We start from the raw sequence: 54,560 nt of genomic DNA on the forward strand, positions 1-54,560 counted from the left end.
TTACGCTTTGTTGAGATCGCTAAGCAGAACGGCAATGCTTTGCCCGCCGTTGGTTTGCTCAAGCGCAATTTTGACGATGATGGTCAGCGGGACAGAAAGCAGCATCCCCACAGGACCCAGCAACCAGCCCCAGAAGATCAACGACAGAAACACCACCAGCGTGGACAGCCCAAGACCACGTCCCATAATCCGCGGTTCGAGGATATTCCCGAACACCAGGTTAATGATCAGATAACCCGCCAGCACCACCAGGGCGTCGTAAAGACCGCTAAATGCCAGCACCTGAGCAATAGGGGGGATGGCTGCAAGCACGGAACCGATATTAGGAATATAGTTGAGGGCGAAGGCCAGCAATCCCCAGACAAAGGCAAAGCGCACGTCGAGGGCGGCGAGCATGCCCCAGGCGACCAGTCCGGTCACAATGCTGATTGCCGTTTTTAGTACCAGATAGTGCGATACGCTGTCGATGGCGCGTTGAATCGCTGCCATTCCCTCAATAGGCCGGCTCATCATTTGTTTCAGTTTGTTGGGCAGTTGCGGGACTTCCAGCAGCATAAAAACCACCGTCAGCAGCAGTAAAAATATCGATGACATGGCATTTGACAGCTGCGCCAGTAAATTAGTGACCAGCGTCATTGCCGCGTTCGGGTCGATGTATTTGACGAGCTCATCCACCGAAACGCCTATCCCTGCGCGCTGTAGCCAAGGCTCGAGATTTTTCAGCGGGATAACCAGTGAAGAACGGTATTGCGGTAGCGTCCGCGCAAGCTCATTTAAGGATGTACCTAAGTAGGCTAATAACAGCACCATTAGCATCACAATAATTACGATCAGCAATGACACTGCGAATACGCGCGGTATGCGAAGTTTCACCATGCGTTGCACCACAGGGTTCAGCACAACGGCAATAAATAATGCCAGAATAAAGGGCACGATGATATCTGCGGCAAAGCGGATGCCGCTCAGTATGATAACCAGCATGCCCAGCATAATGACTATTTTTAGCCCGTTAAGCGTGATGATCGGTTTCGCCATGTGTATTCCTGTGCTTTTACTTTTTGAATCTGAATAATAATGTGATTTGCGTCGAGCCGTTATAACAAAAATCAAACGGGGCTGGTAAAGAAGTGAAAAGGCTTTGAGTTCGTAATGAACCTATGATACAAATCATCTGTGTTTAACTACCGAGGACAATTATCATCCGCGATGATGAGAAGCAACACTGCGGATAATTGTAATATTATGGACAATATGTTCAGGATGTTTTTGCTTTTACCTACACTTCTTCGTACCTCTTCCACTTTCCTGCTTGCGGGTGAGCAACACTGGCGCAACGCGCTTTAGTCCCTTCTTCTGCCTGAGCTGGCGCTGTGCGCTGAGCTAACTGATTTTATTTTTTGGTTTACTGCATGCAGTAGGCCCAAAGGACTATATTCTCAAGCAGGAGAAGCATCATGTTTTACTGGATATTATTAGGTCTGGCCATCGCGGCTGAAATTACCGGTACGCTGTCAATGAAATGGGCGAGCGTGGGCCATGGTAATTCAGGCTTTATTTTAATGCTGGTAATGATCGCCTTATCGTATATTTTTCTCAGTTTTGCCGTTAAAAAAATTGCCCTCGGCGTAGCTTATGCCTTATGGGAAGGTATCGGTATTTTATTTATTACGCTGTTCAGCGTGCTGTTATTTGACGAAACCTTGTCCACGATGAAGGTGGCTGGTCTGGTCTCGCTGGTGGTAGGTATTGTGCTGATTAAATCCGGTACACGAAAGCCTGCCAAAGCGGGCAGAGAGGTGACCCATGCAGCAGTTTGAATGGGTTCATGGCGCCTGGCTTGGCATGGCTATCGTTCTGGAAATCGTGGCTAACGTCTTTTTGAAGTTTTCTGATGGTTTTCGCCGCAAGGCTTATGGCGTGCTGTCGCTGGCTGCAGTTTTAGCGGCTTTTAGTGCGCTGTCGCAGGCGGTAAAAGGCATCGATCTCTCCGTCGCCTATGCCTTATGGGGCGGATTCGGGATTGCCGCGACGTTAGCCGCAGGCTGGGTGCTGTTTGGTCAGCGTCTGAACAATAAAGGCTGGATCGGCGTGGCATTGCTGTTGGCCGGAATGATCATGATAAAACTGGCCTGATAAAAGTGCTGCCCGTTAATACGGGCAGTATGCGTTATCCCTTGGCCAGCGCTTCCAGTTTGTCGCGAAACCCGGTCACGGAAATCGCGCGGTTATCTGCCCGCCAGCGATCTTTCGCCGCCGGAGCGGAGCTTTGTACGCCAATCAATTGCCAGCCGGAATCCGTCTTCAGCATCAATGGCGACCCACTGTCGCCCGGGAGCGTATCGCACTGATGTGACAAAACGGTATTTTGCGCCCAGCCTGTCACCACGCAATCCTGATGCGTGTACAAATCGTCAAGATGATCTTCCGGATAGCCCGACTGCGTGACTTTACGATCCGCGGTTTTCAGCGCCGCGGTTAATGCCGCTTTATCACCTTCAAATAATGGCAGCGGTGTGATACCGGAAGGTGGATAACGCAACACCACCAAACCAAAATCCCATGGGGCGGCGGAGGGGGGCACAATCCAGCCATCACCATCGGCTTTTAAACGTTTGCCGAGCGAAGGATCAACCCGGCCTTCAATTCCGTGGATCTCATAACGCCAGATACCCTTTTTCGACACGAAGCGTAACGCCACGGCTTTATCAGGTTTACCTTTTGGCGGCGTAAGTAAGCAGTGTCCGGCAGTCAGAGCCAGATGGGGTGAAATGAGCGTAGCGGTACACAGGTTACCGCTGGCGGTTTCCAGTTGTCCGATAGCGTCCCATGGTGATTGCGTTGGGTCAGTCACCTTAATGCGATCGTCATGTCCAAAAAACAGCGTTTTTATATTTTCTGCTTCAGCGCTGGACGTTGCTGGCTGTTCCGCATGCGCAACGACAGGAGTTAAACAAATTGAACCCAGTAACACAGCAATGGTTTTATGCATATCACACTCTGGTGGGGAATTATGATTTTTAACAGCAAACCCTCAGTTAATACTATAGACGGGACGGCGGGAAAGTGGGAGTAAAATCAGATAACTACACTCAGGAAAGATAAAAATGCATGGCGATGAGGGCACAAATAATCAGGGCCGTAAGAATGAACTCAAAGCGGTAATGTGACACCATTTTACCCTCCGAAAGGCGGCGCCAAATCTGAATGATTTAGCGCCGTATGCTACGGCGTGGGGGACGCCATAGTAACTACAGGTGTGTTATGCGGCTGGCTGAGCGGCTGGTTTAGCGGAGTCGTGTTTCACAGGTTTTTTGGTGTGTTTTTTAGCGGCCTGAGCTTTTTGCTCTGGTGCTTTCTGTTCTGCGGCAGGCTTGGTAGCTGCTTTTTTGGTGTGTTTTTTAGCGGCCTGAGCTTTCTGTTCTGGCGCTTTCTGTTCTACCGCCGGTTTAGTGGTGGTTTTTTTGGCGTGTTTTTTGGCAGCCTGTGCTTTCTGCGGTGCAGCTTTGTGCTGTTTTTTATGATGGGTGGTTTTCGCCGGGGCCGCTTTTGTTGTTGCAGCAGTTGGCGCAGTGGTAGCAGTTGTTTCAGCAGCAAATGCAGCAGAAGAAAGACCCATAGCAGCGGCAACAACCAGAGCTAATACTTTTTTCATTCTCATACCCTCGATTTGGTTTTTCATTCAACCCCACTGCGGGGCCGTTGAAATAACTATATCGCTGTAATCACTGGGCTTCCGTGAGTCATTGGTATCGGCGTGTAACGATATGTACAATGACTCACGGCATGAGATTACAAATAACGGGCTTCCAGGTGAGCGCGGAAATAGCGGCTGCTGAGCGGCTCTCCGGTGGCCTGGGTAATGAGTTGTTCAGTGGTAAAACGACTGCCATGCTGCCAGATATTTTGGCGTAGCCAGTCAAAGAGGGCGCTAAACTCTCCCTGCGCAATGGACTGGTTCAGATCGGGCAATGCGCGGTGAGCTGCGCTGAACAATTGCGCCGCATACATAGCGCCTAAAGTGTAAGACGGGAAGTAGCCAAAGCCGCCGTCGGTCCAGTGAATATCCTGCATACAGCCATTACGATAATCCCCCACCGTTGACAGTCCAAGCCAGGCCTGCATCTTCTCATTCCACAAGGCCGGAATGTCATCCACTTCAATGTCACCGTTAATTAACGCTCGCTCGATTTCATAACGCAGGATCACGTGAGCAGGGTAGCTCACCTCGTCGGCGTCAACGCGGATAAAACCGGGTTTTACCTGCTGGTTCCAGGCAATGAAATTGCTCTCTTCAAACGCTGCCTGGTTGCCAAAATGACGCGTCACAGCCGGAATGAGTCGCGTCAGGAATGCTTTGCTGCGTCCCAATTGCATCTCAAAGAACAGACTTTGCGACTCATGAATGGCTGTTGAGCGTGCCAGAGCGATAGGTTGTCCTGACCAGTTGCGCGGCAGATTTTGCTCATAGCGGGCGTGACCCGTTTCATGAATCACGCCAAACAACGCGCTGAGGAGTTCATTTTCGTCATAGCGGGTCGTAATGCGAACATCTTCCGGCACGCCGCCACAGAAGGGATGCGCGCTGATATCCAGTCGTCCAGCGGTAAAGTCGAATCCTAACTGCGCCATCGTTTCCAGACCCAGCTCTCGCTGTACAGCAGTCGGGAAGGGGCCAATTGGGGCGATAAGCGTTTGTTGAGACTGTTTTGCCACCGCCTTGCTAAGGAGATCGGGCAGCCAGCTTTTCACATCTGCAAACAGGACATCCAGTTGGGCGCTGGTCATCTCTGGTTCAAAGATGTCCAGTAGCGCGTCATAAGGTGAGCAACCTTTAGCGTCTGCGCGCAGTCGGGCTTCTTCGCGGCTGTATTTCACGACCTCTTTCAGGTTCTCGGAAAAACCCTCCCAGTCATTCGCGGGTCGCTGGCTGCGCCAGGCATGCTCACAGCGGCTGCCCGCCAGCGACTTTGCTTCTACCAGTGATTCAGGCAGCAGGGATGCCTGGTGATGCAGTCGCGACATTTCGCGCAAATTCGCTTGCTCAACATCGTTAAGGTCTTCCTGTTTTGCGGCGGCGATCCACTTGGCTACTTTCGCGTCGGTTAACAACTGATGCTCAAGTACGCTCAGTTCTGCCAACGCTTCGCCGCGGGCTTTGCTGCCGCCCGGCGGCATCATGGTAAACATGTCCCAACTGGCGATGGCCGAGAGGTGAGAGAAGCGAGAGAGCCGCTGGAACGTGCGGGTGAGTTGATGGTAATTATCATTGTTACTCATTTTTTGTTCTCGTTCTGTTTAGGTGTGGTTAAGAAGTTTACCGTGAATCATTCACTTTTCATAAACACACCTTTGTATCCGCTTTTGCGTAACCACTTTTTATAGCGAAATACCAGCAGCACAATAAAACAGAAGGCGTAGATAATAGGGGACGGTGACAACACTTTGACCGACCATAGGTAATGAACCGGGAGTAAAATGGCAGTCAGGTAGACGTAGTTGTGCAACGTTTGCCAGCGTTTGCCCATTTTACGCTGTGCGGCCTGCGTGGAGGTCAGCGTCAGCAGGAGTAAGATAACCCAACCCGTCATGCCCAGCGTGAGCCATGGCCGTGAAACCAGCTCTCGCCCCAACAATCCCAAATTTTGTATACCCAGCTCTAAAAGCGCATAGCTGGTCAGATGCAGTGTGGCCCAGGCAAAGCACCATAATCCTAACAAGCGTCGGGTACGAAACAGCAAAGGCTGCTTTGCATAGCGTGCGAGCGGCGATACCAGCAGGGTGGCAAGCAAGAATTTTAGCGCAGTAATGCCGGTAAAATGCTGAATGTCTTTCCCGGGATCGGCGCCCAGCGCACCCTGTTGCACTGCCCAGAAGAGCCATAGCAGGGGTAAAAAACCGGCGAGATGCAGTAGCACTTTCAGGCCGGTTATCTGCTTTGCCGTTAATCTCACTTAAAAGTTCTCCCGTAGATCCATACCCCGATATAAAGAAGCCACCTCATTGGCGTAACCGTTAAAAAGCAACGTCGGCTGGCGTTGTACATCGAGAATCCCACCGGAACCGATAAAACGTTCCGTCGCCTGAGACCACCGGGGATGATCGACATGTGGATTAACATTGGCGTAAAAACCGTATTCGTTCGGCGCTGACATATTCCAGGTCGTCGGCGGGCGCTCACGTGTCAGCTTGATACTGACGATCGATTTAATACCCTTGAAGCCATATTTCCAGGGGACCGTCAGGCGTATCGGCGCCCCGTTTTGCGGCGGCAATGCTTTGCCATACACGCCCACGGTCAGAAGGGTAAGAGGGTGCATGGCCTCATCCAAACGCAAACCTTCAACATAGGGGTATTTCAACCCACCACCAATGAAGCGATCTTTCTGACCGGGCATTTCATCGGGGGCGTAGCGTGTTTCAAAGGCAACGTATTTGGCGTCGCTGGTGGGTTCAACCTGCGCCAATAATTTATGTAAGGGAAAGCCAATCCACGGCACAACCATCGACCACGCTTCAACGCAACGCATCCGGTAAATACGTTCTTCTAACGGAAAACGTGTGGTCAGCGCATCATGATCCAACGTTAAGGGTTTGTTCACCTCACCGCTGATGGTTAATGTCCAGGGATCGGTTTTCAGGCTACCGGCATTGGCGGCAGGATCGGCCTTATCCAGACCAAATTCATAGAAATTGTTATAGCCCGTCACCTTGTCTTCCGGCGTCAGGTGGAGTGTGCTTTGCCAGGCATCCGGTTTTATGAACTCGAGCGGTTTCCCCGCCGGTGCAGGCGCGCGATCGTTGCCCTTAAACCAATTCAGTAGATTCGCCTGCGTCGGGGAGGAGAGAGAAGCGGCTGCAGCGCCTATTCCAAGCGCTTTGAGGACCTGTCGTCTTTGCATAAAAAAAACTGATTCGGCGGTAACATCAGCTTCCCGAAGTGGACGTTTTTTCTGCATAACTGTTCCTTTTTATTTTCATGTTAAGGAAAACAAAGCGACGTTTCCCTGTTGATGCCTGACTTTCTGTAACGACATCCTGGATCCAGGCGTATCCCAGGATCCTCACGAAAAGTTAAAAATTTTGTGATAACTTCCGCCCCTTGCCTGAGGTAAGCTTTCAGTTCAACGAGAGGGGATGACACTGATGGCCGGCGCAAAAAAGATATTTTTGGTGGAAGATGACAGCGATATTGCCTCACTTTTGCAGCTTAGCCTGAAGGATGAGGGATATGAAATTATCCATGAGGCGGATGGAACGCGCGCGCTTGAACAACTGGAAAAACATGTCTGGGATGCGGTTATCCTCGATTTGATGCTGCCGGGTGTCGATGGTCTGGAAATATGTCGTCGCATTCGTCAAATGAGTTTCTATTTACCCGTCATCATTATTAGCGCCCGCACCAGTGAAACTCACCGCGTTCTGGGGCTGGAGATGGGAGCCGATGATTATTTAGCCAAACCTTTCTCCGTACTGGAACTGATGGCCCGCGTGAAGGCGCTGTTTCGCCGTCAGGAGGCGATGAGTCAGAATCTACGTTTGGAGGCGGGGATCATTAGCGTCCATGGCGTGGAGATTGATCCCTTAGCCCGAGAAGTCCGCCAGCATGGCAAATCAATCGATTTGACGCCCCGTGAGTTCGATCTGCTCTATTTTTTCTCTCGTCATCCCGGCGAGGTTTTTTCGCGTCAGGCGCTGTTAGATCATGTGTGGGGCTACCAGCACGAAGGGTATGAGCATACGGTGAACAGTCATATTAATCGTCTGCGGACCAAGATTGAAAAAGATGCTGCTGAGCCGGAAATTATTCTCACCGTTTGGGGACGAGGTTATAAGCTTGCGGCGAATAACGCGGAGCATCAGTCATGATTTATCGACTGTCTTTAAGCCAGCGGCTGACCCTGGTATTTACCGCGATTATGTTGATTTGCGCGGTAGCCGTCAGCGTTGTCCAGCTACGTAATAGTCAAAAATATGGCGACGCCATGGTGCAAAGGCTGTCGCTGGAACTGGCGAGCAAGATTGTCAAAAGTGAGTCACTGATTGATACCCGCGGGCAGATCAATCGACAGACGTTAAAAGGACTGTTTAATCACCTGATGACGCTCAATCCAAGCGTCGAACTGTATCTGGTTTCACCAGCAGGTGACATACTCGCCGATGCCGCACCGCCCGGGCATATTCAGCGCCAGAAAATTACCGTGCAGCCGATTCAGGATTTTCTAAATTCGGATGCTTTGCCAGTGTATGGCGATGATCCGCGCAGCAATCAGCAGAAGGTCTTTAGTGCGGCGCCAGTGATGCTTAACGGCCAACTGCATGGTTATCTGTACATTATTCTCCAGGGCGAAAATCTGCATATGCTGGCAAATACCGCCTGGCAGAAAACGCTCTGGAACACGGTGGCAGGAACGTTAATTCTGGTTTTATTAGCCGGCGGAATTGCGGGCTTGCTGGTGTGGCGATGGGTGACGCATCCGGTAAAAAGGTTGACCGCGCAGGTGGTCAAAATGGAGCAGGACAGTATTAGCGTCATTAAGCAGTTGGCGCAGAAAAAGCCCGATCCGTCACCGGGGAATGAAATTGCGTTGTTGAACAATGCGTTTATAGAGCTGGCACAGCAAATTGCGCAGCAGTGGGATCTGTTAGCTGACAGCGATCGCCAGCGCAGAGAGTTTATTGCCAATATATCTCACGATTTACGCACGCCGCTCACCTCGCTGCTGGGCTATCTGGAAATGTTGTCGCTGAAAGCCGACACGATAACGCCAGAGGAAAACAGGCATTATCTTAGTATCGCGTTGCGCCAGGGGCATAAGGTTCGCCATCTGTCACAACAACTGTTTGAGCTGGCGAGGCTGGAGCACGGCGGCATAAAACCTCAGCGCGAACGTTTTGCTATTGGCGAGTTGATCCAGGATGTGGCGCAGAAGTTTGATCTCCCTGTTGCCACACGCCATTTGCAGTTACACCTTGATGTGATGGGGCCGTTACCGCTGGTAAATGCCGATTTATCGATGATGGAAAGGGTGGTGACGAATTTGCTGGATAATGCTATCCGCCATACGCCTGACGGGGGGGATGTATGGCTAAAAATCTGGCGTGATGAAGACCGACTGGTAGCAGAAGTGCAGGACAGCGGCCCAGGCGTGGAAATGGGGGTACGCGAAGTGTTATTTCAGCGCCCAACCGCGTTAACTCCCCGTGAGCAGCGCGGCGGTCTGGGATTGCTGATTGTGCGAAGAATGCTTGAACTGCATGGCGGCGATATCAATCTGGTTAATTCAACGGCAGGCGCTTGCTTCCGCTTTTGGTTGCCGCTGACGGATTCTCCATACATAGGGTAAATGTTGGTAGGTTGTCAGTGATAATGAGAATTTTTATCATATATCGATAATTCATCATCTTATACTCGACAAGTGCAAGGAGATTGTATGTCACAGGATGTCGACAACCAGTATATCGCCCGGACCAAAGCCGTTGCTGGCTGTTTTTCTATGTTTTTGCTGATGTTTGGCCTCACGTTTACCCCGTTGTTTTTTCCCGCGAGCCAGGAGCTGCTCGCCAAAGGATTACTCTTCCCGCTGTTGTTTATGCTGGAATTTATCGTATTGGTTCCGCTGTATTATTTCTTCTTCAGAAAAAGAGAGGGGCTGGGCAAAGGGATCTTCAATGCCCGCTGGTTTGGCATTTTATTTGCGGCCCTGCTTTTTATTCAGCTTATCTTGCCGTGGTTGATAGGTCTCAGACAAACCGAAGTGTGGGTAACCAGCCAGATATCTTTAAACAACTACGCGCTGTGGTTATCCACTCTGACCCTGATATTTTTTGCGCCAGTTTATGAAGAAATTGTTTTCAGGGGCTGTTTATTCAACGCATTCCAGTATTGGTTCAATAATAAAACCTGGCTGTCGTCAGTCGTGGTATCGATCATTTTTGCCGTGATGCATACCCAGTATGTGGATCTGCGCACGCTGCTGATGCTGTTTCTTGTGTCGCAGGTTTTAATCCTTGCCAGACTGAAAAGCAATGGACTGCTGATGCCGATGACGCTGCATATCGTGATGAACGGGACGGTTATTGTCCTGCAAATGGCAGCGTCTTCATAAGTGATGATGCCCGAAGCCGGGCATCCTTGATTAAACGTGCAGACGATGGTGCAAACGCGCACCTACCAGCAACGCCAGCACCAGCATCAGGGCGATAAATCCGCCCACGCCGTTCCAGCCGTAGCTATGCCAGAACACACCGCCCAGCGTACCGGCAATACTGGAGCCCAGGTAATAGCTGAACAGATACAGGGAAGAGGCCTGGCCTTTAGCGCGTTTCGCCCGTGGCCCAATCCAACTGCTTGCCACGGAGTGCGCGGCAAAGAACCCGGCAGAAAAGAGCAGCATACCGGCGAAGATCAGCCATAGTGAGGTAAACAGGGTCATCAATAGCCCAAAAAGCATCACGCCGGTTGAAACGATCATCACCGGGCCGCGACCATAGCGGGTGGTCATGGAGCCTGCTTTCGGCGAACTCCAGGTCCCGGTCAGATATGCCACGGATAACAGGCCGACAACTGCCTGACTGAGTTCCCACGGAGAGAGCATCAGGCGATAGCCGATGTAATTAAACAGTGTGACAAACGACCCCATCAGCAAAAAACCTTCCGCAAACAGTAGCGGTAACCCCCTGTCGCGCCAGTGCAAACGGAAATTGATGAACAATGATTTAGGTCGCAGCGACGTGGGCCTGAAATGACGGGACTCTGGCAAAATTTTCCAGAACATCAGCGCGGAGGCGAGGGCAAAACAGCCGATCGCCGCCAGCGCGATACGCCAGTTGAAAAAGTCGGTGAATACGCCGCTGATCAAGCGACCACTCATACCGCCAATTGAGTTGCCACTGATATACAAGCCCATTGAGAAAGCCACAAAGCTGGGATGAATTTCCTCACTCAGATAGGTCATCCCCACCGCCGCCACGCCGCTCAGCGACAGACCGATCAGCGCGCGCATGATTAAAATCCCGTGCCAGCTGGTCATCATTGTTGAAAGCAGTGTACAGCAGGAGGCGAGTAGCAGTGCCGTAACCATTACCGGCTTACGACCTATCGCATCGGAAAGTGGGCCAGTAAACAGTAAACCGATGGCCAGCATTGCCGTAGAGATGGAAAGCGAAATACTGCTGCTGGCAGGGGAAACCCCAAACTCGTGCGAGAGCACCGGCAGTATGGGCTGCACGCAATAGAGCAGGGCAAATGTCGCCAGCCCGGCAGAAAACAGCGCCAGCGTAACGCGCATAAAAGGGGATGTACCGCGTTTGATAAAACCATCCGGCAGGGTAACGCTCTCGTCAATATCGCTTGCCGGCGCGGTATCGACCGTTGTTGTACGACTCACTTGGAATCCTTGCTTAATATTTTGCTACTACAGGACCAGCCTTAAGAGTATGAAAATCCCAATATTCTGTCTAATATATTAATAATCTCAAATAATATTTTAAAAATATGAATATCGAACTTCGTCATTTACGCTACTTCGTGGCGGTTGCGGAAGAGTTGCATTTTGGTCGGGCGGCAGCGCGGCTGAATATTTCGCAACCACCGTTAAGCCAGCAGATCCAAATCCTGGAACAACAGATTGGCGCCCGGTTATTGGCGCGAACTAACCGTAGCGTGGCCCTCACTGCCGCCGGAAAACAGTTTCTGGCGGACAGCCGACAGATCCTTAGCCTGGTTAATGAAGCCGCCGCCCGGGCAGAGCGTTTGCATCTCGGAGAAGCAGGGGAATTGCGTATCGGCTTTACGTCATCAGCGCCGTTTATCAAAGCGGTGTCAGATACGCTCTCCCTGTTTCGCCAGCGCTATCCTGTGGTGCATATGCAAACCCGCGAAATGAATACGCGCGAGCAAATTGCCCCGCTTAACGAAGGCACTCTGGATCTGGGGCTTATGCGCAACACGCAACTCCCGGAAACGCTGGCGCGAGAGGTTATTCTGCATGAACCGCTGATGGCGATGATCCCACGAGCGCATCCGTTGGCGCAAAAGCCCGTAGTGACGCTGACTGAGCTGGCTAATGAGCCATTTGTCTTTTTTGACCCGCATGTGGGAACGGGGTTGTATGACGACATTTTGGGCCTGATGCGTCGCTATGACCTCAAACCGACGATTACTCAGGAGGTAGGTGAGGCGATGACCATCATTGGGTTAGTGGCCGCGGGGTTGGGCGTTTCGATCCTGCCCGCTTCCTTTAAACGGGTGCAACTGTATGAAATGTGCTGGATCCCGATAGCAGAGGAAGATGCCGTCTCTGAAATGTGGTTAGTCTGGCCTAAGCATCATGAGCAAAGTCATGCCGCGCAACGTTTTCGTGAACAACTGCTGGCGGCGGTCCAGGCGATTAATTTAGTTTAAATATGGGTGAAAATGTGCAGTAAATCACAAGGCTAAGTAAAAAGTTGACGGAAGCCATTGAAGTGCTTCACCATAGCCCGCAGATTATTTCGGAGCGCGAAAATAAAGGGAGTAAGTGGTGGTTGCTGATAGTCAGCCTGGGCATATCGATCAAATTAAGCAGACCAATGCGGGCGCGGTCTATCGCCTGATTGATCAGCTGGGACCGGTATCGCGTATTGATCTCTCTCGCCTGGCACAATTGGCGCCTGCCAGTATTACCAAAATTGTCCGCGAAATGCTTGAAGCCCACCTGGTACAAGAGCTGGAAATCAAGGAAGCAGGGAGTCGTGGGCGTCCGGCCGTGGGGCTGGTTGTCGAAACCGAAGCCTGGCATTATTTATCCATTCGCATCAGTCGCGGCGAGATTTTTCTGGCGCTGCGCGATCTAAGCAGCAAGCTGGTGGTTGAGGATTGCCTGGAAATGGCGCTGGTCAGTGAAACACCTCTGCTGGCGCGTATCATTACCCAGGTCGATCAGTTTTTCATCCGCCACCAGCAAAAGCTGGAACGCTTGACCTCCATCGCCATCACGCTACCTGGCATAATCGATACCGAAAACGGCATCGTACATCGCATGCCGTTTTACGATGATGTCAAAGAGATGCCGTTGGGCGAAGCGCTCGAAAACCATACCGGCGTGCCGGTCTATATTCAGCATGATATCAGCGCCTGGACCATGGCGGAGGCGCTTTTTGGCGCATCACGTGGCGCACGCGATGTCATCCAGGTCGTTATTGACCATAACGTCGGCGCAGGGGTGATAACCGACGGTCATTTACTGCATGCCGGGAGCAGTAGCCTGGTGGAAATTGGTCATACGCAGGTGGATCCTTACGGTAAACGCTGCTATTGCGGTAATCATGGCTGTCTGGAAACCATCGCCAGCGTCGACAGCGTGCTGGAACTGGCGCAGGTGCGGCTGAAGCAGTCAATGAGCTCTTCACTGCATGGACAACCGTTAACGGTAGACGCACTGTGCCTGGCGGCGATGCAGGGTGATTTATTGGCAAAAGATATCATTAGCGGCGTCGGGACCCACGTCGGACGCATCCTTGCCATCATGGTGAATTTGTTCAACCCGCAAAAGATATTGATTGGTTCTCCGCTCAGCAAAGCGGCGGATATACTGTTTCCCACCATTGCTGACAGCATTCGTCAGCAGGCGCTCCCGGCGTATAGTCAGCATATTGTGGTCGAAAGTACGCAGTTTACCAACCAGGGAACCATGGCGGGGGCTGCGCTCGTTAAGGACGCGATGTATAACGGTTCTTTGTTGATACGTCTATTACAGGGTTAACATTTTTTAACTGTTGTACGAAAAATTGCGCTATCTCAAGCTGATTCCGGTCGTCATACCTTAGACTTTCTCCACTGTTTTATTTTCCTGACTTATATTTTCAAAGCATAACGGTGGAGTTAGTGATGCTGAAGCGTTTCTTTATTACAGGTACAGACACTTCTGTTGGGAAGACCGTGGTTTCCCGCGCATTACTACAAGCGTTGGCGTCAGGGGGTAAAAGTGTCGCGGGCTACAAACCGGTAGCCAAAGGAAGTAAGGAGACACCTGAAGGTTTGCGCAACAAAGATGCGCTGGTGCTGCAAAGTGTTTCATCTATCGAACTGCCGTATGAGGCGGTCAACCCGATTGCGCTGAGCGAGGACGAAAGCAGCGTAGCGCATAGTGGTCCGGTCAATTACACCTTGCTATCCAACGGTCTCGCAAGCCTGAGCGAAAAAGTCGATCACGTTGTCGTGGAAGGTACCGGCGGCTGGCGGAGTCTGATGAACGATCTGCGTCCGCTATCTGAATGGGTGGTACAGGAACAAATGCCGGTGCTGATGGTGGTGGGTATCCAGGAAGGTTGTATTAATCATGCCATTCTTACCGCACAGGCGATCGCCAGCGACGGATTGCCGCTGCTTGGCTGGGTCGCAAACCGAATCAACCCAGGGCTGGCGCATTATGCGGAAATCATTGACGTGCTGAGCAAAAAATTACCTGCGCCGCTAATCGGCGAACTGCCGTATCTGCCTCGCGCAGAGCAGCGAGAGCTGTCACAGTATATCCGTCTGTCAATGCTTGGCAGCGTGCTGTCGGTAGATAGAGTCCTGGCGTAACGTTCTCGACAGCACTGACGCCACCACGCAAGCGATCAGTAATCCGGGGAGCAAGCGATACTCCCCGGTCATTTCACAAACCATCAATGTAGACATAATTGGCGCATGCGTGGTTGCTGCCAGTAGCGTGGCCATCCCCGTTAATCCCAGCAGAATGGCAATTTCATCCGGACCCGGAAGCCATAATCCCCACGTCCGTCCCAGCAGCATGCCGACAGACAGACCGACAAACAGCGTTGGCGTAAACACCCCGCCCGGCGCACCGGAGCCACTGCTGGCAAGCACCGCCAGTAATTTGCAGATAAAGATCCCGCTAACCACGGTCAATAGCGGTGGCGAGAGCAGATATGACTGCACCACGCTGTAGCCATTTCCCCAAACGGCAGGAGTGAGCAGCGACAACAGGCCAACGATCAGCCCGCCAAGCGCCAGTTGCCACGGTGGCGAGAGTTTTAAGCGCAAAAAACCGTTATGGCTGGCGGTCATCAACCACATAAACAACGGACCGCAGACGCCGGCAACCAGACCTGTGCTGACAATCATGGCGTATTCCATCACATGCAGTTCCCGTGTGAAGTGCACGGCATAAAGCAACGCATTGCTGTCGCTCAGTACATTGGTGGTCAGCAAGGCGACGACGGCGGATACCACCACCGGTCCCAGCGAGGCGAGGATCATCGTGCCAAACAGGACTTCAGCAATAAATAAACTGCCCGCCAGCGGGGCATGATACGCGCCGGCCATACCTGCTGCCGCTCCACAGGCGATCCATAATTTCCATTCGGCGCGCGGTGTGAAACGTTGAGCAAAGCTGGACGCGGCCAGCGCCGCCAGCAAAATCATGGCACCTTCACGCCCGATAGCACTGCCGCTGGCGACAACCAGTAACGATGCCAGTGACTTTACCAGGCTGGCGCTGACGTCGAATTGACCGTCCGTTTGCAGGGCTTCCATGTAATCTGTGGGAGCCTGTGGTCGTAAACGGTTGAATTTTTGCCAACCCCAGAGCAGTAAGCCAGCTGCCAGGCCGCCCAGCGCGGGCGTCAGCATGCGTCTTAACGGAGAAAGATTTGTCGCCGCATTGACCAGACTGCCCGTGTCGTTGCTCAGGAACAACCATTCAAGAAGGAACATGGCATGGCGAAAGCCTGCGACGGCCAACGCGGCAAGGATACCAATCAGCGCGGCGATCAGCAGGCGGCGAAACATAGCGCGCAGGTCAGGATAAGCATGTAAATGGTGCATGAGTGGCCAGACAGGGAAATTCAGAGGCTTTATTTTGCGGCTATTTGGCAACAGAAGCAAAAGCTCAGCGTGCGCAACGGTATTATGCAGGCAGGATACATCCTGCCTGTGGCGACATTAACGAAACAAAGGCTTATCGGCTACTGGAATTAATAATTGCGATCGCCACTTTGCCAGCGTCAGGCGCGCCAGTTCTGCCAGAGCCCGGTAGAACGGGTGGTTCGCATGTTCGATAAACACGTCAAGGAAACGCGTTGACCATGGTAGCAGATGCCAGGCTAACAGCTGTTCGCACTCGGTGTGGCGTCCATTTTCAGCAAGCCAGGCCGTCAGTAACAGCAGCGCGCCAAAGTGATCTTCCGGTTCATTTTGCTGCACGGCAAACTGGATCCCGTTGTCCCGCATCCACTGACGTAATGCCAGCGTGGAATCGCCAAACAAGACATTTTCACGATCCAGCCAGACGGAACCCCAGGGCGGAGAAGGTAGCGCGTAAGGGCCGACAAACAGTCGCTGCCAGGCTTGCGGGAGCGGCTCATCAGCCTCGGTCTGCAGTTGTTCAGCCAGCGCAGAAAGGGCCGTGGGTTCAAGCGGCCACTGCGCCTGCCAGCCATCGGTTTTTAGCGCACTGACCAGCGCAGAAGCTTCTGTACTGTCTGGCGCATAGTAGAACAGCGCACCCAATACGCGCGCCGCGGTAGAGAAGTTGTCACGTTGTGAAAAATGGGTCATGCAAACAATCCTGAAAAGTGCGGGTTGCCCCGCACCCGAGTATTAACCTGCAACAGCCATTCCGACTGTCATATGTAAGCCATAAAACAAACCGCGGCCAATAATTTCACCGGCAAGCACGAAAATTAAACCCAGCGCCAATCCGCCGACAGCCGGTTCTTTGCGACGAATTAGCGGGCATATCCAGCAACCCAGCCCCGCAGCCAGCATCACGATGCGCCAGACCTGTAAGCTTGCGTAGTCGGGAACCAGAGCGCTGGCGTGTTGTACCGAACTGTGAATTTCGCTGAGCGATACGCCCTGCAAAACGATAACGGCCACACTCACCAGCAGGGCAAGTATGCTGATTCCGGCGAATCTGGCGGCGTTAAACGACACGCTCGCAGCGCGTAGCAGCAGAGCGGCAAACAGCGGGCCACTCAGCAACATCGTCATGAAAAACGCCAGCGTAGTATAGCCATTATACCAGGTCGGAACGGTGTCTATCTGGTAGACGTTAGTCATCGCCAGAACAAAAACCAGACCAAGCAACATGCTGAGCAGCAGCCAGATTTTACCTGACGTCGCCGGCATTTTACCGAGAAACGCCACCAGCCACCACAGGCCACCAACCGCGAAAAACAGCGAACCGCTGGCGATTTCGTTACTGAGCGCCGATGCGCCGATTCTGTTCAGCGAGTTAAACGCGCGTAGCGGTGAACCTAAATGCATTATTGAGGCGAGAAAGGCGATGCCCATTACCAGCCACAGAAAAAACATATTGCGCACGATACGTTGTTTTGCCACATCGTCTTTGGTGGTTAACCAGCCATACCCACTCACGATCAGCGCCCCGGCCACACATTGACCCAGCACCGTAAACAGGACCAGCGGCCATTCATGCCATCCATTTCCCATTTTACACCTCCTTCGGATTAGCCAGAAAACCCGTGGTATCCCCGGTCGGGCGGCTATTGGCATTGGGTTTAATCACAATACTCGGCCTGGTAAAATGCGCGCCCGGTAACGGGGCAACCGCCGCCAGCTCACCATGTTTTTTGCGCAGCTCATCAAGCGGACCAAAGTCCAGCGCGCGTAGCGGACAGGACTCGACGCAGACAGGCTTTTTGCCCTCGGCGACACGATCATGACAGCCATCGCACTTGGTCATATGACCTTTAGCTGCATTGTACTGCGGCGCGCCGTATGGGCAGGCCATGTGGCAGTAGCGACAGCCGATGCATACGTCTTCATCCACCACGACAAAACCATCTTCGCGCTTATGCATAGCCCCACTAGGACATACCTTGGTGCAGGCTGGATCCTCGCAGTGGTTACAGGAGATGGAGAGATAGTAGGCAAAAACGTTCTGATGCCAGACGCCGTTATCCTCCTGCCAGTCACCGCCCGCGTATTCATAAATCCGTCGAAAGCTCACCTCAGGCGTGAGATCTTTGTAGTCTTTGCAGGCCAGTTCGCAGGTTTTGCACCCGGTGCAACGACTGGAATCAATAAAAAATCCATACTGAGTTGTCATGGGCTAGTCCTTAAACCTTCTCGATCTCGACCAGGTTAGTGTGCTGTGGGTTGCCTTTTGCCAGCGGTGAAGGTCGCTGGGTTGTCAGCGTATTGACGCAGGCGCCATGGTCAATTTTATCGCCAGCCATATCGGCATCGTGCCATGCGCCCTGACCCATTGCGCTTACGCCGGGCAGGATCCGCGGCGTCACTTTGGCCGGGATACGCACTTCACCACGATCGTTAAAGACCCGCACCATATCGCCGTTTCTGATTCCCCGCTTTTGGGCATCGACGGGGTTGATCCATATTTCCTGGCGGCAGGATGCCTGGAGAACATCAATATTCCCGTAGCTGGAGTGGGTGCGGGATTTGTAGTGGAAACCAAACAACTGCAACGGGAATGAACTGCGTTTTGGATCGTCCCATCCTTCAAACGTTGAGGCGTAAATGGGAAGTGGGCTTATCACCTCATCCTTTTGCAACTCCCAGGAGTTGGCAATTTTCGCCAGTCGGCTGGAGTAGATTTCAATCTTGCCAGAGGGGGTTTTGAGCGGGTTGGCCTGCGGATCGTCGCGGAATTTTTTGTAAGCGACAAAGTGTCCGTTGGGATCTTTGCGTTTATAGATCCCCATTTTCTTCAGCTCGTCATAAGAAGGGAGCGCGGGGTCTTTAGCCAGCATTTTTGCATACAGATACTGGAGCCACTGTTCCTGGGTACGGCCTTCAGTAAAACGTTGGTAGATATCGTCGCCAAGACGTTTCGCTACTTCGCTCATTATCCAGTAGATCGGTTTACGTTCGAACTTAGGCGACGTCGCGGGTTGAATAAAAATGAGGTACCCCATGTTGCCCGCGTAGTCGTTGGGAATAATATCCTCCTGTTCGACGGTCATTAAATCAGGCAGCAGAATATCGGCATATTTGGCCGAAGATGTCATGAAGTTTTCGATGACCACTATCATTTCGCATTTCGTCTCGTCCTGAAGGATCTCATGCGTTTTATTGATATCTGAGTGCTGGTTGGTGATGGTGTTGCCCGCATAGTTCCAGATAAATTTTATCGGCACGTCGAGCTTATCTTTCCCACGAACGCCATCGCGGGTAGCGGTCATTTCCGGGCCCCGGACGATGGCGTCGGTCCAGCTAAAGCAGGATATCTGAGTCTTGATGGGATTTTCAGGCAGTGGCATGCGCTCAATCGTGATGGTGTAGGTTGATTCTCGTGCGCCGCTATTGCCGCCGTTGATGCCGACGTTGCCGGTCAGAATAGGCAACATGGCGATCGCGCGTGAGGTTAGTTCACCGTTAGCCTGACGTTGAGGACCCCAACCCTGGCAAATATACGCCGGTTTAGTGCTGCCGATTTCCCTTGCCAGTTTGATTATGCGCTCGGCTGGGATCCCGGTGATGTGCGAGGCCCATTGTGGCGTTTTGGCGATACCGTCATCACCGTTGCCAAGAATATAAGCTTTGTAATGCCCGTTAACGGGGGCATCGGCGGGCAGGGTTTTCTCGTCATAACCGACGCAATATTTGTCGAGAAACGCCTGATCGACAAGATCTTCGTTAATCATGACCCAGGCGATTCCCGCTACGAGTGCAGCGTCGGTGCCCGGACGAATAGGGATCCACTCATCCTCTCGACCCGCTGCAGTATCGGTATAGCGGGGGTCAATGACGATCATCCGGGCGTTAGAGCGCTCCCGGGCTTGCTCCAGAAAGTAAGTTATGCCGCCGCCGCTCATGCGCGTTTCGGCAGGGTTATTGCCGAACATCACCACCAGTTTCGTGTTTTCGATGTCTGAGGTACTGTTGCCTTCGTTTGAGCCATAGGTATAAGGCATTGCCGCCGCGATTTGCGCGGTGCTATAGGTACCGTAATGGCTCAGGAATCCGCCATAGCAGTTCATCAGGCGAGCGACCAGTGAGGCATAAGGGGAGGAGCGTGTAATATTGCCGCCGACAATGCCAGAGGTGTAGTTGATATACACGGCTTCATTACCGTATTTCTGTACGGTATTTTTCAAACTGGCGCTGATAGTATCCAGGGCTTCCTGCCAGGTTATGCGCTCAAATTTACCTTCACCGCGCTTACCCACGCGTTTCATTGGATAGTTGAGGCGATCCGGATGATTAATTCGGCGACGGATAGAACGACCACGCAAACAGGCGCGAACCTGGTGCTGACCATAAATATCATCCCCGGTCGTATCGGATTCTACCCATACGACCTCATCGTCTTTGACATGAAGTTGCAGGGCACAACGGCTTCCGCAGTTCACGGAACAAGCCCCCCAAACGACTTTTTCTTCTGCTGGTTGTAATGCTTGTTGTACCGCAGCCGCTGCGGAGCGCATTCCGAAAGGTAATGAGAGTCCGCCTGCGGCAAGCGCCAGCGAACCAATAGCCGAGGATTTCACTAACGTCCTGCGGCTGATGCCTCCATATTGCTCAGTTTCAGACATAACTCCCTCCATTATAGTTATCGCTATATATTAATTTCTATAACGAAATTAATAGCATGCTAATAATGGAGTGAGTTTACCCACTTATAGGCATGTCGCCTTAATGCATATCAAAGGGGAGCGACCCTCCGCGAGCGGAGGGCACTATTTATTTTATTGCGGCTCGGCAGCATGCCCGTCCTGAGCTGGCGTGCTATTGGCGGGGGCGTTGCCACTGTTGGTCCGGGTATAGAGAATCTTATGCGTATCGTTTGCACAATGCCCCACTACCAGTGAATCAGGTTGATCGGCCTGATCGTTGGGGACGATACTCAGCGTAAAGCTGGATTCCGCTACGCCATTATTTATGATGCGCTGCTCAATATCGCTCTTAACGCGTTCGCAGGACGCTGGCGCCGCCAGAACTTGCGGGGAGGCAGCTACCAGTAAGATTGCGGCAATTCCTGTTATGTATTTCATCATCAGCTCCTTTTATGATCGACATGAACTAAGAGTAGCATTTCTGGTGTAAATAACTGTATTTGCTAATATGATTGAGAATTATCTTCTTATCCAGGTGAAAAATGTGAAGAAACAGACCCTGTTAGTTTTCCTGTGCGCCGTACTGGTCGGGTGTGATAACGCCAAAGGGCTGGTTTCTTTTACGCCGGAAATGGCCAGTTTTTCCAATGAATTTGATTTCGATCCGCTGCGTGGACCAGTGAAAGATTTCAGTCAGACGCTTCTAAATGATAAAGGTGAAGTTTCCAAGCGCGTTGTCGGTACGCTCTCGCAGGAAGGGTGTTTCGATACGCTTGAACTGCACGATATCGAAAACAATACCGGCATGGCGCTGGTTCTGGATGCCAACTACTATCGCGATGCCGAAACGCTGGAAAAAAAGATCCGCTTGCAGGGTAAATGCCAGCTAGCGGAACTGCCTGCTGCCGGTGTGGTGTGGGATACCGACGATAACGGCTTTGTCGTTTCCGCCACAGGAAAAGAGATGAAAGTCCAGTACCGCTATGACGCAGAAGGCTACCCGCTGGGTAAAACTACTGTCAGTAAAGACAATACCTTACAGGTTGATGCCAAACCGTCGGTTGATCCGCTGAAGAAGCTGGATTACACGGCGGTGAGTATGCTGAACAATCATCCATTAGGTAATGTCAGGCAAACGTGTAAGTACGATAACTACGCCAACCCGGTCAACTGCCAGCTGGTTATCGTCGACGAAAGCGTGAAGCCAGCAGTTGAACATCATTATTCGATTGAAAACACCATCGATTACTACTAGTCGCCTTTACTGAGCGGTAGGTTGTAGCAGGTTAGGACCTGACGTTTTGTGTTCCGCCAAATACTGCTGCTGGAAAATACACATACGGATGGTGTTGCGGTACTGGCCGTTAATAAAGAATTCATGAATCAGTTCACCTTCCACCATAAAGCCGAGTTTACGGTAGATGTGGATGGCTTTTTCGTTCTCTTTATCGACGATCAGATACAGCTTATATAAGTTGAGGACGGTAAAACCATAATCCATCGCCAGCTTTGCCGCCCGCGAAGCCAGACCTTTACCCTGATATTCAGGCGAAATAATAATCTGGAATTCAGCCCGGCGGTGGACGTGGTTAATCTCTACCAGCTCCACCAGCCCGGCTTTTTCACCTTCGCATTCCACCACGAAGCGACGTTCGCTTTGGTCGTGAATATGCTTGTCGTACAGGTCTGACAGCTCAACAAACGCTTCGTAAGGCTCTTCGAACCAGTAACGCATAACGCTGGCGTTGTTATCAAGCTGGTGGACAAAACGTAAATCTTCACGCTCCAGCGGGCGCAGCTTAACACTGAGGGCGCTAGTCATATTGTATCCTTGCAATATCCTTTAGGGTGCATAGCCATTATGGTGCAACGGTACGGCCAGTACGACGGTCGAGGCAGCGCAGGGTGTTAGGTTCCCAGTAGGCGTTAATATTGGCGCTCTGTTCGCACTTATCACGGCTATCAAAGGCCGCGTCGGCTTTGTCCCACTCTTTCTCAGTACGCTTGTTCACTTTCTGACGTAACTGGCGCGTATCGTTCCATTGTTCCTTTTCCATGGCGGCCTGTTGACGGCTTTGCGCACTGTCCCCGGATTCAATGACCAGTTTACTGGTTTCAGCAAATGCTGAAGAGGTGTACACAGCCGCCGCAAGCGTCAGCATAGCCGTCAGACACAGACGTTTGGTCAGTGTAATATTCATAACGAATTCCTTTTATGAGAAAGGGAAAAACGATAAAACAGGGTTAAATTCTACACTATTCCTGCTTCAGGGCATACCCACTGAGCGGATATGGATACGTTGGCGATATTCTGTCGTATCATGGTTAAACCGAAGATAACTGAATAACGTCAATGCTGAAGACTACCTTTCTCTTTTTCGTCACTGCTTTATGCGAAATCATCGGCTGTTTTTTACCCTGGCTGTGGCTTAAACGAGGCGCGACGGCGTGGTTGTTGGTACCCGCCGGAGTGTCTCTGGCCTTATTCGTCTGGCTGTTGACGCTGCATCCGGCCGCGAGTGGGCGAGTTTACGCGGCCTATGGCGGCGTTTATGTTGTCACTGCGCTGCTATGGCTGCGCTTTGTCGATGGCGTAAAACTCAGCCTGTATGACTGGTCTGGTGCGCTGGTGGCCTTGTGCGGGATGCTGATTATCGTGGCTGGATGGGGGCGCGCATAGCGCCTTTTTTGTGATCAACGAGGGCTTTTTCGATCTTTATACTTGTATGGTAGTAGCTCAGTTGAGTAAATTTCCTGCATCACAAGAACAGATGTAAGGAATAAAAAATGAAGATTGTCGGGGCTGAAGTTTTTGTCACCTGCCCGGGGCGTAATTTTGTTACGTTAAAAATAACGACAGAAGACGGGATCACCGGGCTGGGAGATGCCACCTTAAATGGCCGCGAGTTATCCGTGGCGTCCTATCTGAAAGATCATGTCTGTCCGCAACTTATCGGACGCGACGCGCATCGAATCGAAGACATCTGGCAGTTTTTCTATAAAGGCGCGTACTGGCGTCGGGGGCCGGTCACCATGTCGGCGATTTCCGCAGTGGATATGGCATTGTGGGATATCAAAGCGAAAGCGGCGAACATGCCGTTGTATCAGTTGCTCGGCGGCGCATCGCGTGAAGGGGTCATGGTTTACTGCCACACCACAGGGCATACCGTAGATGATGTGCTGGAGGATTACGCGCGACATAAAGAGATGGGCTTTAAAGCGATTCGCGTACAGTGCGGCGTACCGGGCATGAAAACCACTTACGGTATGTCTAAAGGCAAAGGTTTGGCCTACGAACCCGCGACCAAAGGGCAGTGGCCGGAAGAGCAGCTGTGGTCTACAGAGAAATACCTCGATTTCACGCCGAAACTGTTTGCCGCCGTTCGCGATAAATTTGGTTTTAACGAACATCTGCTACATGACATGCACCATCGCCTGACGCCGATTGAAGCTGCCCGGTTTGGCAAAAGCATTGAACAATATCGTCTGTTCTGGATGGAAGATCCCACACCAGCCGAAAACCAGGAGTGTTTCCGCCTGATCCGCCAGCATACGGTCACGCCGATTGCAGTAGGGGAAGTCTTCAATAGCATCTGGGATTGCAAACAACTGATCGAAGAACAGTTGATCGACTATATCCGCACCACCATTACCCATGCGGGCGGTATTACCGGTATGCGCCGTATTGCCGATTTTGCCTCGTTGTATCAGGTACGCACGGGGTCACATGGACCTTCCGATCTGTCACCCGTATGCATGGCCGCAGCACTGCATTTTGATCTGTGGGTGCCGAACTTCGGCGTTCAGGAATATATGGGGTATTCCGAGCAAATGCTGGAAGTGTTCCCGCATAACTGGACTTTTGATAACGGCTACATGCACCCGGGCGATAAGCCAGGCCTTGGTATCGAGTTTGACGAAAAACTGGCCGCGAAATATCCGTATGACCCGGCATATCTGCCTGTCGCTCGCCTGGAAGATGGTACGTTGTGGAACTGGTAAGGAGTGATTTGCTATGAAAAGTGTTGTGATTGAAAAACCAAATACGCTGGTCATTGCCGAACGGCCCGTTCCAGAGCCAGCAGCGGGAGAGGTCAGGGTGAAGGTAAAACTGGCGGGAATTTGTGGTTCCGATAGCCATATTTACCGCGGGCATAATCCATTTGCGCAATATCCTCGCGTTATCGGCCACGAATTTTTTGGCGTGATCGATGAGGTAGGTGAAGGTGTCGATCGTTCGCGAATAGGTGAGCGAGTGTCCGTTGATCCCGTTATCAGTTGCGGGCATTGCTATCCCTGTTCGATAGGTAAACCCAACGTTTGCACATCGCTGGTGGTGCTGGGTGTTCATCGCGATGGTGGTTTTAGCGAGTACGCCGTAGTGCCGGCAAAAAATGCCTGGCCGATCCCCGATACCGTACCAGATGAACATGCCGTCATGGTCGAGCCTTTTACCATCGCCGCGAACGTAACCGGGCAAATTAAACCCACAGAAAATGATATTGCGCTGATTTATGGCGCAGGGCCTATGGGGCTGACCACCGTACAGGCGCTTAAACGTGTCTATAAGGTAAAAACGGTGGTGATTGCCGACAGAATCGAAGAACGCCTGAGCATGGCGAAACGGTGCGGTGCTGACTGGGTAATAAATAACGGTCAGCAATCTTTGCACGATTTCCTGGCGGAAAAAGAGCTTAAGCCGACGATCATCGTAGATGCGGCCTGTCATCCATCCATTTTACAGGAGGCTATTACGCTGGCATCGCCAGCCGCGCGAATTGTTCTGATGGGCTTCTCTAGCGAACCTTGTCAGATTGTTCAGCAGGGTATTACCGGGAAAGAACTTTCAATTTATTCCTCAAGATTAAATGCCAATAAATTCCCGGTTGTTATTGATTGGTTGGTTAACGGACTTATTAGCCCTAATCAACTTATTACCCATACTTTTGACTATCACCACGTTACAGACGCAATTGAATTGTTTGAGAAAGATCAGCAGCACTGCTGCAAAGTTTTACTCACATTCACTGAATAATATAAATAACTGCGAGTAAGTGGTACGCATCTTACCTCTAAGAGATAGCCAATATGAATCAAGAAAAACACGAAAGATCCACCACAGATCTGGTCAGAGCCGCCGTATCCGGATGGTTAGGTACTGCGCTCGAATTTATGGATTTTCAGTTATATTCTTTGGGTGCCGCACTGGTATTCCATGAGATATTTTTCCCGGAACAATCTGCGGCGATGGCTCTCATTTTAGCAATGGGAACCTACGGCGCAGGATATATTGCTCGTATCGTCGGGGCATTTATATTTGGCAAGATGGGGGACAGCATCGGGCGTAAAAAGGTGTTGTTTATCACGATCACAATGATGGGGATTTGTACAACATTAATCGGCGTGCTGCCAACGTATGCGCAAATTGGTATCTTTGCGCCCATACTGCTGGTGACGCTGCGTATTGTGCAAGGACTTGGAGCGGGGGCTGAGATCTCCGGGGCGGGTACTATGCTTGCCGAGTATGCGCCGAAAGGAAAACGTGGGATTATTTCCTCACTTGTCGCCATGGGTACCAACTGTGGGACCCTTAGCGCAACGGCCATCTGGGCGGTGATGTTCTTTGCTCTTGACCGTGAAGAATTACTAGCCTGGGGATGGCGCATTCCGTTCCTGGCCAGTGTTGTGGTGATGATCTTTGCCATCTGGTTACGTATGAATCTCAAAGAAAGTCCGGTATTTGAGAAAGTGAATAATGAGGAAAATGCGCCTGCATTAAACAATTCGTCGGAAAATACGCTGGGCGCGATGTTTACCAGTAAATCCTTCTGGCTGGCCACCGGTTTACGTTTTGGACAGGCGGGTAACTCAGGATTAATCCAGACATTCCTCGCCGGTTATTTAGTGCAGACTTTGTTGTTTGATAAATCAATCCCCACTGATGCATTAATGATTAGCTCGGTACTGGGATTTATTACCATACCGCTGCTCGGTTGGTTGTCTGATAAATTTGGTCGTCGATTGCCATATATTATCCTCAATATCTCAGCCATTATTTTGTCTTACCCGATGTTGTCTATTGTAGTGGATAAAACGTATAGCCCTGGCGTTATCATGTCAGCATTGATTGTTATTCATAACTTTGCTGTGTTGGGATTATTTGCTCTCGAAAATATCACCATGGCTGAAATATTTGGTGCCCGCAATCGGTTTACGCGAATGGCGATTTCAAAAGAGGCGGGCGGATTGGTAGCCGTTGGTTTTGGGCCGGTTCTGGCCGGTATTTTCTGCAACATGACCAATTCCTGGTGGCCAATTCTGGCGATGGTTATTGCCTACTCACTGATCGGTCTGGTGTCCGCGTTGTTGATGCCGGAGGTCAAAGACCGCGACCTGAGCGTGCTTGAGGATGCCGCTGAAGTGAGTCAGACGGATAAAGTTCGTTGCTCGGCGACCCAGGCAAGCTAAGACCTGGCTGTAGCATGGACGGGGCGGTCATGCTCCGTTCATGCTATTACACAGCTTTAAATGATGTCATACCAATCATAAAAAGCTTAATGCAAATCAAAACATACAACCCTGCAGGCGTTACTCTGAGACAGTCCTGATTTCATTGATAAGTAGGTCATACCATGCAAAACAAGCTGTTAGCGGCAAAGGCTGCGCTTCCTGACTACGATCGTACTACTCTGATCCCGCGTATTGTTCATCTGGGATTTGGCGCGTTTCATCGCGCACATCAGGGTGTTTATGCTGACATCCTGGCTGCAGAACACGGCAGTGACTGGGGCTATTGCGAAGTGAATCTGATTGGCGGTGAGCAGCAGATTGCCGATCTGAAACAGCAAGATAATTTGTATACCGTTGCGGAGATGTCTGCGGATGCGTGGACTGCCAGAGTCGTTGGTGTGGTGAAAAACGCGCTGCATGCGCAGGTAGATGGTCTGGAAAGCGTACTGGCTGCGATGTGTGAACCGCTGGTGGCGATCGTTTCTCTCACCATCACCGAGAAAGGATATTGCCACTCTCCGGCGACGGGTCAACTGATGTTAGACAACCCCATGATTGCCGCCGATCTGCAAAATCCAAAACAACCAAAAACTGCGCCAGGCGTGGTGGTTGAAGCCCTGGCGCGTCGCAAAGCTGCGGGATTAGCCGCATTTACCGTGATGTCCTGCGACAACATGCCTGAAAACGGCCACGTTATGCGCAATGTCGTCACCGCGTATGCCCGGGCGGTAGATGCTGAACTGGCTGCCTGGATCGAACAGCATGTGACGTTCCCCTCTACAATGGTAGACCGCATTGTTCCTGCGGTTACCCCGGAGACGCTGGACAAAATTGAACACATCACCGGGGTACGCGACCCGGCAGGCGTAGCCTGTGAACCGTTCCGTCAGTGGGTAATTGAAGATAACTTTGTCGCCGGTCGTCCGGCATGGGAAAAGGCCGGGGCGGAGCTGGTATCGGATGTGATTCCGTTTGAAGAGATGAAACTGCGTATGCTCAACGGCAGTCACTCTTTCCTTGCCTATCTTGGTTATCTGGCGGGTTATCAGCATATCAACGACAGCATGGAGGATGAAAATTATCGTCTTGCCGCGCGAGCGTTGATGTTGCAGGAACAGGCGCCGACGCTGAAAGTGAAAGGGGTGGATCTGCAACACTATGCCGATCTGCTCATTGAGCGCTACAGCAACCCGGCACTGCGTCACCGTACCTGGCAGATTGCGATGGATGGTAGCCAAAAACTGCCGCAGCGTATGCTCGATTCAATTCGTTGGCACATTGCGCATGGCAGCCATTTTGCGCTGCTGGCACTGGGCGTAGCCGCCTGGATGCGCTATGTCGGCGGTGTGGATGAACACGGTCAGGCGATTGAAATCAGCGATCCGCTGTTGCCAGTGATCCAGACTGCGGTCCGCAGTAGTCACGAGGGGGAAGCGCGCGTTCAGGCCTTACTGGCGATTGATGCCATTTTTGGTCGCGAATTACCGCAGGTAGAACTGTTCAAAAACCAGGTCACAGAAGCCTATCTTGCTTTACTGGCTGAAGGGGCAAAGGCAACGGTTGCGAAGTATGCTGCAAAACTGAAGTAACGAAGGGCATCATTTATGTCGCCATCTGGCTTTAAACGGGCCAGATGGCGCAGTGTTTTCTGGCATTCACACCAATTAGTTCATGCCCAAACGAATCAACTCGAGTGGGGCATATTTGCCTTCACACCCTTCGATTGCCACTGTTTTGCCACGGCGAATTTGCTCAGCGGTCAGGCCATCGGTATCTATCGCTGTAATGCGGCCTGTGAGTCCGGTGTTGCTAATCATGACGCGACTGCCAGTGGTGATTGCGTTACGGTTACGATCGTATGTTTTCATGGTGTTTTCTCCTTTCCAACTCACCGTCAAAGCCCGTGGGCTTTTAGTCCCACGTAACGGGCGCAATATAAATACGCTTCTCGTTAATGATTTTTTTTGTTTTCGATCAAAGTCACAGCTTTTTTTAGGCAGATGTGCAGGAGAGGGGAAAACGTTGAAAAACTCACCCCGCAGAGAGGTGAGCGTCATATTAATCTTCGCTGAACCAGTCGCTATTTTCCTGGCGAATAAGCTGAACAGACTCACCGATTTCCTGAAGGTGCAGCATCATTGCACGCTCGACGCCGTCACCATCATGTTTTTCAAGTGCGGCAAAGATATCGTGATGCTGGCGCAGCAGCATTTCAGGAGGAGAAATGTGATCCAGGCTCATATAGCGAACGCGGTCAATGGTGGCCTTTATATTCTCGACGGTGTCCCAGGCGAGCTGGCATTCGGCGATTAAAGCCAGTTTCTGATGAAACTCATCGTCAAGCTGGAAGAAATCATTAATTTGTTTTCGGTCAATCGCGATACGCTGCTGATGCAGATTCTGTTCGAGCTGATAGCACTGTTTATCGGTGATCAGGGCGGCGGCGCGGCGGACCACGGCACATTCAATCGCCTGGCGAACAAAACAGCCATTTTGCACCTGCGACAGCGAAATTTTGTTCACGTAGCTGCCACGCTGCGGACGGATCTGAATCAGACCGTTCTCTGCCAGTTTGATGAATGCCTCTCGGACCGGCTGGCGTGACACATTAAAGCGTACAGAAACTTCTTTCTCCGACAGCGGCGTACCCGGCGCAATCAGACAGTGCACGATATCACGACGAAGAATACGGTAAATCTGCTGATTTACAGGCTGTGTAGGGTTGAGCTGCGTTTCTACGGTCATTCATTCTTACTTTTTAGAGAGTTAACCCAGATATTTTATCACTTATTTCAGGCTATCTATACCCGGCGCAAGGCCGGGCAGAGAAATTAGCTCCGATGGATACTCAGCCCGGCAAAAGACTGTGTGACAGGCATCATTTCAAGGGTGTTAATGTTGACATGAGCGGGTAACGAAGCCACCCACCATACCGCTTCTGTAACATCTTGTGGGGTCAGCGCGGTGGTATTTTCGTAAGTTTTTTCAGCCTTGGCATCATCGCCTTTGAAACGCACGTTAGAGAATTCCGTACCGCCAACCAGACCCGGCTCAATGTCGGTAACACGAATCGCTGTCCCGTGTAAGTCAGTACGTAAGTTGAGGCTAAACTGACGGACAAACGCTTTGGTCGCGCCATAAACGTTACCGCCGGCGTATGGCCAGCTACCCGCGGTAGAGCCGATATTGATAATATGTCCGCGATTGCGCTCAACCATACCAGGCAGCACGGCACGGGTCATATAAACCAGGCCTTTGTTGTTGGTATCGATCATGTTTTCCCAGTCTTCAATGCTGGCCTTGTGGGCAGGTTCGAGGCCCAGTGCCAGACCTGCGTTGTTGACCAGAACATCAATATCGCGCCATTCAGCAGGTAAGGACGCCAGCATCTCTTCAATCGATGCGCGATTACGTACGTCCAGTTGCGCGGTATAGAGGCGGTCACCCAGCTCATCTTTGAGTTCCTGCAGGCGCTCCTGGCGGCGTCCGGTGGCAATAACTTTATGCCCATTCTCAATAAAACGACGCGTAATGCACTCACCAAAACCTGCGGTTGCTCCGGTTACTAAAACGATCATCTCACTGTTCCTCAACGCTTTTTATGTAGTACTACCATAGCACGTCATTTCCGGTCAGAGCTATTCCTGGTTAACAGGATTGCGGTCGATTCCCGGGAAGTCTACTCTGGTAAACAAATCGTTTTCAGGAGTGAAAGATGTCGTTAACGAATCCTTTTTTACACCACAGTACATTGCCGTATCAGGCACCGCAGTTTGATCAGATTGACGTGCAGCATTATCGTCCGGCGTTTGATGAGGGCGTGCGGCAAAAACGCGAGGAGATCGCGGCAATTGTACAAAACCCACAGGACCCGGATTTTGCTAACACGTTGCTGGCGCTTGAACAAAGCGGCGCGCTGCTCACGCGCGTAATCAGCGTTTTCTTTGCGATGACGGCGGCGCACACTAACGATGAACTACAACGCCTTGACGAAGCGTTCTCAGCAGAGCTGGCGGGACTTGCCAATGATATCTATCTTGATGGCGCGCTTTTCGCCCGCGTCGATGCAGTCTGGCAACGACGTCATACCTTAGGTTTGGATAGCGAATCAATGCGTCTCGTTGAGGTTGTCCACCAGCGTTTTGTACTGGCAGGCGCGCGCCTCAATGAGGCAGACAAAGCACGCCTCAAAGCGCTCAACACCGAGTCAGCCACGCTGACCAGTCAGTTTAATCAGCGTCTGCTGGCGGCGAACAAGTCCGGTGCTTTGGTGGTGGATGATGTCCGGCGGCTTGACGGACTTAGCGCCGAAGAAATTGCCGTTGCCGCTGAGGCTGCAAAAGAAAAGGGGCTTGAATCACGTTGGGTTATTCCGTTATTGAATACCACTCAACAACCGGTGCTTGCCGTGTTACGCGATCGCCAGATCCGTGAAGACCTGTTTACCCAGGCGTGGACGCGGGCCGAACACGATGACGATAACGATACCCGGGCTATTATTCAGCGTCTGGTCGACATCCGCATGCAACAGGCAAAATTACTCGGTTTTGCCAATTATGCGGCCTGGAAAATCGCTGACCAGATGGCTAAAACGCCTGAGGCGGCACTTTCGTTTATGCGAGCGATCGTTCCGGCCGCGCGCCAGCGTGCGTTGGATGAACAGGCTGAAACCCAGAAAGTCATCGATCAAGAGCAGGGGCAGTTTAGCGTCAGGGCCTGGGACTGGGCATTTTATGCTGAGCAGGTCCGCCGCGAGAAATACGCCCTTGATGAGGCACAGCTTAAACCTTACTTTGCTCTGGATACGGTGTTGAACGAGGGCGTTTTCTGGACGGCCAATCAGCTCTTTGGTATCAAATTCGTTGAGCGATTCGACATTCCGGTTTATCACCCGGATGTTCGGGTATGGGAAATTTTCGACCACGATGGCGTAGGACTGGCGTTGTTTTATGGTGATTTCTTCGCCCGTGAATCAAAAAGCGGCGGGGCATGGATGGGCAATTTTGTTGAGCAATCGGAGCTTAACGAAACCCGACCCGTTATTTACAATGTCTGTAATTATCAAAAACCCGTAACGGGTAAGCCGGCGTTACTGCTGTGGGATGATGTCATTACATTATTTCATGAGTTTGGCCACACGTTACACGGTCTGTTTGCCACTCAGCGTTATGCCACGCTTTCAGGCACTAACACTCCGCGTGATTTTGTCGAGTTTCCTTCGCAGATTAACGAACACTGGGCGAGCCATCCGCAGGTTTTTGCCCGATTTGCCCGTCATGTCGAAACCGGGGAGCCAATGCCGCAGGCGTTGCGGGATAAAATGCAGCGGGCCAGCTTGTTTAATAAAGGCTACGATATGACCGAACTGCTCAGTGCCGCATTGTTGGACATGCGTTGGCACAGTCTGGAGACGAAGGCGTCATCTTATTCAGTTGATCAATTCGAGCAGCAGGCGCTGGCGGCAGAAGATCTGGATCTTCAGGCCGTGCCGCCACGTTATCGTAGCAGTTATTTTGCCCATATCTTCGGCGGCGGCTATGCTGCGGGTTATTACGCTTATTTATGGACGCAAATGTTGGCTGATGACGGCTATCAGTGGTTTGTAGATCAGGGTGGATTAACCCGCGAAAACGGGCAGAAATTCCGCGAAGCGATTTTGTCCCGCGGGAACAGTACTGATTTAGCTGAACTTTATCGCCAGTGGAGCGGGCGCGATCCCCGTATGGAGCCGATGCTGGAACATCGTGGTTTGAGCGCGTAAGGCACTGTCAGAAAAAAATTGAGCCGGGCGTGATGCCCGGTCTTATCTTACTGTTCATTATTGCACCTGATAAGATTTATTCTCAAATAAAAAATTACATAAATTTTCTTTTTTATCGTTAAGATGATTGCATCAGAAACGTTCGAACAGGGAGGAAGATCGTGATGATGAGAAATACGATGGAAATAGATGCAATTTTGATCGAGTTGAACAAGTCAATTGATGCCCACTATAAATGGCTGGTGAATATGTTCCGTTGCGCAGTAACCTCGAATGCTACGCAACCAGATATCATGGGTGACAACGCGCATTTTGTTTGCCAATTTGGACAGTGGCTTAATAATCAATCGCTGCGCAATGAAGATGATTGTAGCTATGTGAATAAGATAAATACTGTTCATGAAAAAATGCATTTATCAGGCAAGGATTTGCTATTGGCAATACTGGAGAAACGGAGTTATCCATGGCATTTCACCAAATTCGAGGACGCGTTACTGGCATTTACGTCTGCTGTAATGGACTATAAAATATATTTGCTGAGTATCCGGAGCAATATCGACATATTAACAGGCTTACCGGGCAGAAGAATGCTCGATGAGTCTTTTGACCAACAGTTAATCGATGCCGAACCGCTTAACCTTTATATATTGCTGCTGGATATCGACCGTTTTAAACACGTTAATGATACGTATGGTCATCTTGTGGGGGACGTAGTATTACGCGCTCTGGCAGCAAATTTTCTGGCATGGACGCGATATGATGAACAAGCTTACCGCTACGGTGGCGAAGAGTTCATTATCATCATCCGAACGAAAACTGATGAGCAGGCCCGCCAGGCTGGGTTGCGATTGTGTCAGCTTGTTGGCCAGCAAAAAATCCCTTACGCAGATGGAGAGATCGCTATCACCGTAACGGGCGGTATCACCAGAGCTCAGCGGGATGAAAAATTAGATACCGCTCTTGGACGGGCTGACAGAGCGATGTACCAGGGAAAACAGAGCGGCAGAAATCGCTGTATGTTTATGGATGAACGCGAGCAGATCACCCTGGTTAACGCCAGTGATGGGCTTTCGTTCCACCTCAGCGCGTGAGAATCACCTAAGCTGTTTTGCGTTAGTTACGTTTCGTTTAGCTTTCATTGGGGTTGCCGATGATAGCTTAGCCAGATATCCGTTATCTTCGCAGGGAGTTGCCAGATAGCGTATAAAGCAAAACACAAATCTATCCATGCAAGCATTTACCGCTGGTTTATCCGGCGGTTTTTTTTATTGCTGGCCAGGGAAAAGGTGCAGGAAAGGCGATTCAGGTAAAAAAATGGCCCCTTGTGCAGTGACGCTACAAGGGGCCGGTTCGGTGCAGGACTATCGTCGTTCATCAATCATCCCATCTGTGGCTAAAATACGCGGCCAGAAAACCGGAAAATAAAATAATTCCCAGAACAGCCATAAAAATATTCATATTACCCAGCATAGTAAATGCTCCTTTATCTGTGAGTTTCCTCTCTTACCTTAAGTTCACCTCGCTTATGACTATAGTAGCAATTGCAACTTAAACAAAGGCTGAACTGTATGATTATTTCGTCTGAAATGTAAAAAATTGACGCGATTTTGTCGGGGGAAATAAATAATAGTGACAAGGCGCGCTTATCCTCGGCAAATTAATCACGATTTTATGCTGAGTGCCAAAGTCATTGTTATACGACCCCCATGCAAATTGTTGCACGGTTATAATGCAACGCTGTCTCATGGTGGTTCAATTTTCCTGGCGATCCGCCTTATTGGCGAAATATTTTCATCCAGCCACTGAACTGTACTACTCTAATGCTTTGATTTTATATGGTGTTTTAATATCTGGCATCGTTTTTGCCTTATCACTTCTGAATCCCCTTAATTTGCACCGTTTTGTCTGCCCGGCTGCACCGGAGCTTTCAGCGAATCTAATTTCAGGAGTGAAACTATGCAGCGTCGTACAATTTTAAAAGCTTTTGCGTTATCGGCCTCCGTTATGGCAATGGGCATGAGTTTTAGCGTCCAGGCGGCTGACACTATTAAAGTGGGCATCATGCATTCGTTATCCGGAACGATGGCGATTTCCGAAACGCCGTTGAAAGATGTGGCGTTGATGACTATTGATGAAATCAATGCGCAGGGCGGCGTGTTGGGCAAAAAGCTGGAGCCGGTGGTGGTTGATCCAGCCTCGAACTGGCCTTTATTTGCTGAAAAAGCTCGACAGTTGCTGAGTCAGGACAAAGTAGCGGCGGTGTTCGGGTGCTGGACATCGGTTTCGCGTAAATCGGTGTTACCGGTATTCGAGGAATTAAATGGTTTACTGTTTTATCCGGTGCAGTATGAAGGCGAGGAAATGTCGCCTAACGTCTTTTATACCGGCGCGGCGCCTAATCAGCAGGCGATCCCGGCTGTTGAGTATCTGATGAGTGAGGACGGCGGCAGTGCGAAACGCTTCTTCCTGCTGGGGACTGATTATGTTTATCCGCGCACGACTAATAAAATTCTCCGTGCCTTTTTGCATTCGAAAGGTGTTGCCGATAAAGACATCGAAGAGGTGTATACCCCGTTTGGACACAGTGATTATCAGACCATTGTCGCCAGCATTAAAAAATTCGCCGCAGGGGGAAAAACGGCGGTGGTCTCAACCATCAACGGTGATTCTAATGTTCCATTCTATAAAGAGTTAGCGAACCAGGGGCTGAAAGCCACCGATGTTCCGGTGGTGGCCTTCTCCGTAGGTGAGGAAGAATTGCGCGGTATTGATACGAAACCGTTGGTAGGTAACCTTGCCGCCTGGAACTACTTTGAGTCCGTGGATAATGCGGCTAACAAGAAGTTTGTCGCGGATTACCGGGCGTATGCCAAAGCGCACAAATTACCGAATGCGGATTCGGTTGTGACAAACGACCCAATGGAAGCCACCTGGGTTGGTCTGCATATGTGGGCACAGGCAGTAGAAAAAGCCGGAACTACCGATGTGGATAAAGTCCGTGCTGCAATGGCAGGGCAATCATTCGCCGCGCCATCTGGCTTTACCCTCACGATGGATGCCACCAACCATCATCTGCACAAACCCGTCATGATTGGCGAGATTGAAAGCAATGGTCAGTTTAACGTGGTGTGGCAAACCGATGAGCCGGTCCGCGCCCAGCCGTGGAGCCCGTATATCGCCGGCAATGATAAAAAATCTGAACAACCCGTAAAAACCGCCAGCAACTGATCTTATGCCCTCCTGCGGGAGGGCAACGCTTAGGAGAATGCTCATGAAAGTCATGCGCTTTATTCGTGGTGTGATGTTGCTGACGTGGTTTTTGCCGTGGATAGCGCAGGCATCAGATGCCGATACTTTTACCGCTGCCAACCGGGCTCAGCAGGCCACCTTGCTTGAACAATGGGCGATGAATCCCGACCTTCAGCGCTTACCCGTGCTTAAGGCGCTGCGAGATGAAAACCTGCTGACCGATAATGCGAAACATGCGTTTGTCATGGACGGGGCGCGAGCACAAGCGCTGGGGTCGGCGGCAGCGCCAGACGGCGAGCTAAAAAAAGTCCGTCTGACTAACCGACTGCGCAATCTGGTCGCCGGAACGCTGGCTGCGCATCAGCTTTTAAGTGACAGTGTCACGGTTAGGGCTGATGCCGCACGCATATTACAGCGTGAGGCGATGCCTGGCATGCTGCCATTTTTACAGCAACGACTGGCGCAGGAATCGGATGCTGACGTGAAATCTGCACTGGTTATTGCGCTGGCTAACCTGCAACTGACCAGTGCATCACCAGAGGTCAGGCGGCAGGCAATTGAACTGTTGGGGGCGTCAAACGACCCTGAAACCCAGGCGAAATTACAACCTTTCACCCGTGCAGAGCATGAACCTGATGCCCGCGTTCGCGCTGCCGCCGACGAAAGTCTGAATTCCATCGCACACCGCATGAAGGTTGGCGATCTTCTTGGGCAAGCCTTTATGGGACTGTCTCTGGGCTCGATTTTGCTACTGGCGGCACTGGGTCTGGCGATTACTTACGGGTTACTCGGCGTCATCAATATGGCGCATGGCGAGATGTTAATGCTCGGCGCTTACTGTACCTGGATGGTGCAACAGTTGATGGGGCAGTTTCTCCCGCAATGGTTAGCCTGGTATCCGGTCATTGCGCTTCCGGTCGCCTTTTTACTTACCGCGGCAGTAGGAATGTTGCTGGAGCGCGGCGTGATCCGCCATTTATATGGCCGTCCGCTTGAAACACTGCTGGCGACATGGGGGATCAGTCTGATGCTGATCCAGTTGGTGCGAATGACCTTTGGCGCGCAAAACCTCGAAGTCGCCAATCCGACATGGCTTTCCGGGGGAATTCAGGTCTATGCCAATCTGATTTTGCCGTGGAACCGAATTGTGGTGCTTGGCTTTGCCATGCTGGTGCTGTTCTTCACCTGGCTATTGTTGAATAAAACCCGTCTGGGGCTGCGTGTGCGCGCGGTGACGCAAAACCGCAATATGGCGGCCTGCTGCGGCGTGCCCACCGGGCGAGTCGATATGCTGGCCTTTGGACTGGGTTCAGGCATTGCCGGGCTGGGTGGCGTGGCGCTGTCGCAGCTGGGTAACGTGGGGCCGGAGCTGGGGCAAAGTTACATTATTGATTCGTTTCTGGTGGTGGTGCTTGGCGGCGTTGGACAACTCGCCGGGAGTGTGGCAGCGGCGTTTGGTCTCGGGATCTTCAATAAAATTCTTGAGCCTCAGGTGGGGGCTGTTCTCGGCAAAATTATGATCCTCGTGCTGATCATTCTGTTTATCCAGAAACGACCTCAGGGACTTTTCGCATTGAAAGGGAGGGTTATTGACTAATGACTATGCCAATGACATTAACGCTGGCACGAAAAGCGCCGCGCGTGACGCGCATCCTGGGACTGTTTTTGCTGCTGGCGCTCATTATTCTGCCATTTCTGGCGCTACTCCCCGCGGATCATCCGCTGGCAATCTCCGTCTGGACGCTGACGCTGGCCGGGAAAATCCTGTGTTATGCCATTGTGGCGGTGGCACTGGATCTGGTGTGGGGCTATGCCGGAATGCTTTCACTGGGTCATGGCATTTTCTTTGCGCTGGGGGGATATGCGATGGGGATGTACCTGATGCGTCAGGCCTCCGGCGAAGGACTACCGGCTTTTATGTCGTTTCTGTCGTGGACCGAACTGCCCTGGTTTTGGTGGGGAACGCAACATTTTATCTGGGCTATGCTGCTGGTTGTGCTGGTGCCCGGCCTGCTGGCGCTGGTGTTTGGCTGGTTTGCTTTTCGCTCAAAAATCAAGGGCGTCTATTTCTCTATCATGACTCAGGCCCTGACTTTCGCAGGCATGTTGCTGTTTTTCCGTAACGAAACCGGGTTTGGTGGAAATAACGGTTTCACCGGATTTACCACTATTCTGGGGTTCCCCGTGACCGCGACCTCAACCCGTATCGCGCTGTTTCTGGCGACGGTGATGCTACTGGTGCTGGCGTTGTGGCTGGGACTGGCGCTGGCGCGCAGTAAGTTTGGTCGTATCCTGACCGCCGTGCGCGATGCCGAGAATCGGCTGATGTTCTGTGGCTATGATCCGAAAGGTTTCAAGCTGCTGGTGTGGACGCTTTCCGCTGTATTGTGCGGGCTGGCTGGTGCGCTGTATGTTCCGCAGGTGGGCATCATTAACCCCAGCGAAATGTCACCGACCAACTCGATTGAAGCGGCGATTTGGGTCGCCCTCGGCGGTCGCGGAACCCTGATTGGCCCGGTTTTTGGCGCTGTGTTGGTGAACGGCGCTAAAAGTCTGTTTACGGTGATCATGCCCGAATACTGGCAACTGTTTCTTGGTCTGATTTTTATTGGCGTTACGCTGTTTTTACCCCGTGGCGTGATTGGTCTGTTTCGCAAAGGAGACAAATAATGCAGCCAGATGAAGGTCTTTTTACCCGCCAGTTGCCAGGGGACAGATTTCGCAATCAAACCGACCCGGTGTTACAGCTGGAAAAAATCAACGTGAACTTTGATGGGTTTCAGGCGCTAACGGATCTCACGCTCAATATTGGCGTAGGTGAACTGCGCTGCATTATTGGTCCTAATGGCGCCGGAAAAACGACGTTGATGGATGTCATTACCGGCAAAACCAGACCGCAAAGCGGTCGTGCGATTTACGATCAGTCTATTGATTTAATGACGTTTGATTCTATTGCCATTGCGCGCCAGGGGATTGGACGAAAATTTCAGAAGCCCACGGTATTTGAAGCGCTAACGGTGGCGGAGAATCTGGAGCTGGCACTGAAAAATGATAAATCCGTTTGGGGTTCTTTACGGGCTCGCCTTTCGGGTGAACAACGGGATCGCATCGATGAAATGCTGGCGCTGTTACGTCTGGGCAACGATCGCGAACGCCGTGCCGCGCTGCTTTCGCATGGACAAAAACAGTTTCTTGAGATCGGCATGCTGCTGGTCCAGGAGCCGCATTTACTACTGCTTGATGAGCCGGCGGCAGGGATGACCGATGCTGAGACGGAATACACCGCGGAGCTGTTTCGCCAGCTTGCCGGAAAGCACTCGCTGATGGTTGTTGAGCATGACATGGGATTTGTCGAGACGATTGCTGACCATGTCACGGTGCTGCATCAGGGGCGAGTACTGGCCGAAGGAAGCCTGCGCGATGTGCAGGCTAATGAGCAGGTTATTGAAGTTTATCTTGGACGGTAAGGAGGGCTGATGCTACAGGTAAATGAACTGAATCAATATTATGGCGGCAGCCATATTCTGCGTGGCGTGAGCTTTGAAGCGCGTATCGGCGAGGTGACGTGTCTGCTGGGGCGTAACGGCGTGGGAAAAACAACGCTACTAAAATGCCTGATGGGACTTATTCCTGCCCGCAGTGGAAGCGTGCTCTGGCAGGAAAAAAATGTCACGCACTGGAAGCCACATCAACGGGTCAGAGCTGGTGTGGCGTACGTACCGCAGGGCCGCGATATTTTTCCGCGTCTGACAGTGGAAGAGAACCTGCTGCTGGGCCTTTCCCGCTTTTCAGCACAGGACGCCCGGCGCGTGCCGGATGATATTTACGCGCTATTTCCAGTGCTGCAGGAGATGAAGTATCGACGGGGCGGAGATTTGTCCGGCGGACAGCAGCAGCAACTGGCTATTGGACGGGCGCTGGCCAGTCGCCCGCAGTTGTTGATCCTTGATGAGCCGACCGAGGGGATCCAGCCGTCAGTAATTAAAGAGATTGGTCAGGTTATTTCTCAACTGGCGCACCGGGGCGATATGGCCATTTTGCTGGTGGAACAGTTCTATGATTTTGCGCAGCAGTTGGCTGACAAATACCTGCTTATGTCGCGCGGAAGTATTATTCAAAGCGGTTTCGGCGAGAATATGGAATCCGAGGGAGTACGAGGGCTGGTGGCCATTTGAGATACGCGACAGAACCACTCTGGCTCTGTCGCGATGACAATCAGCAGACTACCGTCTGATCCCAGGGTTTGGCGCGCATACCCTTTATCATTAACGCCCAGGCAAGGACAATCGCCACGATCAGTGCAACAAACAGCGACCACGGCGGTAATGTGGTCAAAATAACACCACTGACCAATGGATTTACCGCGGCGCCAAGCCAGCCCAGCGACTGGGCGGAAAAATAGCTGGCTTTCATTCCAGCCGGGGCGATGTTATCGATCAGCATGTATTCGCCTGGGGCGTAAATGACCTCGCCGATCGTGAAAAGGGCAGCCGAAATACCCCAGAACCACAGGCTGTTGCCGGAAAACATGAAGCCAACCAGACCGAGCACAAAGAAGATTGTGCCTATTGTCATCAGCGGTCGAATATTAGCGGCAGTGATCCTGCGTCCGAGGGCATATTGCAGCGATACCACAATGGCGGCATTGACGGGCAGAACGACCGCTACCACTTTTTCGGCAAAATCACCGTTGGCGACCACCATCACGTATTGCGAAATACAGGAAGCAAATGCGCCGCCAACAAATGACGCCAGAAATGCCGACAACGTGAACCAACACAATGCTCTGTCGCGCAGGAGCACCGAGGGTGACCAAACCGCGGCGTTTGAACTTTCTGATGCTGCATTGGAACGTTTTACCCACGTCTGGATAAACACCAGTGGTAAAGCCGAGCAGGCGGCCGCCAGCCAGAACGGTAAGTTAATACTTTGCATCACCAGTAGCGTGCCCAGCGGGGGGCCAACGGTCCAGCCGATGTTCAGCACGGTATAGTTAAGCGAGAAAATTTTCGTTTTGTTGGTGGCAGAGAGATTATCGGCAAACCAGGCTTTCAGCACCGTTGCGAAGACGGAGTAGGCGCAGTTGATCAGGGCGAAGAGCAGTACCACCACCACCACGTTATGCACCAGTGGGATCGCAATAAAACCAGAGGCAAAACCGCAGATAGCCAGCAGCATGTAGCGTTTTTTATCGAACTTGTCGGCCAGAATACCAAAGCCAAGGCTGAAAACGACGCCAATAGTCAGGGCGACCGTCATCGCATAACCGATCAGATCGACGCTCAGGTTATACTGCCGACTGAGGTAAATCGTCATAAATGGCAGCGTAGCGCCACGCCCAATGGTTAATAGCAAAGATGATGCAAGTAACGCGAGAGTGGACCGTCTCAGAGAGATATTCATTTTCCTGCCCGATAATGCATGTTGTTATGTTTTTTTTAGATATCAGAAACAAATAGCATGGTAAAAGTGTGATGTACACCCAATAAGTTGTCGGAAAATGCCCTCAGCAGCCTACCTGAATTAATGATCTGTTCCGGTACAATGATTTCCGTTACCTTAACTTGTTTACAAAAATTTAATATTTACAAGGGCGGTGGTATGTCACGTAAAGACGGGTTGTTAGCGTTGCTGGTCGTCGTCGTTTGGGGCCTGAACTTTGTCGTCATTAAAGTGGGTCTGCACAATATGCCGCCATTGATGCTGGCAGGATTGCGTTTTTTACTGGTGGCGTTTCCGGCGATATTCTTTATTGCCCGCCCGAAAATCCCGCTTTCGCTGTTACTTGGTTATGGCCTGACTATCAGTTTTGGGCAGTTCGCGTTTCTCTTTAGCGCCATCAAATTCGGTATGCCTGCCGGATTAGCTTCTCTGGTATTACAGGCTCAGGCATTTTTCACCATCATCCTGGGGGCATTCGCTTTTGGCGAGCGTTTGCACGGGAAACAGCTGGTAGGAATTGCGCTGGCCGTGTTTGGCGTACTGGTACTGATTGAAGCCAGTCTGAACGGACAGCATGTCGGCATGCTCGGTTTTATGCTGACGCTGGCGGCAGCGCTAAGCTGGGCCTGCGGCAATATCTTTAACAAAAAAATAATGCAGCATACGGCGCGTCCGGCGGTGATGTCGCTGGTCGTGTGGAGCGCCTTAATTCCCATTATTCCGTTCTTTTTGGCATCCGCACTGCTTGATGGTCCGACACAAATTATGCAGAGTCTGGTGGCGATAGATATGACCACCATTTTGTCACTGGTTTATCTGGCGTTTGTGGCGACCATTGTGGGTTACGGCATCTGGGGGACTTTGCTCGGACGTTATGAAACCTGGCGGGTAGCGCCGCTGTCGCTGTTAGTGCCCGTTGTCGCTCTGGCAAGTGCGGTGGTGCTGCTGGATGAAACGCTCACGGGTTTGCAACTGCTGGGTGCGCTGCTGATTATGGCTGGGCTGTATATTAATGTGTTTGGCTTTCGTTTGCGCAAGATAGCGCAGGTGAGAGGGTAATAAAAAGCCCCGCCGTGGCGGGGCAAAAACGAATTACAGGTTGCGCGTATTGTAATAAGGCACACCCAATTCGTCGGACTTATCGCTGCCGGCACCCATATGATTAAAATCGAACGGGGACTGATCGTGCGCAGGGGGCATAATCATCGCGTCACGGCTGTTCTGGGTGGCTGGTTGCGCGGTCTGTTCCGCCATGCTCTGGCCCGAAACAATCAACAGCAGGGCCAGCATCGCATAAGACAGAATTTTCATCATTTCCTCGGTTACGTCGTTTGGCGATTAGCAATTACACTGATTGAGCGGAAGCAAATAGCGTGACTCGCCGTGCATATTGGTCATACGGTATTTATGCGGCGGAACATCAAAATAGTTTTTGAACGTTCTGGTCAGGGTTTGCTGAGACTCAAAGCCGTAACGCTCCGCCAGGTAAAGAATCGGCTCGTTACTTTCTTTTAATTTTTGCGCTATTTCGGTCATTTTACGGCTGCGGATGTATTGACCCAGTGAATGACCGGTTTCTTTTTTAAACATCCGTTGCAGGTGCCATTTGGAGTAACCTGAACGCTCAGACACTTTTTCCAGCGAGAGCGGCGATTCAAGGTTATTTTCGATCCAGTCCAAAATGCTATGAATAGTGATTGTGTCAGTATTGCGTCTGGACATCGTCATACCTCTTTTCTGTTTACGGCAGAATTCTCTTAAGCAAATGCTCAAGCGTGGCTACTTCATCCGCCGTTAAGTTTTTTGTTAGTTCCTGGTGCAGGTCTTGCCCGACTAATTGGTGACACTGCTCGCAAATTGCTGCGCCATGCTCGGTGAGTTTCACCAGCACGCCACGCTTATCGTGTGGATTCGGAAGCCTTTCTATCCAGCCTTTACAGGCCAGTCTGTCCAGCATCCGCGTCAGGGCGCCAAGATCGACAGACAGCACTTTTTTCAATTCGACAGGGGTGATGCACACCGCGCAACGGATGGAGCAGAGCACTTTGAACTGTGATGCCGTGATATCCAGCGGTGACAGATAGTCGTTTAGCAAACGATCTTTTTTCTGATTAACCATGTAGATCAAACGCCCCAGTGGGATGATTTCGTTAAACAGATCACTGGTGCTTTTCACAATGGTTGCCCTGGCAAGTAGTTAGTCACGGCTGATATTATTGCTTAGGCAAATATAAGTCAAATAAATGGGGCGGAAAATGCCACGTTTTGCTAAATCCGCAGGCTCATCAACAGATGTATATAATTTTAACAGTTTGATAATTATGGCTTATAGGTGCAGGTGAAAAATGAATCCTTACACCGTGAAAATGGCTTATCTCTCGGGTTTCACCTTATACTTGCCGTTGACGATTAACGCACAGGAAAGATGACATTATGATGGACTTGTTTAAAGCAATAGGACTGGGGCTGGTAGTCCTGTTACCGTTGGCAAACCCGTTAACCACCGTGGCGTTGTTCCTTGGCCTTGCTGGTAACATGAATAGCGCGGAGCGTAACCGTCAGTCTCTGATGGCGTCTGTGTATGTGTTTGCCATCATGATGGTGGCGTACTATGCCGGACAACTGGTGATGAATACCTTCGGGATTTCAATCCCCGGATTACGAATTGCGGGTGGGTTAATCGTTGCGTTTATCGGTTTTCGGATGTTGTTTCCACAACAAAAGGCTCATGAGTCTCCTGAGGCGAAAAGCAAGTCAGAGGAGCTGGAAGATGAACCGACTGCCAATATTGCATTTGTACCGCTGGCAATGCCAAGCACCGCCGGTCCGGGCACGATAGCAATGATCATCAGCTCGGCGTCAACCGTCCGTCATGGCTCCGAATTTCCTGATTGGGTAATTATGGTTGCGCCGCCGATAATTTTTGCGGTTGTCGGCGTTATCCTGTGGGGGTGTTTACGCAGTTCTGGTGGGATTATGCGCCTGGTAGGCAAAGGCGGCATAGAAGCTATTTCGCGTCTGATGGGCTTCCTGCTGGTGTGTATGGGCGTGCAGTTTATTATTAACGGCGTGCTGGAAATTATTAAAACTTACGCTTAAAAAAACGGGCCCGGTATTGTTTTACCAGGCCCGTTTTTTATGAATGTTGAGGCCGCTCTTCGAGCGATACTGGCCATTTACGAAAGATAATCACCGACCATACCAACGCGACAACGGCAGGCACTGCACCTGTATAACCAATCGTTGACATCGACCAGTGCAAACTCACCTGATTTCCCACCAGCGCGCCAGCGCCAATGCCGATATTAAAGATACCGGAGAACAGCGCCATTGCGACATCGGTGGCATCCGGGGCCAGCGCCAGCACTTTTACCTGCATGCCAAGACCGATCAGCATAATCGCAATGCCCCAGAAAATACTCAGGATAGCGAGGTGCATTTCGCTGTCAGCGGCTGGTAGCAGCAGCACCAGACACACCGTCAGCAGGGCAATGGCGCTACTGATAAGCATGGACGCATGAAGGTTACCCAGTTTGCCAAATATCACACTACCAATAATACCCGCGCCGCCCAGAATCAGTAGCAGCACGGTAGCAAAGTTGGCACTCAGTCCGGCGACGGTCTGTACAAACGGTTCAATGTAGCTATAAGCCGTGTAGTGGGCGGTGACCACAATCACCGTCAGCACATACAGACTCATCAATGCCGGACGGTGGAATAACACCGGCAAACTTTTAAGTGAACCGGAGTGTTCGCTGGGCAATTTAGGCAGTAACTTAATCAGGCAGAGCAGGGTGACTAACGCCCCCATGCCGATGGCAAAGAACGTGGTGCGCCAGCCAAAATACTGACCGACGATACGCCCGATAGGCAGACCCAGCACCATTGCCAGCGCGGTGCCGGTAGCAATCAGGCTAAGCGCCTGCGCGCGTTTTCCTGCCGGGGCCAGACGAATTGCCAGCGATGCGGTAATGGACCAGAAAATAGCGTGCGCAAAGGCGATACCAATGCGGCTAATCACCAGCACGGTGAAATTCCAGGCCAGGAAAGAGAGTACATGGCTGGCGATGAACACGACAAACAGACAGATCAGCAGCTTGCGTCGTTCCACCTGGCTGGTGAGCAGCATGAAGGGAAGCGACATTAAGGCAACAACCCAGGCGTAGATCGTCAGCATGATCCCGACCTGAGCGGTCTGCATATTAAAACTTTGTGCAATGTCGGACAGCAAACCGACAGGGACAAACTCTGTGGTATTGAAAATAAAACCGGCAATGGCGAGCGTAACTACACGTAGCCACGCCACTTTGCGGGAAACAGTGTCTGTTGTCATAGTGAATCAGTGGATTAGCTGCGAAAAGGTAAGATCGCGATCTTAAAACGTTTGCTGGTGAAAATACAATCATTTCGTGATGCGGATCTCATTTTTACAGCTGCGGGTTCAATACCTCAATAAAGGCTTCCAGTTGCCTCGTCATCGCCCCCCTTCGCCAGACCAGCCACGTATTCAGCCAGCGCCAGTTTTCGCTCAATGGCCAGGCGTTGACCTGATGGTGTCCGGGCATACTCTCTAGCATCGAACGTGGAATCAGCGCGATACCCGCACCGGCAATAACGCAGGCCAGCATCCCATGGTATGACTCCATTTCATGAATGGTACCCGGCATGGCGCGATCGGCATGAAACCAGCTTTCAAAATGTCGGCGGTAGGAACAGTTGGCGCGAAACGCGTAAATACTGCAGCCGTTGACGTCGCTGGCCCGCTGGATGGGAGGGTGACCGTGTGGGGTGACAATCATCATCTCTTCACGATAGACCGGAATACCCTCAAGTCCGGGGTGGGTAATAGGGCCATCGGCAAAGGCAGCGTTCAGCGTGCCGTCGAGCACGCCGTCCAGCATGGTGCCAGAGGGGCCTGTCGCCAGAGCAAACTGAATTTTCGGGTACCGTTGGTTATATTCAGCCAGCGTTGCGGGAATACGCACCGCGGCGGTGCTTTCCAGCGATCCGAGCGAAAACAAGCCCTGCGGTTCATCCCCGGCGACCACCATTCTCGCTTCCTCAACCAGCGCCAGGATCCGCTGACTGTAGCGTAAAAAGTTGTGCCCGGAGGGGGAAAGCCGCAGGCGCTGGTTTTCACGAATAAACAGATCGACGCCAAGATCGGCCTCAAGTTGGCGTATACGGGTAGTGAGATTGGACGGCACGCGGTGCACCTTCGCTGCGGCCTGCGTAATGCTGCCGGTCTCCGCGACGGCATTGAACATTTCCAGTTGCGTCAGATCCATAATATTCTCTAATCGTGAATGGTGTGGTTAATATTATTCATTTTTCAGAAAGAGTAAATATGCTCATGATATAACCATACCCTGCGATAAAGAGAGGCATCTATGACTATCACAGCAGCAACACATGCTATTTCGGTTGATCCTACCAGCGGTGAAAGACTGACGGCGATGCCGTGGGCCAGCACTGAAGAGATTGCTCAGGCACTGAGTCTTGCAGCAAGTGGCTACAGTGAATGGAAACAGACTACCGTCGCGCACCGCGCGCATACGCTGCGTCATATCGGCCAGGCCCTGCGTAATCGCGCGCAAGAGATGGCGCAGTGTATTTCACGTGAAATGGGTAAACCCATCAAACAGGCTCGGGGTGAAGTCGCCAAGTCAGCCGCGTTGTGTGACTGGTACGCCGAACATGGACCCGCGATGCTGAACCCGGAGCCCACGCTGGTGGAAAATAACCAGGCGGTGATTGAGTATCGTCCGCTTGGAACTATTCTGGCGATCATGCCGTGGAATTTCCCGCTGTGGCAGGTGCTGCGTGGCGCCATTCCGATTCTGCTGGCCGGAAATGGCTATTTGTTAAAGCATGCGCCTAACGTAACCGGCTGTGCTGCGATTATTGCACAGGTTTTTGCTGATGCAGGCGTACCAGCCGGTGTTTACGGTTGGATCAATGCCGATAACGCCGGAGTCAGTCAGATGATTAACGACCCGCGCATCGCGGCAGTCACGGTAACGGGGAGCGTACGCGCCGGTGCGGCGATTGGTGCTCAGGCGGGGGCGGCGCTGAAAAAATGCGTACTTGAACTGGGTGGTTCCGATCCGTTTATTGTCCTGAATGATGCCGATCTCGATCTGGCCGTTAAAGCGGCAGTCGCCGGACGTTATCAGAATACCGGGCAGGTTTGTGCGGCAGCGAAGCGCTTTATTATCGAAGAAGGGATTGCAGAAGAATTTACTGCGCGTTTTGTGGCGGCCGCGAGCGCGCTCAAAATGGGCGATCCGTTAAACGAAGAAAACGACCTTGGACCGATGGCGCGATTTGATCTGCGTGATGAGTTACATCAGCAGGTTGAAGCATCCCTGGCCGAAGGGGCGAAGTTACTTCTTGGCGGTGAAAAAATAGCAGGTCAGGGAAATTACTATGCCGTGACGGTACTGGGCGGCGTAACGCCAGAAATGACGGCTTTCCGTCAGGAGCTGTTTGGTCCGGTTGCGGCGATCACCGTTGCCAGGAATGCGGAACATGCTCTGGCGCTGGCGAATGACAGTGATTTTGGATTATCCGCCACGGTGTTCACTGCGGATGACGCGCTGGCCCAGAAGATGGCCTCTCGTCTGGAGTGTGGAGGCGTATTCATCAATGGTTACAGCGCCAGCGATGCCCGTGTAGCGTTTGGCGGCGTGAAGAAAAGTGGTTTTGGTCGCGAGCTTTCACATTTTGGCCTGCATGAATTTTGTAATGTGCAGACCGTCTGGAAAAACCGCCTCTGAAGGTGCGGGTGCCTCCGTCGGGGGCACCTGTCTGGTCTCGGCATATTTTTGTCATTGACTCTTCGTCCGCTGACACCTAATGGTCTGACGCAGCGTATTCAGCTCTGTTATACTCGCAGGCCTTTCATACCTGCGAGCAAGGAGCATGTTGTGGCCAGGGCCATGGACAATTCAATTTTAGAGACCATTGTACAGCAGGTTCGTCCGCTGATTGGTCAGGGTAAAGTCGCTGATTATATTCCTGCGTTAGCCTCTGTCGACGGTTCAAAACTGGGCATCGCCATCTGTACCGTCGATGGGCAGCACTATCAGGCAGGGGATGCACAAGAACGCTTTTCTATTCAGTCGATTTCGAAGGTATTAAGCCTGGTCGTGGCGATGCGTCACTATCAGGAAGAGGAGATCTGGCAACGCGTTGGCAAAGATCCGTCCGGTCATCCTTTTAATTCCCTGGTGCAGTTGGAACTGGAGCAGGGTATCCCGCGTAATCCCTTTATTAACGCCGGGGCGCTGGTGGTTTGCGACATGCTGCAAGGGCGTCTGAGCGCACCACGTCAACGGATGCTGGAAGTGGTCCGGGCATTAAGCGGCGTCCCGGATATCGCCTACGATGCGACGGTGGCGCGATCAGAGTTTGAGCATTCCGCACGTAACGCGGCTATTGCCTGGTTGATGAAATCGTTCGGCAATTTTAACCATGACGTGACCACTGTGTTGCAAAACTATTTTCACTACTGCGCATTGAAAATGAGCTGTGTGGAACTGGCGCGAACCTTCGTATTTCTGGCGAATCAGGGCCATGCCTTCCATCTTGAGGAGCCCGTAGTGACGCCGATGCAGGCCCGACAAATCAACGCGCTGATGGCGACCAGTGGGATGTATCAGAACGCAGGGGAGTTTGCCTGGCGGGTTGGGTTGCCGGCAAAATCTGGTGTGGGTGGCGGTATCGTGGCCATCGTTCCGCACGAGATGGCGATTGCTGTCTGGAGTCCGGAACTGGATCCAGCGGGAAATTCACTGGCGGGTATCGCCGCGCTGGAGCAACTAACGCAACAAATGGGGCGTTCGGTTTACTGATGAATACGCTCGATCCTCTTTTTGCCCGGCTGGCGAAATCGACGTTTCGCTCGCGGTTTCGCCTCGGCCAGAAAGAAAGGCAGTATTGTCTGGATAAAGGCGCGCCGGTTATTGAACAACATGCAGCCGATTTTATTGCCAAACGGCTGGCTCCCGCTTTTCCCGCTAATGATGGGAAACAGACGCCAATGCGTGGTCACCCGGTATTCATCGCGCAGCACGCGACGGCGACCTGCTGTCGGGGGTGCCTGGCAAAATGGCATGACATTCCTCAGGGTGTGGCACTAAACGAACAACAGCAACGTTACGTTGTCACGGTTATATATCACTGGTTAGTGATTCAAATGAACAAGCCATAGATAACATTATCCTATGATACAACCCCTTGTGTTATGTAATTGTTAAAAGCATGCTGAGGGGGTCAATCTAAGGAGAAAAAATGGCTTCCTGCAAACCCTGCTTCGTGCTGAATGCGGCCCAGATTCTGTCGAGAATCGACGAGCTCAGCGATGTCCTTGAACAGTGCGTCAATGATGGCGCCTCCGTCAGCTTTATGCTGCCTTTTAATCGTGAGAAATCACGGCCTTTCTGGATGAACGTCGCGCACAGCGTTGCCCGTGGGGAAAGACTCGTTCTTGGCGCCCAGAATGCCCAGGGAACGCTTGTCGGTACCGTCCAGCTCATTATCGATCAACCTGAAAACCAACCTCATCGCGCCGATGTCGCTAAGCTGCTGGTTCATACTTCTGCGCGGCGGAGCGGGATTGCCCGGGAACTGATGAACGAGCTGGAAAGTTATGCGCGTCAAAGGGGCAAAACGCTGCTGGTGCTTGATACGGCGACGGGCAGTGGCGCGGAGTTGTTCTACCACAAGTGTGGGTGGCAAAAAGCAGGAGTGATACCTGACTATGCCAAAATGCCTGACGGGACGCTGACCGGGACCACACTTTTTTATAAAACTCTCTAATTTGTCGCTGGGGATTGATCAAAACAGGGTTTCAATGTATTAAAGTTTGCTAACCTATTGGACCAATTCAATCAGGTTGTATGACTAATTAAAAAGGGAACCCATTGTGCAAACTTTAAATCGTCGCGATTTCCCCGGTGCTCAGTATCCTGAACGCATTATTCAGTTTGGTGAAGGAAACTTCCTGCGCGCCTTCGTTGACTGGCAAGTCGATCTGCTGAATGAGCATACCGATCTTAACTCTGGTGTGGTCATTGTCCGACCTATCGAAAGTACTTTCCCTCCATCACTGAGTACACAGGACGGCCTTTATACCACCATCATTCGTGGTTTGAATGAGAAGGGCGAGGCCGTGAGCGACGCCCGTTTAATTCGTTCGGTTAACCGCGAGATCAGCGTCTATAGTGAGTACGATGAGTTCCTGAAGCTGGCGCATAACCCTGATATGCGTTTTGTTTTCTCCAATACCACCGAAGCCGGCATCAGCTATCATGCTGGTGATAAGTTTGAGGATGCGCCAGCGGTGAGTTATCCGGCCAAACTGACCCGACTGCTGTTCGAGCGTTTCAGCCATTTTAATGGCGCGTCGGATAAAGGCTGGATAATCATTCCTTGTGAACTGATTGATTACAATGGTGATGCGCTGCGTGAACTGGTTCTGCGCTATGCCCAGGAGTGGGCATTGCCGGAAGCATTTATCCAATGGCTGGATCAGGCCAACGCCTTTTGCTCCACGCTGGTGGACCGTATTGTCACCGGCTATCCACGTGATGAAGTCGCGAAGCTTGAAGCGGAACTGGGTTATCACGATGCGTTTCTGGACACCGCTGAACACTTCTATCTGTTCGTTATCCAGGGACCGAAGTCATTAGCCGCTGAGTTGCGTCTGGATAAATATCCGCTGAATGTCCTGATTGTTGATGACATCAAACCGTATAAAGAACGGAAAGTGGCGATTCTCAACGGCGCACATACCGCATTGGTTCCCGTTGCCTGGCAGGCTGGGTTGGATACCGTGGGGGAGGCCATGAATGACGCGGAGATTCGCGCCTTCGTGGAAAAAGCGATCTATGAAGAAATTATTCCAGTGCTGGATTTACCACGCGATGAGCTGGCGTCTTTTGCCAGCGCAGTGACAGGTCGATTCTGCAACCCGTATATCAAACATCAGTTGTTGTCGATTGCCCTGAACGGCATGACTAAATTCCGCACTCGCATCTTGCCGCAACTGCTGGCGGGGCAACAGGCCAGCGGTAAACTGCCTGCGCGTCTGACTTTTGCGCTTGCCGCGTTGATTGCGTTCTACCGTGGTGAGCGTAACGGTGAGTCTTACCCGGTTCAGGATGATGCGCACTGGATGACGCGTTTTCAACAGCTATGGTCCCAGCATCATGACCGGCAGATAAGTACCGAAGAGCTGGTTAAAGCTGTGCTGGCCGTTACAAAACACTGGGAACAGGATCTGACGGAAGTTTCCGGACTGGTAGAACAGGTTACTGCCGATCTGGATAGCATTCTGCTAAAAGGCATGCGCGAAGCCGTTAAACCACTGTGCTAATACGCAGACCCGGCTCAGGCCGGGTTTTTTACAGATCTTACTTAGTTACAACATACTATAGTTTTCTACTTTTATGGTGACAGTCTGCCACTTCAGCGCATCGTCCGTTCAGCAGGAGGAAAGATGTTTAGATAGTGTTGCGATTAGCTTGCAACATTGATCATGTTCGCGTCTAATGTGACGGATTTCACATTTTCCTGAAGATAACCATGATCGTTCGCCCCCAACAACACTGGCTACGCCTGATATTCGTCTGGCATGGGTCGGTATTATCTAAAATTTTTTCACGTCTGCTGCTGAACTTCCTGCTCTCCATCGCCGTTATTATCATGCTGCCGTGGTATACGATGCTGGGCATCAAATTTACCCTGGCGCCGTTCAGCATTCTCGGCGTGGCGATTGCTATCTTTTTAGGTTTTCGTAATAACGCCTGTTATTCACGTTATGTTGAGGCTCGACACCTGTGGGGGCAGTTGATGATTGCTTCCCGGTCGCTGCTACGTGAAGTAAAAACTACCTTGCCGGACGACAGCGAACTGGGACAGTTTGTTCGTCTGCAAATCGCCTTTGCCCACTGTTTACGCATGACTTTACGCCGTCAGCCACAGGCTGAACCATTGGCGAAATACCTTAGTGAGGAGGATCTGCGAATAGTATTTGCCTCACAATCACCGGCAAATCGCATTCTGTTGCTGATGGGGGAATGGTTAGCTGTACGTCGGCGCAATGGTCAACTGTCAGACATATTATTCCATAGTTTAAACAATAGGTTAAATGATATGTCTGCGGTGCTGGCAGGATGTGAACGGATCGCGAATACCCCCGTCCCGTTTGCTTATACCTTAATCCTTCATCGCACGGTCTATCTGTTTTGCATCATGTTGCCATTCGCGTTGGTGGTAGATTTACATTACATGACGCCGTTTATCTCAGTGCTGATTTCCTATACTTTTATTTCGCTCGATACGCTTGCAGAAGAGCTGGAAGATCCGTTTGGTACAGAGAACAATGACCTCCCGCTGGATGCGATTTGCAATGCCATTGAAATCGATTTGTTACAGATGAATGATGAAACAAACGTGCCAGCAAAACACATTCCGGATAAGCATTACCAACTCACTTAGTTACATTCTTTTGCCACCATGTAGGCTGCATATCTGAAAAAGAGTGAAATTCCGGCGCCAGGTCTTCATCGTCAGGATCGTCAAAAGCGCCAGCTAACAGCGCAATAACCGGGGCGTCATCAATGGCGCCTACGGAACTGCCACACTGAGGGCAAAATGCCCGACTTGACGTCTCAGAAGAGCGCCAGGTTGTCGGTTTTCCGGCTTTACCGGTCCACGTTACATTTTCTGCATTAAACTCAATCCAGACGACGGGTGGTGCGCCCGTATGTTTCCGACATATATCGCAGGAGCAGGTATGGGAATTATTAGGACTGCTGGCCGCGAAGCGAATCGAACCACACAGACAGCCACCAATGTAGACTTTAGACATGACAACTCCTGTCAGAAACACGTTGCCAGACACTAGCAGATGACAGGCTTTGCCACTAGATCCTCATGATAAAAAGGCGAGGGCGCGCATGGCAGATAGTCAGCTCCTGTGATGCACTTATAATAAACGCTTAATCATTACGTCTGGCTACGATAAATAACCGCGGAAAGGCCAGCAAAATTTTACCGTTTTCCTGCAGAGGATATTGTTCCTGAAGTAGCTCATGATAACGCGCGAGGTAAAGATGTTGCTCATTTTCGCTCAAATCACGCAACCAGGGCCGCAGGCCCGTTGAGCTTACCCAGTCGATAATCGATTGATGTGAATCCATAACGTGATAATACGTTGTGCGCCAGATATCCACCTCACAGCCCGCTTCAGTCAAAATATCATAGTAGGCGTGAACGCCAGGAAGCGGCGAGCGGCCCCGGTCAGGGTAACCTTGTTCATAAGCCACTTCACGCATCAAAACATGTGTTGGCTCTAGCCAGTTATCCGGCATTTGTACCGCCAGCACGCCATTGCGAGCCAGTAGCGATACTAGATGCGGGAACAATTCATAGTGATCGGGAACCCACTGCAATGAGGCATTGGCATACAGCAGGTCCAGAGGCTGCTCTGTCTGGAATGAACGAATGTCCGCTTCAATAAAACGGCATGTCGGTAATGCATTGCGCGCCTCATTAAGCATGGCGGGTGAGGTATCTACCCCGGTAATTACAGCCGAGGGCCAGCGCTGATGCAGTAATGCCGTACTGTTTCCCGGACCACAGCCAAGATCGACCACTGAATGGACATTCTCTAACGCCACTCTGCTGAGTAATTCCGCAGCGGGTCTTGATCGTTCAGTTTCATATTGCAGATAAAGCGCAGGATTCCAGTCGGCCATGAATGAATCTCCAGTATGAGAGAAGAAGGCGGAAAGGGGCACATAAGTCCTTGCCGATGAGCCATTTCTTTTAGAAGATTATATGAAAATACAGGAGAAGGGCAGAAATATGCTGGAAACATCAAGACTGATTTTACGCCCGTGGGAAGACAAAGACAAAGCCCCGTTTGCCGCGTTAAATGCCGATCCGGACGTGATGCGTTTTTTTCCGGCTCCGCTGCAACGAACGGAAAGCGACAACCTGGTTGCCAGATTCCAGGAAGGCATTACAGAGCGCGGCTGGGGATTCTGGGCCGTTGAACTTA

General features: G+C 51.5%; 60 protein-coding genes. 31 read left to right on the forward strand and 29 right to left on the reverse strand.

What is annotated here, in order from left to right; genetic code table 11:
• Positions 1-1,035, reverse strand: a complete 1,035-nt coding sequence (locus JSN25_RS15615) for an AI-2E family transporter (RefSeq protein ID WP_087856372.1) — start codon at positions 1,033-1,035, stop codon at positions 1-3.
• A gap of 138 nt (positions 1,036-1,173) precedes the next feature.
• On the opposite strand from JSN25_RS15615, the gene JSN25_RS22470 reads away from it, so the two are divergent.
• From JSN25_RS22470 to mdtI, 3 genes are all read left to right on the forward strand, one after another.
• Positions 1,174-1,344: a protein YdgV gene (locus JSN25_RS22470; RefSeq protein ID WP_006684635.1), complete on the forward strand. Its 171-nt coding sequence runs from the start codon at positions 1,174-1,176 to the stop codon at positions 1,342-1,344.
• A gap of 107 nt (positions 1,345-1,451) precedes the next feature.
• The gene (mdtJ, locus tag JSN25_RS15620) at positions 1,452-1,817 is read left to right on the forward strand and encodes a multidrug/spermidine efflux SMR transporter subunit MdtJ (RefSeq protein ID WP_160956389.1); all 366 of its coding nucleotides are present in this window, start codon (positions 1,452-1,454) and stop codon (positions 1,815-1,817) included.
• On the forward strand, positions 1,804-2,133 hold the full coding sequence (gene mdtI, locus JSN25_RS15625; protein ID WP_038640477.1) for a multidrug/spermidine efflux SMR transporter subunit MdtI: 330 nt from the start codon (positions 1,804-1,806) through the stop codon (positions 2,131-2,133). The genes mdtJ and mdtI overlap by 14 nt, the downstream gene beginning before the upstream one ends.
• A gap of 34 nt (positions 2,134-2,167) precedes the next feature.
• Here mdtI and JSN25_RS15630 read toward each other — a convergent pair whose 3' ends face one another.
• The 6 genes from JSN25_RS15630 to msrP all read right to left on the reverse strand — a co-directional run bounded on the left by JSN25_RS15630 (position 2,168) and on the right by msrP (position 6,956).
• A complete protein-coding gene (locus JSN25_RS15630) occupies positions 2,168-2,989 on the reverse strand; it encodes a trypsin-like serine peptidase (RefSeq protein WP_038640479.1) in 822 nt (273 codons plus the stop codon).
• Between the two features lie 100 nt (positions 2,990-3,089).
• Positions 3,090-3,173: a small membrane protein YdgU gene (gene ydgU, locus JSN25_RS22560; protein WP_455423394.1), complete on the reverse strand. Its 84-nt coding sequence runs from the start codon at positions 3,171-3,173 to the stop codon at positions 3,090-3,092.
• Between the two features lie 86 nt (positions 3,174-3,259).
• Complete coding sequence (asr, locus tag JSN25_RS15635) at positions 3,260-3,652, reverse strand: acid resistance repetitive basic protein Asr (protein WP_085049341.1); 393 nt, start codon at positions 3,650-3,652, stop codon at positions 3,260-3,262.
• Positions 3,653-3,789: 137 nt separating this feature from the next.
• Positions 3,790-5,277, reverse strand: a complete 1,488-nt coding sequence (locus tag JSN25_RS15640; RefSeq protein WP_087856373.1) for a carboxypeptidase M32 — start codon at positions 5,275-5,277, stop codon at positions 3,790-3,792.
• A gap of 47 nt (positions 5,278-5,324) precedes the next feature.
• A complete protein-coding gene (gene msrQ, locus JSN25_RS15645; protein ID WP_085049339.1) occupies positions 5,325-5,951 on the reverse strand; it encodes a protein-methionine-sulfoxide reductase heme-binding subunit MsrQ in 627 nt (208 codons plus the stop codon).
• Positions 5,952-6,956, reverse strand: a complete 1,005-nt coding sequence (msrP, locus tag JSN25_RS15650; protein ID WP_121529031.1) for a protein-methionine-sulfoxide reductase catalytic subunit MsrP — start codon at positions 6,954-6,956, stop codon at positions 5,952-5,954.
• A 187-nt stretch (positions 6,957-7,143) separates the two neighbouring features.
• On the opposite strand from msrP, the gene JSN25_RS15655 reads away from it, so the two are divergent.
• The 3 genes from JSN25_RS15655 (at position 7,144) to JSN25_RS15665 (ending at position 10,106) form a co-directional block, all read left to right on the forward strand.
• Positions 7,144-7,866 (forward strand): response regulator transcription factor, encoded by a 723-nt coding sequence (locus JSN25_RS15655; RefSeq protein ID WP_160956388.1) that lies wholly within the window; start codon positions 7,144-7,146, stop codon positions 7,864-7,866.
• Positions 7,863-9,344, forward strand: a complete 1,482-nt coding sequence (locus JSN25_RS15660) for a sensor histidine kinase (RefSeq protein ID WP_087856376.1) — start codon at positions 7,863-7,865, stop codon at positions 9,342-9,344. Before JSN25_RS15655 ends, JSN25_RS15660 begins: the two co-directional genes overlap by 4 nt.
• A gap of 87 nt (positions 9,345-9,431) precedes the next feature.
• On the forward strand, positions 9,432-10,106 hold the full coding sequence (locus JSN25_RS15665; protein WP_204525106.1) for a CPBP family intramembrane glutamic endopeptidase: 675 nt from the start codon (positions 9,432-9,434) through the stop codon (positions 10,104-10,106).
• Between the two features lie 30 nt (positions 10,107-10,136).
• Here the strand turns inward: JSN25_RS15665 and JSN25_RS15670 are convergent, their stop codons facing one another.
• Positions 10,137-11,387 carry an MFS transporter gene (locus JSN25_RS15670; protein WP_038640493.1) on the reverse strand — a complete coding sequence of 417 codons (1,251 nt, stop codon included), beginning with the start codon at positions 11,385-11,387 and terminating at the stop codon, positions 10,137-10,139.
• A 107-nt stretch (positions 11,388-11,494) separates the two neighbouring features.
• Here JSN25_RS15670 and JSN25_RS15675 point away from each other — a divergent pair, with 107 nt between their 5' ends.
• The 3 genes from JSN25_RS15675 to bioD all read left to right on the forward strand — a co-directional run bounded on the left by JSN25_RS15675 (position 11,495) and on the right by bioD (position 14,563).
• Entirely contained in the window at positions 11,495-12,403 is a 909-nt protein-coding gene (locus JSN25_RS15675) for a LysR family transcriptional regulator (RefSeq protein WP_038640495.1), read from the forward strand.
• A gap of 118 nt (positions 12,404-12,521) precedes the next feature.
• Positions 12,522-13,742, forward strand: a complete 1,221-nt coding sequence (mlc, locus tag JSN25_RS15680; RefSeq protein ID WP_085049336.1) for a sugar metabolism global transcriptional regulator Mlc — start codon at positions 12,522-12,524, stop codon at positions 13,740-13,742.
• Between the two features lie 125 nt (positions 13,743-13,867).
• Positions 13,868-14,563, forward strand: coding sequence for a dethiobiotin synthase (bioD, locus tag JSN25_RS15685; protein WP_121529033.1), 696 nt, complete (start codon positions 13,868-13,870; stop codon positions 14,561-14,563).
• On the opposite strand, the gene clcB is transcribed toward bioD, so the two are convergent.
• The 6 genes from clcB to JSN25_RS15715 form a co-directional block, all read right to left on the reverse strand.
• A complete protein-coding gene (gene clcB, locus JSN25_RS15690; RefSeq protein ID WP_038640501.1) occupies positions 14,519-15,808 on the reverse strand; it encodes a voltage-gated ClC-type chloride channel ClcB in 1,290 nt (429 codons plus the stop codon). The genes bioD and clcB overlap by 45 nt on opposite strands.
• Before the next feature lie 117 nt (positions 15,809-15,925).
• Positions 15,926-16,540, reverse strand: a complete 615-nt coding sequence (gene dmsD, locus JSN25_RS15695) for a Tat proofreading chaperone DmsD (protein ID WP_204525107.1) — start codon at positions 16,538-16,540, stop codon at positions 15,926-15,928.
• Between the two features lie 42 nt (positions 16,541-16,582).
• A complete protein-coding gene (locus JSN25_RS15700; protein ID WP_069324165.1) occupies positions 16,583-17,437 on the reverse strand; it encodes a dimethyl sulfoxide reductase anchor subunit family protein in 855 nt (284 codons plus the stop codon).
• A gap of 1 nt (position 17,438) precedes the next feature.
• Entirely contained in the window at positions 17,439-18,056 is a 618-nt protein-coding gene (gene dmsB / locus JSN25_RS15705; RefSeq protein WP_150345011.1) for a dimethylsulfoxide reductase iron-sulfur subunit DmsB, read from the reverse strand.
• Between the two features lie 10 nt (positions 18,057-18,066).
• A complete protein-coding gene (gene ynfE, locus JSN25_RS15710) occupies positions 18,067-20,505 on the reverse strand; it encodes a selenate/tellurate reductase subunit YnfE (protein ID WP_110498089.1) in 2,439 nt (812 codons plus the stop codon).
• Between the two features lie 153 nt (positions 20,506-20,658).
• Entirely contained in the window at positions 20,659-20,967 is a 309-nt protein-coding gene (locus JSN25_RS15715) for a DUF1161 domain-containing protein (RefSeq protein WP_114140354.1), read from the reverse strand.
• Positions 20,968-21,070: 103 nt separating this feature from the next.
• Here JSN25_RS15715 and JSN25_RS15720 point away from each other — a divergent pair, with 103 nt between their 5' ends.
• Positions 21,071-21,781 (forward strand): YnfC family lipoprotein, encoded by a 711-nt coding sequence (locus tag JSN25_RS15720; RefSeq protein ID WP_038643159.1) that lies wholly within the window; start codon positions 21,071-21,073, stop codon positions 21,779-21,781.
• A 6-nt stretch (positions 21,782-21,787) separates the two neighbouring features.
• Here JSN25_RS15720 and speG read toward each other — a convergent pair whose 3' ends face one another.
• Positions 21,788-22,348: a spermidine N1-acetyltransferase gene (speG, locus tag JSN25_RS15725; protein ID WP_038640513.1), complete on the reverse strand. Its 561-nt coding sequence runs from the start codon at positions 22,346-22,348 to the stop codon at positions 21,788-21,790.
• A 37-nt stretch (positions 22,349-22,385) separates the two neighbouring features.
• Positions 22,386-22,727 carry a DUF1283 family protein gene (locus JSN25_RS15730; RefSeq protein ID WP_038640515.1) on the reverse strand — a complete coding sequence of 114 codons (342 nt, stop codon included), beginning with the start codon at positions 22,725-22,727 and terminating at the stop codon, positions 22,386-22,388.
• A gap of 152 nt (positions 22,728-22,879) precedes the next feature.
• Between JSN25_RS15730 and JSN25_RS15735 the strand changes: the two genes are divergently transcribed.
• The 5 genes from JSN25_RS15735 (at position 22,880) to JSN25_RS15755 (ending at position 28,625) form a co-directional block, all read left to right on the forward strand.
• A complete protein-coding gene (locus JSN25_RS15735; RefSeq protein ID WP_038640517.1) occupies positions 22,880-23,206 on the forward strand; it encodes a YnfA family protein in 327 nt (108 codons plus the stop codon).
• 107 nt (positions 23,207-23,313) lie between these two features.
• Complete coding sequence (gene rspA / locus JSN25_RS15740) at positions 23,314-24,528, forward strand: starvation-sensing protein RspA (RefSeq protein WP_003832907.1); 1,215 nt, start codon at positions 23,314-23,316, stop codon at positions 24,526-24,528.
• A 13-nt stretch (positions 24,529-24,541) separates the two neighbouring features.
• The gene (locus JSN25_RS15745) at positions 24,542-25,561 is read left to right on the forward strand and encodes a Zn-dependent oxidoreductase (protein WP_137347258.1); all 1,020 of its coding nucleotides are present in this window, start codon (positions 24,542-24,544) and stop codon (positions 25,559-25,561) included.
• 53 nt (positions 25,562-25,614) lie between these two features.
• Positions 25,615-26,994 (forward strand): MFS transporter, encoded by a 1,380-nt coding sequence (locus tag JSN25_RS15750; protein ID WP_204525108.1) that lies wholly within the window; start codon positions 25,615-25,617, stop codon positions 26,992-26,994.
• Between the two features lie 164 nt (positions 26,995-27,158).
• Positions 27,159-28,625, forward strand: coding sequence for a mannitol dehydrogenase family protein (locus JSN25_RS15755; protein WP_204525109.1), 1,467 nt, complete (start codon positions 27,159-27,161; stop codon positions 28,623-28,625).
• Positions 28,626-28,700: 75 nt separating this feature from the next.
• Here the strand turns inward: JSN25_RS15755 and ydfZ are convergent, their stop codons facing one another.
• The 3 genes from ydfZ to ydfG all read right to left on the reverse strand — a co-directional run bounded on the left by ydfZ (position 28,701) and on the right by ydfG (position 30,614).
• The gene (gene ydfZ, locus JSN25_RS15760; protein ID WP_038640526.1) at positions 28,701-28,904 is read right to left on the reverse strand and encodes a putative selenium delivery protein YdfZ; all 204 of its coding nucleotides are present in this window, start codon (positions 28,902-28,904) and stop codon (positions 28,701-28,703) included.
• A 190-nt stretch (positions 28,905-29,094) separates the two neighbouring features.
• On the reverse strand, positions 29,095-29,781 hold the full coding sequence (locus tag JSN25_RS15765; protein ID WP_085048244.1) for a GntR family transcriptional regulator: 687 nt from the start codon (positions 29,779-29,781) through the stop codon (positions 29,095-29,097).
• Between the two features lie 86 nt (positions 29,782-29,867).
• Entirely contained in the window at positions 29,868-30,614 is a 747-nt protein-coding gene (ydfG, locus tag JSN25_RS15770; RefSeq protein ID WP_038640530.1) for a bifunctional NADP-dependent 3-hydroxy acid dehydrogenase/3-hydroxypropionate dehydrogenase YdfG, read from the reverse strand.
• 137 nt (positions 30,615-30,751) lie between these two features.
• Between ydfG and dcp the strand changes: the two genes are divergently transcribed.
• Both dcp and JSN25_RS15780 read left to right on the forward strand, forming a co-directional pair.
• On the forward strand, positions 30,752-32,797 hold the full coding sequence (dcp, locus tag JSN25_RS15775) for a peptidyl-dipeptidase Dcp (RefSeq protein WP_204525110.1): 2,046 nt from the start codon (positions 30,752-30,754) through the stop codon (positions 32,795-32,797).
• 164 nt (positions 32,798-32,961) lie between these two features.
• Positions 32,962-33,888: a diguanylate cyclase gene (locus JSN25_RS15780; protein ID WP_087856385.1), complete on the forward strand. Its 927-nt coding sequence runs from the start codon at positions 32,962-32,964 to the stop codon at positions 33,886-33,888.
• 146 nt (positions 33,889-34,034) lie between these two features.
• Here the strand turns inward: JSN25_RS15780 and JSN25_RS22475 are convergent, their stop codons facing one another.
• Entirely contained in the window at positions 34,035-34,172 is a 138-nt protein-coding gene (locus tag JSN25_RS22475; RefSeq protein ID WP_419866971.1) for a hypothetical protein, read from the reverse strand.
• On the reverse strand, positions 34,172-34,267 hold the full coding sequence (gene mgtS, locus JSN25_RS15785) for a protein MgtS (RefSeq protein ID WP_003032406.1): 96 nt from the start codon (positions 34,265-34,267) through the stop codon (positions 34,172-34,174). Before mgtS ends, JSN25_RS22475 begins: the two co-directional genes overlap by 1 nt.
• 486 nt (positions 34,268-34,753) lie before the next feature.
• Here mgtS and urtA point away from each other — a divergent pair, with 486 nt between their 5' ends.
• From urtA to urtE, 5 genes are read left to right on the forward strand one after another with little or no spacing between them, the layout of a single operon-like run.
• Positions 34,754-36,025 carry an urea ABC transporter substrate-binding protein gene (gene urtA / locus JSN25_RS15790; RefSeq protein ID WP_038640537.1) on the forward strand — a complete coding sequence of 424 codons (1,272 nt, stop codon included), beginning with the start codon at positions 34,754-34,756 and terminating at the stop codon, positions 36,023-36,025.
• Between the two features lie 43 nt (positions 36,026-36,068).
• A complete protein-coding gene (gene urtB, locus JSN25_RS15795) occupies positions 36,069-37,643 on the forward strand; it encodes an urea ABC transporter permease subunit UrtB (RefSeq protein WP_204525111.1) in 1,575 nt (524 codons plus the stop codon).
• On the forward strand, positions 37,643-38,716 hold the full coding sequence (urtC, locus tag JSN25_RS15800) for an urea ABC transporter permease subunit UrtC (protein ID WP_006684597.1): 1,074 nt from the start codon (positions 37,643-37,645) through the stop codon (positions 38,714-38,716). Before urtB ends, urtC begins: the two co-directional genes overlap by 1 nt.
• Positions 38,716-39,513: an urea ABC transporter ATP-binding protein UrtD gene (urtD, locus tag JSN25_RS15805; protein WP_204525112.1), complete on the forward strand. Its 798-nt coding sequence runs from the start codon at positions 38,716-38,718 to the stop codon at positions 39,511-39,513. The genes urtC and urtD overlap by 1 nt, the downstream gene beginning before the upstream one ends.
• A gap of 9 nt (positions 39,514-39,522) precedes the next feature.
• Positions 39,523-40,221, forward strand: a complete 699-nt coding sequence (urtE, locus tag JSN25_RS15810) for an urea ABC transporter ATP-binding subunit UrtE (RefSeq protein WP_121529040.1) — start codon at positions 39,523-39,525, stop codon at positions 40,219-40,221.
• 40 nt (positions 40,222-40,261) lie between these two features.
• On the opposite strand, the gene ydeE is transcribed toward urtE, so the two are convergent.
• A complete protein-coding gene (gene ydeE, locus JSN25_RS15815) occupies positions 40,262-41,449 on the reverse strand; it encodes an efflux MFS transporter YdeE (protein WP_204525113.1) in 1,188 nt (395 codons plus the stop codon).
• Between the two features lie 198 nt (positions 41,450-41,647).
• On the opposite strand from ydeE, the gene eamA reads away from it, so the two are divergent.
• Complete coding sequence (eamA, locus tag JSN25_RS15820; protein ID WP_204525114.1) at positions 41,648-42,547, forward strand: O-acetylserine/cysteine exporter; 900 nt, start codon at positions 41,648-41,650, stop codon at positions 42,545-42,547.
• 33 nt (positions 42,548-42,580) lie between these two features.
• Here the strand turns inward: eamA and marB are convergent, their stop codons facing one another.
• From marB to marR, 3 genes are read right to left on the reverse strand one after another with little or no spacing between them, the layout of a single operon-like run.
• Entirely contained in the window at positions 42,581-42,799 is a 219-nt protein-coding gene (gene marB / locus JSN25_RS15825; RefSeq protein ID WP_069325030.1) for a multiple antibiotic resistance protein MarB, read from the reverse strand.
• 27 nt (positions 42,800-42,826) lie between these two features.
• Positions 42,827-43,210 carry an MDR efflux pump AcrAB transcriptional activator MarA gene (gene marA / locus JSN25_RS15830; RefSeq protein ID WP_003032424.1) on the reverse strand — a complete coding sequence of 128 codons (384 nt, stop codon included), beginning with the start codon at positions 43,208-43,210 and terminating at the stop codon, positions 42,827-42,829.
• A 19-nt stretch (positions 43,211-43,229) separates the two neighbouring features.
• Positions 43,230-43,664: a multiple antibiotic resistance transcriptional regulator MarR gene (gene marR, locus JSN25_RS15835; RefSeq protein WP_042308445.1), complete on the reverse strand. Its 435-nt coding sequence runs from the start codon at positions 43,662-43,664 to the stop codon at positions 43,230-43,232.
• Between the two features lie 257 nt (positions 43,665-43,921).
• On the opposite strand from marR, the gene JSN25_RS15840 reads away from it, so the two are divergent.
• Complete coding sequence (locus tag JSN25_RS15840; RefSeq protein WP_061381352.1) at positions 43,922-44,587, forward strand: MarC family NAAT transporter; 666 nt, start codon at positions 43,922-43,924, stop codon at positions 44,585-44,587.
• Positions 44,588-44,624: 37 nt separating this feature from the next.
• On the opposite strand, the gene JSN25_RS15845 is transcribed toward JSN25_RS15840, so the two are convergent.
• Positions 44,625-45,821 (reverse strand): sugar transporter, encoded by a 1,197-nt coding sequence (locus JSN25_RS15845; RefSeq protein WP_121529042.1) that lies wholly within the window; start codon positions 45,819-45,821, stop codon positions 44,625-44,627.
• A 94-nt stretch (positions 45,822-45,915) separates the two neighbouring features.
• Positions 45,916-46,776, reverse strand: a complete 861-nt coding sequence (gene ptrR / locus JSN25_RS15850; RefSeq protein WP_038640556.1) for a putrescine utilization regulator PtrR — start codon at positions 46,774-46,776, stop codon at positions 45,916-45,918.
• A gap of 102 nt (positions 46,777-46,878) precedes the next feature.
• Here ptrR and sad point away from each other — a divergent pair, with 102 nt between their 5' ends.
• From sad to JSN25_RS15880, 6 genes are all read left to right on the forward strand, one after another.
• Positions 46,879-48,267 carry a succinate-semialdehyde dehydrogenase gene (gene sad / locus JSN25_RS15855; protein WP_199966855.1) on the forward strand — a complete coding sequence of 463 codons (1,389 nt, stop codon included), beginning with the start codon at positions 46,879-46,881 and terminating at the stop codon, positions 48,265-48,267.
• Between the two features lie 150 nt (positions 48,268-48,417).
• Positions 48,418-49,344, forward strand: coding sequence for a glutaminase B (gene glsB / locus JSN25_RS15860; protein WP_038640560.1), 927 nt, complete (start codon positions 48,418-48,420; stop codon positions 49,342-49,344).
• Positions 49,344-49,703, forward strand: coding sequence for a DUF4186 domain-containing protein (locus JSN25_RS15865; protein WP_038640562.1), 360 nt, complete (start codon positions 49,344-49,346; stop codon positions 49,701-49,703). Before glsB ends, JSN25_RS15865 begins: the two co-directional genes overlap by 1 nt.
• An 80-nt stretch (positions 49,704-49,783) precedes the next feature.
• Complete coding sequence (locus JSN25_RS15870) at positions 49,784-50,311, forward strand: GNAT family N-acetyltransferase (protein WP_204525115.1); 528 nt, start codon at positions 49,784-49,786, stop codon at positions 50,309-50,311.
• Between the two features lie 106 nt (positions 50,312-50,417).
• On the forward strand, positions 50,418-51,869 hold the full coding sequence (locus JSN25_RS15875) for a tagaturonate reductase (protein WP_204525116.1): 1,452 nt from the start codon (positions 50,418-50,420) through the stop codon (positions 51,867-51,869).
• A gap of 209 nt (positions 51,870-52,078) precedes the next feature.
• Positions 52,079-52,993 carry a bestrophin family protein gene (locus JSN25_RS15880; RefSeq protein ID WP_085048229.1) on the forward strand — a complete coding sequence of 305 codons (915 nt, stop codon included), beginning with the start codon at positions 52,079-52,081 and terminating at the stop codon, positions 52,991-52,993.
• Here JSN25_RS15880 and JSN25_RS15885 read toward each other — a convergent pair.
• Complete coding sequence (locus tag JSN25_RS15885; RefSeq protein WP_204525117.1) at positions 52,986-53,366, reverse strand: GFA family protein; 381 nt, start codon at positions 53,364-53,366, stop codon at positions 52,986-52,988. The two genes, JSN25_RS15880 and JSN25_RS15885, sit on opposite strands and share 8 nt — an antisense overlap.
• A gap of 130 nt (positions 53,367-53,496) precedes the next feature.
• Positions 53,497-54,255 (reverse strand): trans-aconitate 2-methyltransferase, encoded by a 759-nt coding sequence (tam, locus tag JSN25_RS15890; RefSeq protein WP_085048227.1) that lies wholly within the window; start codon positions 54,253-54,255, stop codon positions 53,497-53,499.
• A gap of 109 nt (positions 54,256-54,364) precedes the next feature.
• On the opposite strand from tam, the gene JSN25_RS15895 reads away from it, so the two are divergent.
• Positions 54,365-54,560: GNAT family N-acetyltransferase (locus tag JSN25_RS15895; RefSeq protein WP_204525118.1), on the forward strand; the 196-nt coding region annotated here is incomplete at its 3' end.

It is taken from the genome of Citrobacter cronae (assembly GCF_016893685.1).
In the GTDB taxonomy this organism is placed as follows: Bacteria; Pseudomonadota; Gammaproteobacteria; order Enterobacterales; family Enterobacteriaceae; genus Citrobacter; species Citrobacter werkmanii.

Coding starts and splice junctions, on each gene's coding strand:
- JSN25_RS15615 (WP_087856372.1), bottom strand. CDS start 1,035: ATGGCGAAACCGATCATCACGCTTAACGGGCTAAAAATAGTCATTATG.
- mdtI (WP_038640477.1), top strand. CDS start 1,804: ATGCAGCAGTTTGAATGGGTTCATGGCGCCTGGCTTGGCATGGCTATC.
- JSN25_RS15630 (WP_038640479.1), bottom strand. CDS start 2,989: ATGCATAAAACCATTGCTGTGTTACTGGGTTCAATTTGTTTAACTCCT.
- ydgU (WP_455423394.1), bottom strand. CDS start 3,173: ATGGTGTCACATTACCGCTTTGAGTTCATTCTTACGGCCCTGATTATT.
- asr (WP_085049341.1), bottom strand. CDS start 3,652: ATGAAAAAAGTATTAGCTCTGGTTGTTGCCGCTGCTATGGGTCTTTCT.
- JSN25_RS15640 (WP_087856373.1), bottom strand. CDS start 5,277: ATGAGTAACAATGATAATTACCATCAACTCACCCGCACGTTCCAGCGG.
- msrP (WP_121529031.1), bottom strand. CDS start 6,956: ATGCAGAAAAAACGTCCACTTCGGGAAGCTGATGTTACCGCCGAATCA.
- JSN25_RS15655 (WP_160956388.1), top strand. CDS start 7,144: ATGGCCGGCGCAAAAAAGATATTTTTGGTGGAAGATGACAGCGATATT.
- JSN25_RS15660 (WP_087856376.1), top strand. CDS start 7,863: ATGATTTATCGACTGTCTTTAAGCCAGCGGCTGACCCTGGTATTTACC.
- JSN25_RS15665 (WP_204525106.1), top strand. CDS start 9,432: ATGTCACAGGATGTCGACAACCAGTATATCGCCCGGACCAAAGCCGTT.
- JSN25_RS15675 (WP_038640495.1), top strand. CDS start 11,495: ATGAATATCGAACTTCGTCATTTACGCTACTTCGTGGCGGTTGCGGAA.
- bioD (WP_121529033.1), top strand. CDS start 13,868: ATGCTGAAGCGTTTCTTTATTACAGGTACAGACACTTCTGTTGGGAAG.
- clcB (WP_038640501.1), bottom strand. CDS start 15,808: ATGCACCATTTACATGCTTATCCTGACCTGCGCGCTATGTTTCGCCGC.
- dmsD (WP_204525107.1), bottom strand. CDS start 16,540: ATGACCCATTTTTCACAACGTGACAACTTCTCTACCGCGGCGCGCGTA.
- JSN25_RS15700 (WP_069324165.1), bottom strand. CDS start 17,437: ATGGGAAATGGATGGCATGAATGGCCGCTGGTCCTGTTTACGGTGCTG.
- dmsB (WP_150345011.1), bottom strand. CDS start 18,056: ATGACAACTCAGTATGGATTTTTTATTGATTCCAGTCGTTGCACCGGG.
- ynfE (WP_110498089.1), bottom strand. CDS start 20,505: ATGTCTGAAACTGAGCAATATGGAGGCATCAGCCGCAGGACGTTAGTG.
- JSN25_RS15715 (WP_114140354.1), bottom strand. CDS start 20,967: ATGATGAAATACATAACAGGAATTGCCGCAATCTTACTGGTAGCTGCC.
- speG (WP_038640513.1), bottom strand. CDS start 22,348: ATGACTAGCGCCCTCAGTGTTAAGCTGCGCCCGCTGGAGCGTGAAGAT.
- JSN25_RS15730 (WP_038640515.1), bottom strand. CDS start 22,727: ATGAATATTACACTGACCAAACGTCTGTGTCTGACGGCTATGCTGACG.
- JSN25_RS15735 (WP_038640517.1), top strand. CDS start 22,880: ATGCTGAAGACTACCTTTCTCTTTTTCGTCACTGCTTTATGCGAAATC.
- rspA (WP_003832907.1), top strand. CDS start 23,314: ATGAAGATTGTCGGGGCTGAAGTTTTTGTCACCTGCCCGGGGCGTAAT.
- JSN25_RS15745 (WP_137347258.1), top strand. CDS start 24,542: ATGAAAAGTGTTGTGATTGAAAAACCAAATACGCTGGTCATTGCCGAA.
- JSN25_RS15750 (WP_204525108.1), top strand. CDS start 25,615: ATGAATCAAGAAAAACACGAAAGATCCACCACAGATCTGGTCAGAGCC.
- JSN25_RS15755 (WP_204525109.1), top strand. CDS start 27,159: ATGCAAAACAAGCTGTTAGCGGCAAAGGCTGCGCTTCCTGACTACGAT.
- ydfZ (WP_038640526.1), bottom strand. CDS start 28,904: ATGAAAACATACGATCGTAACCGTAACGCAATCACCACTGGCAGTCGC.
- JSN25_RS15765 (WP_085048244.1), bottom strand. CDS start 29,781: ATGACCGTAGAAACGCAGCTCAACCCTACACAGCCTGTAAATCAGCAG.
- ydfG (WP_038640530.1), bottom strand. CDS start 30,614: ATGATCGTTTTAGTAACCGGAGCAACCGCAGGTTTTGGTGAGTGCATT.
- dcp (WP_204525110.1), top strand. CDS start 30,752: ATGTCGTTAACGAATCCTTTTTTACACCACAGTACATTGCCGTATCAG.
- JSN25_RS15780 (WP_087856385.1), top strand. CDS start 32,962: ATGATGAGAAATACGATGGAAATAGATGCAATTTTGATCGAGTTGAAC.
- JSN25_RS22475 (WP_419866971.1), bottom strand. CDS start 34,172: ATGAACGACGATAGTCCTGCACCGAACCGGCCCCTTGTAGCGTCACTG.
- mgtS (WP_003032406.1), bottom strand. CDS start 34,267: ATGCTGGGTAATATGAATATTTTTATGGCTGTTCTGGGAATTATTTTA.
- urtA (WP_038640537.1), top strand. CDS start 34,754: ATGCAGCGTCGTACAATTTTAAAAGCTTTTGCGTTATCGGCCTCCGTT.
- urtB (WP_204525111.1), top strand. CDS start 36,069: ATGAAAGTCATGCGCTTTATTCGTGGTGTGATGTTGCTGACGTGGTTT.
- urtC (WP_006684597.1), top strand. CDS start 37,643: ATGACTATGCCAATGACATTAACGCTGGCACGAAAAGCGCCGCGCGTG.
- urtD (WP_204525112.1), top strand. CDS start 38,716: ATGCAGCCAGATGAAGGTCTTTTTACCCGCCAGTTGCCAGGGGACAGA.
- urtE (WP_121529040.1), top strand. CDS start 39,523: ATGCTACAGGTAAATGAACTGAATCAATATTATGGCGGCAGCCATATT.
- ydeE (WP_204525113.1), bottom strand. CDS start 41,449: ATGAATATCTCTCTGAGACGGTCCACTCTCGCGTTACTTGCATCATCT.
- eamA (WP_204525114.1), top strand. CDS start 41,648: ATGTCACGTAAAGACGGGTTGTTAGCGTTGCTGGTCGTCGTCGTTTGG.
- marB (WP_069325030.1), bottom strand. CDS start 42,799: ATGAAAATTCTGTCTTATGCGATGCTGGCCCTGCTGTTGATTGTTTCG.
- marA (WP_003032424.1), bottom strand. CDS start 43,210: ATGTCCAGACGCAATACTGACACAATCACTATTCATAGCATTTTGGAC.
- JSN25_RS15840 (WP_061381352.1), top strand. CDS start 43,922: ATGATGGACTTGTTTAAAGCAATAGGACTGGGGCTGGTAGTCCTGTTA.
- JSN25_RS15845 (WP_121529042.1), bottom strand. CDS start 45,821: ATGACAACAGACACTGTTTCCCGCAAAGTGGCGTGGCTACGTGTAGTT.
- ptrR (WP_038640556.1), bottom strand. CDS start 46,776: ATGGATCTGACGCAACTGGAAATGTTCAATGCCGTCGCGGAGACCGGC.
- sad (WP_199966855.1), top strand. CDS start 46,879: ATGACTATCACAGCAGCAACACATGCTATTTCGGTTGATCCTACCAGC.
- JSN25_RS15865 (WP_038640562.1), top strand. CDS start 49,344: ATGAATACGCTCGATCCTCTTTTTGCCCGGCTGGCGAAATCGACGTTT.
- JSN25_RS15870 (WP_204525115.1), top strand. CDS start 49,784: ATGGCTTCCTGCAAACCCTGCTTCGTGCTGAATGCGGCCCAGATTCTG.
- JSN25_RS15880 (WP_085048229.1), top strand. CDS start 52,079: ATGATCGTTCGCCCCCAACAACACTGGCTACGCCTGATATTCGTCTGG.
- JSN25_RS15885 (WP_204525117.1), bottom strand. CDS start 53,366: ATGTCTAAAGTCTACATTGGTGGCTGTCTGTGTGGTTCGATTCGCTTC.
- tam (WP_085048227.1), bottom strand. CDS start 54,255: ATGGCCGACTGGAATCCTGCGCTTTATCTGCAATATGAAACTGAACGA.